The 46916-nt window shown below is 65.9% G+C and carries 47 protein-coding genes and 1 riboswitch; of the genes, 31 read left to right on the top strand and 16 right to left on the bottom strand.

Annotated elements, in window-relative coordinates:
- Positions 1-123 precede the first annotated feature (123 nt).
- On the bottom strand, positions 124-1080 hold the full coding sequence (locus AO684_RS05150) for a sugar-binding transcriptional regulator (protein ID WP_082400734.1): 957 nt from the start codon (positions 1078-1080) through the stop codon (positions 124-126).
- Positions 1081-1193: 113 nt separating this feature from the next.
- Positions 1194-1326: riboswitch (TPP riboswitch) on the top strand.
- A 123-nt stretch (positions 1327-1449) separates the two neighbouring features.
- On the opposite strand from AO684_RS05150, the gene thiC reads away from it, so the two are divergent.
- The 10 genes from thiC to AO684_RS05100 are packed head-to-tail and all read left to right on the top strand — an operon-like array spanning position 1450 to position 10481.
- A complete protein-coding gene (gene thiC, locus AO684_RS05145; protein ID WP_054301672.1) occupies positions 1450-3234 on the top strand; it encodes a phosphomethylpyrimidine synthase ThiC in 1785 nt (594 codons plus the stop codon).
- A complete protein-coding gene (locus AO684_RS05140; protein WP_054301671.1) occupies positions 3231-4160 on the top strand; it encodes an FAD-dependent oxidoreductase in 930 nt (309 codons plus the stop codon). Before thiC ends, AO684_RS05140 begins: the two co-directional genes overlap by 4 nt.
- Complete coding sequence (gene thiS, locus AO684_RS05135) at positions 4150-4347, top strand: sulfur carrier protein ThiS (RefSeq protein ID WP_054301670.1); 198 nt, start codon at positions 4150-4152, stop codon at positions 4345-4347. Before AO684_RS05140 ends, thiS begins: the two co-directional genes overlap by 11 nt.
- Before the next feature lie 3 nt (positions 4348-4350).
- Positions 4351-5109 carry a thiazole synthase gene (locus tag AO684_RS05130; protein WP_054301669.1) on the top strand — a complete coding sequence of 253 codons (759 nt, stop codon included), beginning with the start codon at positions 4351-4353 and terminating at the stop codon, positions 5107-5109.
- Positions 5106-5717 carry a thiamine phosphate synthase gene (locus AO684_RS05125; protein ID WP_054301668.1) on the top strand — a complete coding sequence of 204 codons (612 nt, stop codon included), beginning with the start codon at positions 5106-5108 and terminating at the stop codon, positions 5715-5717. Before AO684_RS05130 ends, AO684_RS05125 begins: the two co-directional genes overlap by 4 nt.
- A complete protein-coding gene (locus AO684_RS05120; RefSeq protein ID WP_054301667.1) occupies positions 5714-6622 on the top strand; it encodes a HesA/MoeB/ThiF family protein in 909 nt (302 codons plus the stop codon). Before AO684_RS05125 ends, AO684_RS05120 begins: the two co-directional genes overlap by 4 nt.
- The gene (locus tag AO684_RS05115) at positions 6619-7359 is read left to right on the top strand and encodes a bifunctional hydroxymethylpyrimidine kinase/phosphomethylpyrimidine kinase (RefSeq protein ID WP_054301666.1); all 741 of its coding nucleotides are present in this window, start codon (positions 6619-6621) and stop codon (positions 7357-7359) included. The genes AO684_RS05120 and AO684_RS05115 overlap by 4 nt, the downstream gene beginning before the upstream one ends.
- Before the next feature lie 24 nt (positions 7360-7383).
- A complete protein-coding gene (locus AO684_RS05110) occupies positions 7384-8148 on the top strand; it encodes an allophanate hydrolase subunit 1 (protein ID WP_054301665.1) in 765 nt (254 codons plus the stop codon).
- A complete protein-coding gene (locus tag AO684_RS05105) occupies positions 8145-9191 on the top strand; it encodes a biotin-dependent carboxyltransferase family protein (RefSeq protein ID WP_054301664.1) in 1047 nt (348 codons plus the stop codon). The genes AO684_RS05110 and AO684_RS05105 overlap by 4 nt, the downstream gene beginning before the upstream one ends.
- Before the next feature lie 54 nt (positions 9192-9245).
- The gene (locus AO684_RS05100) at positions 9246-10481 is read left to right on the top strand and encodes an AGE family epimerase/isomerase (protein ID WP_054301693.1); all 1236 of its coding nucleotides are present in this window, start codon (positions 9246-9248) and stop codon (positions 10479-10481) included.
- A 9-nt stretch (positions 10482-10490) separates the two neighbouring features.
- On the opposite strand, the gene mltG is transcribed toward AO684_RS05100, so the two are convergent.
- The 3 genes from mltG to AO684_RS05085 all read right to left on the bottom strand — a co-directional run bounded on the left by mltG (position 10491) and on the right by AO684_RS05085 (position 13354).
- On the bottom strand, positions 10491-11669 hold the full coding sequence (mltG, locus tag AO684_RS05095; protein ID WP_054301663.1) for an endolytic transglycosylase MltG: 1179 nt from the start codon (positions 11667-11669) through the stop codon (positions 10491-10493).
- Positions 11669-12931, bottom strand: coding sequence for a beta-ketoacyl-ACP synthase II (fabF, locus tag AO684_RS05090; RefSeq protein ID WP_054301662.1), 1263 nt, complete (start codon positions 12929-12931; stop codon positions 11669-11671). Before fabF ends, mltG begins: the two co-directional genes overlap by 1 nt.
- Positions 12932-13114: 183 nt before the next feature.
- Entirely contained in the window at positions 13115-13354 is a 240-nt protein-coding gene (locus AO684_RS05085; RefSeq protein ID WP_054301661.1) for a hypothetical protein, read from the bottom strand.
- Positions 13355-13538: 184 nt separating this feature from the next.
- On the opposite strand from AO684_RS05085, the gene AO684_RS05080 reads away from it, so the two are divergent.
- The 6 genes from AO684_RS05080 (at position 13539) to AO684_RS05055 (ending at position 16896) form a co-directional block, all read left to right on the top strand.
- Positions 13539-14282 (top strand): M48 family metallopeptidase, encoded by a 744-nt coding sequence (locus tag AO684_RS05080; RefSeq protein WP_054301692.1) that lies wholly within the window; start codon positions 13539-13541, stop codon positions 14280-14282.
- A gap of 128 nt (positions 14283-14410) precedes the next feature.
- A complete protein-coding gene (locus AO684_RS22490; RefSeq protein WP_054301660.1) occupies positions 14411-15070 on the top strand; it encodes a DUF2254 family protein in 660 nt (219 codons plus the stop codon).
- Entirely contained in the window at positions 15006-15695 is a 690-nt protein-coding gene (locus AO684_RS22485) for a DUF2254 family protein (RefSeq protein WP_054301659.1), read from the top strand. Before AO684_RS22490 ends, AO684_RS22485 begins: the two co-directional genes overlap by 65 nt.
- Before the next feature lie 86 nt (positions 15696-15781).
- Positions 15782-16033, top strand: a complete 252-nt coding sequence (locus AO684_RS05065) for a DUF6455 family protein (protein WP_054301658.1) — start codon at positions 15782-15784, stop codon at positions 16031-16033.
- A 52-nt stretch (positions 16034-16085) separates the two neighbouring features.
- Complete coding sequence (locus AO684_RS05060) at positions 16086-16457, top strand: YigZ family protein (RefSeq protein WP_054301657.1); 372 nt, start codon at positions 16086-16088, stop codon at positions 16455-16457.
- A 76-nt stretch (positions 16458-16533) separates the two neighbouring features.
- On the top strand, positions 16534-16896 hold the full coding sequence (locus tag AO684_RS05055; RefSeq protein WP_054301656.1) for a diacylglycerol kinase: 363 nt from the start codon (positions 16534-16536) through the stop codon (positions 16894-16896).
- A 5-nt stretch (positions 16897-16901) separates the two neighbouring features.
- Here the strand turns inward: AO684_RS05055 and AO684_RS05050 are convergent, their stop codons facing one another.
- Complete coding sequence (locus tag AO684_RS05050; protein WP_054301655.1) at positions 16902-17144, bottom strand: CDGSH iron-sulfur domain-containing protein; 243 nt, start codon at positions 17142-17144, stop codon at positions 16902-16904.
- Between the two features lie 125 nt (positions 17145-17269).
- Here AO684_RS05050 and AO684_RS05045 point away from each other — a divergent pair, with 125 nt between their 5' ends.
- Both AO684_RS05045 and AO684_RS05040 read left to right on the top strand, forming a co-directional pair.
- Positions 17270-17557 carry a hypothetical protein gene (locus tag AO684_RS05045; protein WP_054301654.1) on the top strand — a complete coding sequence of 96 codons (288 nt, stop codon included), beginning with the start codon at positions 17270-17272 and terminating at the stop codon, positions 17555-17557.
- Positions 17558-17591: 34 nt separating this feature from the next.
- Positions 17592-18146 carry a hypothetical protein gene (locus tag AO684_RS05040; protein ID WP_152968352.1) on the top strand — a complete coding sequence of 185 codons (555 nt, stop codon included), beginning with the start codon at positions 17592-17594 and terminating at the stop codon, positions 18144-18146.
- A gap of 24 nt (positions 18147-18170) precedes the next feature.
- On the opposite strand, the gene rimO is transcribed toward AO684_RS05040, so the two are convergent.
- Positions 18171-19550: a 30S ribosomal protein S12 methylthiotransferase RimO gene (rimO, locus tag AO684_RS05035; protein ID WP_054301652.1), complete on the bottom strand. Its 1380-nt coding sequence runs from the start codon at positions 19548-19550 to the stop codon at positions 18171-18173.
- Between the two features lie 131 nt (positions 19551-19681).
- On the opposite strand from rimO, the gene AO684_RS05030 reads away from it, so the two are divergent.
- Positions 19682-21628, top strand: a complete 1947-nt coding sequence (locus tag AO684_RS05030; RefSeq protein ID WP_054301651.1) for an AsmA family protein — start codon at positions 19682-19684, stop codon at positions 21626-21628.
- A 13-nt stretch (positions 21629-21641) separates the two neighbouring features.
- Here AO684_RS05030 and AO684_RS05025 read toward each other — a convergent pair whose 3' ends face one another.
- Complete coding sequence (locus AO684_RS05025; RefSeq protein WP_054301650.1) at positions 21642-22118, bottom strand: hypothetical protein; 477 nt, start codon at positions 22116-22118, stop codon at positions 21642-21644.
- 120 nt (positions 22119-22238) lie between these two features.
- On the opposite strand from AO684_RS05025, the gene moaA reads away from it, so the two are divergent.
- The gene (gene moaA, locus AO684_RS05020; protein WP_054301649.1) at positions 22239-23243 is read left to right on the top strand and encodes a GTP 3',8-cyclase MoaA; all 1005 of its coding nucleotides are present in this window, start codon (positions 22239-22241) and stop codon (positions 23241-23243) included.
- A complete protein-coding gene (locus AO684_RS05015; protein WP_054301648.1) occupies positions 23236-24006 on the top strand; it encodes an HPP family protein in 771 nt (256 codons plus the stop codon). The genes moaA and AO684_RS05015 overlap by 8 nt, the downstream gene beginning before the upstream one ends.
- Here AO684_RS05015 and AO684_RS05010 read toward each other — a convergent pair.
- Complete coding sequence (locus tag AO684_RS05010; protein WP_054301647.1) at positions 23963-24307, bottom strand: hypothetical protein; 345 nt, start codon at positions 24305-24307, stop codon at positions 23963-23965. The two genes, AO684_RS05015 and AO684_RS05010, sit on opposite strands and share 44 nt — an antisense overlap.
- Positions 24308-24425: 118 nt before the next feature.
- Between AO684_RS05010 and AO684_RS05005 the strand changes: the two genes are divergently transcribed.
- Positions 24426-25154 (top strand): Crp/Fnr family transcriptional regulator, encoded by a 729-nt coding sequence (locus AO684_RS05005; protein ID WP_054301646.1) that lies wholly within the window; start codon positions 24426-24428, stop codon positions 25152-25154.
- A 3-nt stretch (positions 25155-25157) separates the two neighbouring features.
- Here AO684_RS05005 and AO684_RS05000 read toward each other — a convergent pair whose 3' ends face one another.
- From AO684_RS05000 to argE, 3 genes are all read right to left on the bottom strand, one after another.
- Positions 25158-26324, bottom strand: a complete 1167-nt coding sequence (locus tag AO684_RS05000) for a M20 aminoacylase family protein (protein WP_054301645.1) — start codon at positions 26322-26324, stop codon at positions 25158-25160.
- A gap of 92 nt (positions 26325-26416) precedes the next feature.
- Positions 26417-27760 carry an FAD-binding oxidoreductase gene (locus AO684_RS04995; RefSeq protein ID WP_200907793.1) on the bottom strand — a complete coding sequence of 448 codons (1344 nt, stop codon included), beginning with the start codon at positions 27758-27760 and terminating at the stop codon, positions 26417-26419.
- Positions 27760-28923, bottom strand: a complete 1164-nt coding sequence (gene argE, locus AO684_RS04990; RefSeq protein ID WP_054301691.1) for an acetylornithine deacetylase — start codon at positions 28921-28923, stop codon at positions 27760-27762. The genes AO684_RS04995 and argE overlap by 1 nt, the downstream gene beginning before the upstream one ends.
- Positions 28924-29140: 217 nt before the next feature.
- Here argE and AO684_RS04985 point away from each other — a divergent pair, with 217 nt between their 5' ends.
- The 5 genes from AO684_RS04985 (at position 29141) to AO684_RS04965 (ending at position 34961) form a co-directional block, all read left to right on the top strand.
- Complete coding sequence (locus tag AO684_RS04985) at positions 29141-30175, top strand: ABC transporter ATP-binding protein (protein WP_054301643.1); 1035 nt, start codon at positions 29141-29143, stop codon at positions 30173-30175.
- Positions 30168-31226 (top strand): ABC transporter ATP-binding protein, encoded by a 1059-nt coding sequence (locus AO684_RS04980; RefSeq protein WP_054301642.1) that lies wholly within the window; start codon positions 30168-30170, stop codon positions 31224-31226. Before AO684_RS04985 ends, AO684_RS04980 begins: the two co-directional genes overlap by 8 nt.
- Before the next feature lie 2 nt (positions 31227-31228).
- The gene (locus tag AO684_RS04975) at positions 31229-32935 is read left to right on the top strand and encodes a peptide ABC transporter substrate-binding protein (RefSeq protein WP_054301641.1); all 1707 of its coding nucleotides are present in this window, start codon (positions 31229-31231) and stop codon (positions 32933-32935) included.
- Between the two features lie 105 nt (positions 32936-33040).
- Entirely contained in the window at positions 33041-34048 is a 1008-nt protein-coding gene (locus AO684_RS04970) for an ABC transporter permease (protein ID WP_054301640.1), read from the top strand.
- Positions 34041-34961: an ABC transporter permease gene (locus AO684_RS04965; RefSeq protein WP_054301639.1), complete on the top strand. Its 921-nt coding sequence runs from the start codon at positions 34041-34043 to the stop codon at positions 34959-34961. Before AO684_RS04970 ends, AO684_RS04965 begins: the two co-directional genes overlap by 8 nt.
- A 41-nt stretch (positions 34962-35002) precedes the next feature.
- On the opposite strand, the gene AO684_RS04960 is transcribed toward AO684_RS04965, so the two are convergent.
- The 4 genes from AO684_RS04960 to AO684_RS04945 all read right to left on the bottom strand — a co-directional run bounded on the left by AO684_RS04960 (position 35003) and on the right by AO684_RS04945 (position 40025).
- On the bottom strand, positions 35003-36286 hold the full coding sequence (locus tag AO684_RS04960) for a DUF3422 family protein (RefSeq protein ID WP_054301638.1): 1284 nt from the start codon (positions 36284-36286) through the stop codon (positions 35003-35005).
- A 146-nt stretch (positions 36287-36432) separates the two neighbouring features.
- The gene (locus AO684_RS04955) at positions 36433-37866 is read right to left on the bottom strand and encodes an NAD(P)(+) transhydrogenase (Re/Si-specific) subunit beta (RefSeq protein WP_054301637.1); all 1434 of its coding nucleotides are present in this window, start codon (positions 37864-37866) and stop codon (positions 36433-36435) included.
- Positions 37867-37881: 15 nt separating this feature from the next.
- Positions 37882-39456 (bottom strand): Re/Si-specific NAD(P)(+) transhydrogenase subunit alpha, encoded by a 1575-nt coding sequence (locus AO684_RS04950; protein WP_054301636.1) that lies wholly within the window; start codon positions 39454-39456, stop codon positions 37882-37884.
- Between the two features lie 125 nt (positions 39457-39581).
- Entirely contained in the window at positions 39582-40025 is a 444-nt protein-coding gene (locus AO684_RS04945; protein WP_152968351.1) for an isoprenylcysteine carboxylmethyltransferase family protein, read from the bottom strand.
- Positions 40026-40261: 236 nt separating this feature from the next.
- On the opposite strand from AO684_RS04945, the gene kynU reads away from it, so the two are divergent.
- The 3 genes from kynU (at position 40262) to AO684_RS04930 (ending at position 43645) form a co-directional block, all read left to right on the top strand.
- Positions 40262-41458: a kynureninase gene (gene kynU, locus AO684_RS04940; protein WP_054301635.1), complete on the top strand. Its 1197-nt coding sequence runs from the start codon at positions 40262-40264 to the stop codon at positions 41456-41458.
- A gap of 241 nt (positions 41459-41699) precedes the next feature.
- Entirely contained in the window at positions 41700-42533 is an 834-nt protein-coding gene (kynA, locus tag AO684_RS04935) for a tryptophan 2,3-dioxygenase (RefSeq protein ID WP_054301634.1), read from the top strand.
- Positions 42534-42631: 98 nt separating this feature from the next.
- Positions 42632-43645: a L,D-transpeptidase gene (locus AO684_RS04930; protein WP_054301633.1), complete on the top strand. Its 1014-nt coding sequence runs from the start codon at positions 42632-42634 to the stop codon at positions 43643-43645.
- Between the two features lie 75 nt (positions 43646-43720).
- Here the strand turns inward: AO684_RS04930 and AO684_RS04925 are convergent, their stop codons facing one another.
- The gene (locus tag AO684_RS04925; RefSeq protein WP_054301632.1) at positions 43721-44512 is read right to left on the bottom strand and encodes a gamma-glutamyl-gamma-aminobutyrate hydrolase family protein; all 792 of its coding nucleotides are present in this window, start codon (positions 44510-44512) and stop codon (positions 43721-43723) included.
- Between the two features lie 287 nt (positions 44513-44799).
- On the opposite strand from AO684_RS04925, the gene AO684_RS04920 reads away from it, so the two are divergent.
- A complete protein-coding gene (locus AO684_RS04920; protein ID WP_054301631.1) occupies positions 44800-46716 on the top strand; it encodes a calcium-binding protein in 1917 nt (638 codons plus the stop codon).
- Positions 46717-46916: the final 200 nt, after the last annotated feature.

Here is a 46916-nt window from a genome sequence, read left to right as displayed (position 1 = left end):
GGCGTTCCGCCAAGCTGGGCGCGCGCTCTAAGGGCCATATCGATCCCGGCGCCGCCTCGACTTTCGTGATCCTGCGCGCCATGGCCGCCGCCATGGCCGAGGCGCAGGCCACCGCCTGAGCCCTTACCGTGGCCCCGCCATGAGCGCGCGGGCCACGGCTTCATTCGTGACCAGACGGTTCACATAGCCGCCGCGCAGGATGGCGCGGATGATCTGAACCTTCTCGATCCCGCCTGACACCAGCATGGACATCGGCTTCAGCTTCAGCTTGTCGGGGCTGAGCGCGATGATTGATTCATTCAGGAAATGATCGACCGGCCGGCCCTGCGCATCCAGAAAACAGCCCAGAAACTCGCCCACAGCACCACGTTTCAGCACGTCGTCCAGATGATCCTTCACCACGCGGATCTGCGTCAGCGTCGCATCCTCGGCCAGCGACCCGCAGGAGGTGATACCCAGATCCGCAATTTCGGTGCGGGCCAGAACATCGGTCAGCTCGTCGATCAGCAACAGCGTCTCGCGACTTTCCGGCGAGGCGCAGTACAGCGGCGCGGTCAGGTAATGGCATTCCACCCCCAGACTGCGGGCGAAACTGGTGGCGACCTCGAATGTATTGGTGCCCGAAGACCGCGTGACCCCGCCGGTCAGCCCGACAACCCAGCTGTCGGGATGTGGCCTTGCATGCAGCCGGCGCACCGCGAAACTGAGCGTGCGCCCGGTGGCAACACCGATTCCCAGATCACGCCCTTCCACCAGCGCCCCGGCCATGGCCCCCGCCGCCTCGCCGATCACCCGCTTCTGTTCCAGATAATCCGGCACATCGGGCACCACCACCGCCTCGGCCAGCCCGTAACGCGCGGTCACCGCCTCGGCCAGCGCGATGCAGTCGGTCAGCGGCAGCGTCACGTCGATGCGCACCGCACCATCCTCGCGCACCTGCCCGATGATCTTGTTGACGCGCAGCCGCGTCATGTTCATGCGGGCAGCGATTTCCTGCTGGGTCAGCCCGCCCATGAAATAGAACCACGCGACCCGCGCGCGTTCCAGTTGTTCGGTCAGGTCTTCGGTCGGATCATCCATCGTGGTTTCCTTATACCCGCTGCACCGCATTCGGCCAGCGGCAAGGCGGCGGCAGACGAAAAAGACACCCCGGCGTTTCGCAGTTGACAGCGCCGCCCGAGGCCCCGATGATGCCCGGACGTCAGGGGAGTCCCGCCAAGGGGACTGAGAGGCTGACAGGGGTTCCGATCCGCTCGGGCCCCGGTGACGCGACCCTTTGAACCTGACCCAGTTGACACTGGCGTAGGAAGACCGAAGGGTATTTCCGCATTCCTCGCACATCCGGGGGCGGTCCTTTCGGGCCGCTATGGCCCATTCGGCGCAGCCGGGGCCATGTGGTCCCTTTCTGCCGACTGTTTCACTTGGGTCTCATCGCAAGAGGAGACCACAATGAAAGACACGATCCCCGCCATCACCACCGGCGCCCTGCCCGCCTCGCGCAAGGTCTATGTCACCGGCGCGACGCATGACATCCGCGTGCCGCTGCGCGAGATCGGCATTTCCAACGAGGCACCGCTGACCGTCTATGACAGCTCCGGCCCCTATACCGATCCGGCGGCGCAGATCGACATTGCGCAGGGCCTGCCCGATGTGCGCGGTGGCTGGTTGCAGGCGCGTGGCGATGTGGAAAGCTACACGGGCCGCGCGGTGACGGAAGCCGACAACGGCTTTGCCACCGGCGCGCGGCTGACGCCCGCCTTCCCCGTGCAGCGTGCGCCCCTGCGCGCCACGGGCGACCGGGCGGTCACGCAGCTTGCCTATGCCCGCGCGGGCATCATCACGCCCGAGATGGAATTCGTCGCCCTGCGCGAGAACGAGGGGCGCAGCGCCGCCGCCACGCGCGACGGCGAAAGCTTCGGCGCCACGCTGCCCGATCTGGTGACGCCCGAATTCGTGCGCGCCGAAATCGCTGCGGGCCGCGCCATCATCCCTGCCAATATCAATCACCGCGAGTTGGAGCCGATGATCATTGGCCGCAACTTCAGGGTGAAGATCAACGCCAATATCGGCAATTCCGCCGTCACCTCCTCGATGGAGGAGGAGGTGGAAAAAATGGTCTGGGCGATCCGCTGGGGCGCCGACACGGTGATGGACCTCTCCACGGGCCGCAATATCCACAATATCCGCGACTGGATCATCCGCAACGCCCCGGTGCCGATCGGCACGGTCCCGCTGTATCAGGCGCTGGAGAAGGTGGGCGGCGTGGCCGAAGATCTGACGTGGGAGGTCTTCCGCGACACGCTGATCGAACAAGCGGAACAGGGCGTGGATTATTTCACCATCCACGCAGGCGTGCGGCTGCACATGATCCCGATGACGGCGAAACGGGTCACCGGGATCGTTTCGCGTGGCGGGTCGATCATGGCGAAATGGTGCCTGCATCACCACCGCGAAAGCTTCCTCTACGAGCATTTCGAGGAAATCTGCGATATCTGCCGCCGCTATGACGTGTCATTCAGCCTGGGCGACGGGCTGCGCCCCGGCTCCATCGCCGATGCCAATGACGAGGCCCAGTTTGCAGAGCTGCGGACATTGGGCGAATTGACCAAAATCGCCTGGGCAAAGGACTGTCAGGTGATGATCGAAGGCCCCGGCCATGTGCCGATGCACAAGATCAAGGCCAATATGGACGAGCAGCTGAAACATTGCCACGAGGCGCCGTTCTACACGCTCGGGCCGCTGACCACCGATATTGCGCCGGGCTACGACCATATCACCAGCGCCATCGGCGCGGCGATGATCGGCTGGTTCGGCACGGCGATGCTGTGTTACGTCACGCCGAAGGAACACCTTGGCCTGCCCGACCGCGATGATGTGAAAACCGGGGTCATCACCTACAAGCTGGCCGCCCATGCCGCCGATCTGGCCAAAGGCCATCCGGGGGCGCAACGGCGCGACGATGCACTGAGCCGGGCGCGGTTCGAGTTCCGCTGGCAGGATCAGTTCAATCTTGGGCTCGACCCCGATACCGCGCGCGAGATGCATGATGAAACCATGCCCGCCGAAGCGCACAAGGTCGCGCATTTCTGTTCGATGTGCGGCCCGAAGTTCTGTTCGATGCGGATTTCGCACGACATCCGCGCCGAGGCCGAAAAACAGCAGGGCATGGCCGCGATGGCCGAGAAGTTCCGCGAGGCGGGGCAGCTTTACATCCCGGCGGAGCCTGCGGAATGATTTCGGTCCTTGGTGCGGGGGTGGCGGGGCTTTGTGCCGCCACCGCCTTGAGCGAGGCGGGGCTGGCGGTCGAGGTCATCACCCCGCCCGGCGCTCCGCCGCCGGTGTCGCGGCTGGCGGGCGGGATGCTCGCCCCGTTCTGCGAAGGTGAAAGCGCGCCGGAAACCGTGGTCACACGCGGTCGCGCGGCGGTGGACTGGTGGGCGGGGCATGTGCCCGGCGTGGTCCGGCGTGGCACGCTGGTGCTGGCTGCACCGCGCGACGGGGCAGAGCTTGACCGCTTCGCCCGCGCGACCACCGGCCACCAACCGGCCGATCCCGGCGCGCTGGAACCTGATCTGACGGGCCGCTTCACGCGCAGTCTGTTTTACGCAGAGGAAGCGCATCTGGACCCTGTCGTCGCGCTGGCCTCTCTGACCGAGGGCCTGAACGCGCGGGGCGTTGCCTTCCGGGGCGGGCCGCCCCGTGGCCGCATCGTTGATTGCCGCGGCATGTCTGCCACCCTGCAAGGCCTGCGCGCAGTGCGAGGTGAAATGCTGGAGGTCAGCGCCCCCGGTGCCGCACTGTCGCGCACCGTGCGGCTGCTGCATCCGCGCTTTCCCTGCTACATCGTGCCGCGCGGACAGGACCGCTACATGATCGGCGCCACCATGGTGGAAAGCGCCGACCCCGGCCCGATCACCGCCCGTGCAGTGATGGAGCTGCTGTCCGCCGCCTGGACCGTCCACCCCGGCTTTGCCGAGGCGCAGATCCTTGCCACCGGCACCGGGCTGCGCCCCGCCTTCCCCGACAATATTCCCGCCATCCACCAAAGCGGCGGGCACATCCACATCAACGGCATGTATCGTCATGGTTTCCTCATGGCTCCCGCGCTGGCGATGGATCTGGCCCGCCTGCTGACCACGGAACCCGCCCATGCAGATTGACCTTAACGGAACCCCCGTCGTCACCCGCGCCACCACCCTTGCCGCCCTGATCACTGAGCAGGGCTTTGACGCCGCCTCGGTTGCCACCGCGCTGGACGGGCAGTTCGTCCCCCGACCGGCGCGGGCGGCAACCAGCCTTCACCCCGGCGCCAGGATCGAGGTTCTGGCCCCGATGCAGGGGGGCTGAGTCATGTTCTATGGCATCGACCTGCCCGGCCGCCTGATGCTGGGCACCGCGCAATACCCCTCGCCCGCCATCCTGCGCGACGCCATCGCAGCATCGGGGGCCGGGGTCATCACCGTCTCGCTGCGGCGCGAGGGGCAAGGCGGCGGCGCCTTCCGCCAGATCCTGCGCGACAGCGGCTGTCGCATCCTGCCCAATACCGCCGGGTGCCACACCGCACGCGAAGCGATCACCACCGCCCATATGGCGCGCGAACTGTTCGGCACCGACTGGATCAAGCTGGAGGTCATCGGCCATGCCGATACGCTGCAACCCGATCCCTTCGCGCTGGTCGAGGCGGCGCGGGTGCTTTGCGCCGAGGGCTTCAGGGTCTTTCCCTACACGACCGAGGATCTGATCGTGGGCGAACGTCTGCTGGAGGCCGGATGCCGCGTGCTGATGCCCTGGGGGGCACCCATCGGCTCGGGCCAGGGGCTGCGGCATGTCGAGGCGCTGCGCACGATGCGGGCGCATTTCCCCGAAGTGCCGCTGGTGATTGATGCGGGGATCGGCGCGCCTTCGCAGGCCATGGCGGCGATGGAGATGGGTTTTGACGCGGTGCTTCTGAACACCGCCGTCGCCCGCGCGCTGGACCCGGTGGAAATGGCCCGCGCTTTCGGGCAGGCGGTCAGCGCCGGACGGCTGGCCTACAGGGCCGGGCTGATGCCCCGGCGCGACATGGCGGTCGCCTCCACTCCGGTTTTCGGTCAGGCGGTGCTGGCATGATACGGCCCGACCCCTTTTACCTGATCGTGGGCGATGCCGGGCTGCTGGAGAGGCTGGTGCCACTGGGGGTGCGGCTGGTGCAACTGCGCGTGAAAGCCCGGCCGGAGCCGGATCTGCGCGCCCAGATCCTGCGCGCGAAAGCCTGCTGTGCTGCCCATGGCACCCAGCTTGTGATCAACGATCACTGGCAGATCGCGCTGTCGCTGGGCTGTGATTTTGTCCATCTGGGGCAAGAGGATATGGACAGTGCCGATTTTCCGGCCCTGCGTCGCGCCGGGGTGCGCTATGGCCTTTCGACCCATGATCCCGCCGAACTCGACCGCGCCCTGGCCGCTGAACCGGCCTATGTGGCTCTGGGTCCGGTCTGGCCCACCTTGCTGAAGAAAATGAAATGGGGGCCGCAGGGGCTGGACCGTGTGGCGGAATGGGCGCGGCGGGCGGGCGATGTGCCGCTGGTCGGAATCGGCGGGCTGGTGCCCGAACGCCTGCCCGGCCTGTTCGCCGCAGGCGCCGCCAGTGCCGCCGTGGTGACTGACATCGCCCAGGCCAACGACCCCGAGGCACGCTGCCGCGACTGGATCGCGGCGACCGAAAGGTATCGGCAATGAACCGCTACATCCGGCAAAGCTGCCTGCCCGAGGTGGGCGCCGGGGGGCAGGCGCGGCTGGCGCAGGCACGGGTTCTGGTCGCCGGGGCGGGCGGACTGGGGTCCGCCCTCCTGCCACTGCTGGCGGGTGCGGGCGTCGGGCATCTGGTGATCTGCGATCCCGATCGGGTGGAGGAACACAATCTCCACCGCCAGACCCTGTACCGTATGACCGATATCGACGCCCCGAAAGCCGAGGCCGCCGTGCGGCATCTGGCAGCGCTGAACCCCGATTGTGAGGCGCGGCCCGTCCTGGCCCGGCTGGACCCGGAAACCGCGCCCGGGGCGCTTGCGGCGGCCGATCTCGTGCTGGACGCGGCCGATAATTTCGCCACAAGCTACGCGCTGTCGGACCTGTGCCGCGCGGCGGGCAAACCGCTCGTCAGCGCCTCGGTTCTGGGGCGACAGGGCTATGTCGGCGGTTTCTGTGGCCCGGCACCCGGCCTGCGCGCCGTCTTCCCCGACCCGCCGCCCCGCGCCGCCACCTGTGCCACCGCCGGGGTGATGGGCCCTGCCGTGGCGACGCTGGGTGCCATGCAGGCCCAGATGGCGCTTTCGGTGCTGCTGGGACACAGGCCGTCACCGCTTGGCCTGATGCTCAGCGTCGATTTCGCGGAATGGCGGGTGGCACGGTTCCGCTTCGACGGGGCTACAGACCCGCCGCCCAGCCCTAGGGTCATTGCCCCCGGCATGATCCGCCCCGGGGATCTGAGTATCGACCTGCGCAGTCAGGAAGCCCCCGTGACCGTGCCCCATGACCGCCGGGTTGTCTTCCTTTGCGCCAGCGGTCTCAGGGCATGGCGGGCGGCACGCGCGCTGGCCGACCGGGGACATGCCGATGTCGCCATCTGCGCGGTCGGACCATGACGCCGCGCGTCCTGTGCATCGGCGGCAGCGATTCCGGCGGCGGCGCCGGGCTGGCGCGCGACATTGCCACCGCCACCGGCATGGGTGCTCATGCCTGCATCGCCGTCACCGCCGTCACCGCCCAGACCGATGCCGGGGTGCTGGCAAGCCATCCGGTGTCGCCTGAAACCGTCGCAGCGCAGATCCGAGCGGCGGGCCGGGTAGATGCGGTGAAAATCGGCATGCTGGCCAGTGCCGCCATAGTCGAAGCGGTGGCGGCGGCCCTGCCGCAGGCGCCAGTGGTTCTGGACCCGGTGCTGGCCTCCAGTTCAGGCCACCCACTGCTGGACCCGCAGGGCGTCGCCGCCCTGCTGCGCCTGCTGCTGCCGCGCGTCACACTGCTGACACCGAACCTGCCGGAATTGCAGGCCCTGACCACGCCGGGACTGGAGGCCGCGCAGGTGCAGACCCTGCGGGATCGGGGCTGCGCGGCGGTTCTGGTCAAGGGCGGCCATGCCGAAACGGCAGATTGCGAGGACCGGCTTTATGCGGCGCGGCGCGGTCCGCATTGCTATTCCGGTCCCCGTTATCCCGCCTCCCTGCGTGGCACCGGCTGCACCCTGGCCAGCGCCATCGCGGTGGCACTGGCGCGCGGCGAACCGCTGCCCCGCGCGATCGGGACCGCGCGCGACGTGCTGCGGGCACGGTTCACGGAGGCCGCAAGCGTTGACAAGCCGCCGCCGAACCCCGATCCATGACGGGGTGCCGACAAGGCGGGGCAGATGGACAGCGGATCGCAGCGTGACAAGACGCCCGTCGGAGGGCCGGAAGTTCTGCCCCTTGGCAGTACCGCATTGCTGCTGCGCTTTGGCCTGTCCGTCACGCCATCGGCCACCGCCGCCGTTCAGGTGCTGCACGACATGCTGGACCACGCCGACCTGCCAGGCGTGACCGAAATCCTGCCAAGCCTCGCCTCGGTCATGCTGCGCTTCGATCCAGCGAAAGTGACACGCGCAGATCTGGCGGCCCGACTGGCCACGTTGACAGAGGCGCGCGACTGGCACGCGGCCACTCCCCGACCCGCCACGCGCCGTTGGCAGGTGCCGGTGGCCTTTGGCGGGGTGCATGGCCCGATGCTGGAGGAAGCCGCCGCCCTTGCCGGTGTCAGCCCCGAAGCGGCGGTGCGGCAGATCGCGGAAACCGAGTTACGGGTGCTGGCCATCGGCTTTGCCCCCGGACAGCCCTATCTGGGCCTGCTGCCCGAGACCTGGAACCTGCCGCGCCTGTCGGACCTTGCGCCGCAGGTGCCACAGGGGGCGGTGACGGTGGCGGTGCGCCAGATCGTGCTGTTCGCCAATGCCTCGCCGACCGGCTGGCGCCAGATCGGCCGCGCGGCCTTCCGCCCCTTCCGCCCCGAGGCTCGTGACCCGGCCCCCCTGCGCGCGGGCGACGCATTGCGGCTGGTCCCCTGTTCCGGCGATGAACTGGAGGCGCTGCTGCGCGCGGGCGATCCCGATGGCGGCGCACGCTGTCAGGTGCAGGCATGAGTGGCGCGCTGATCCTGCATCGCGCCGGGCCGGGGCTGACCGTGCAGGACATGGGTCGCCCCGGTCTGGCCCGGCTGGGCCTGTCGCGCGGTGGCGCCGCCGATCGGCTGGCGCTGCTGGAGGCCACGGCCCTGCTGGGCCTGCGCGCGCCCGTCGCCGCGCTGGAGATGCCCGCACTGGGCGGCAGTTTCGAGGTCACGCAGCCGACCCGCATCGCGCTGACGGGCGCGCCGATGTGCGCCGATCTGGACGGCAGCGCGCTGCGCTGGTCAGCCAGCCATCTGATCCTGCCGGGTCAGCGGTTGACCATCGGCGCGGCGACCTCGGGGGTTTATGGCTATCTCACCCCGGCGGGCGGCATTCTGGGCCCCGAATGGCAGGGCAGCCGTGCGGCGCATCTGGTCGCGGGGATTGGCGCGGCACTGGCGGCGGGCGACCGGCTGCCGCTGGGTGATGACCCCGCGCCTGACGCACCGGCACAGTTTCTGCCGGTCGAAGATCGCTTCACCGGCGGCCTGCTGCGCTGGATCGACGGGCCGCAGACCGCCCTGTTCCCCGAGGCAACCCGCGCGCGCTTTGCCGCCACGCCCTTCCACCGCGCCCCCACCGGCAACCGGCAGGGCATCCGGCTGGATTGCGACGGCCCGGCCTTTGCCGCCGATCTGCCGAAAACCGGCCTCGCCTCCGAGTTCATCCTGCCCGGCGACATCCAGATGACCGGCGACGGGCGGCCCTATATCCTGCTGTCCGAATGCCAGACCATCGGCGGCTATCCCCGGATCGGCACCGTCCTGCCCGCCGATCTGCCCCGCGCGGCCCAGGCCGCCCCCGGTGCGGTGCTGCGCTTTCAGCGGGTGACGCTGGCCGAGGCCGATGCGCTGGCTCGCCCCCGTGCCGCGCGTCTGGCCAGCCTGCGCGCTGCCTGCCGCCCATTGCGCCGCGATCCGCGCGACATGCCGGATCTGCTGTCCTATCAGCTGATCAGCGGCGTGACGGCGGGCGACGATCTGGACCCGCCCACCCCTCTGCCCGACTTGGCGTGACCTCGCAGTTAGCGTAAACATGGCGCGCCGGAGAGGACCGGCATGGAGGAACGCATGACCGACACGCCGCTCGCCAGCCCCGCCGCCCCCCGCTGGATCGACGATCCGCAGCACCGCGACTGGCTGGCCGCCGAGGCGCGGCGGCAATTCGCTTTCTTTCGTGCCAGCCCACGCAAGGACGGCGGCTTTCACGTTCTGGCCCATGACGGCACACCGCTGCCGGGTGAGGTGCAGGAACTGCATACCACGACGCGGCTGGTACATTCCTACGCTCTGGGCCATCGCGCCGGGGTGGCGGGGTGCGAAGCGATCATTGACGCGGGCATGGCTTACCTCTGGTCGCATCACCGCGACGCGGATCATGGCGGCTATCTCTGGTCGCTGGACGGCGCCGCGCCCTGCGACACACGCAAGCTCGCTTATGGTCATGTTTTCGTTCTGCTGGCCGGGGCCAGTGCCCGGCTTGCAGGCCACCCCGATGCCGACCGGCTGATCGACGATGCGACCGCCGTGCTGGACCGGCATTACTGGGAAGACGGCGTGGGCCGGTTTGCGGACGAATGGAACCGCGACTGGACGCCGTTTTCTGCCTATCGTGGCATGAATGCCAATATGCACGGGGTCGAGGCGCTGCTGGCAGCCTACGAGGCGACGGGGCGCGAGGTCTATCTGACCCGCGCGGGCCGCATTCTGGATTTCTTTCTGAACCGCATCGCCTCTGCCGAAGGCTGGCGCCTGCCCGAACATTACACTGAAAACTGGCAGATCGACCGCGCCTATTCCGGCAACCCGATGTTCCGCCCCGCAGGCACCACCCCCGGCCATTCGTTTGAACTGGGCCGGCTGATGCTGCAACACTGGGATCTGGCGGACCGTCCCGACAACGGCGCCCCGGCAACGGCGCGACGGGTGGTCGAACAGGCGCTGGCCGATGGCTGGAATGCGGAAAAGGGAGGTATCTTCTACACGCTTCAGTTCGGCGGCGCGCCTGCGATCCGTGACCGCTACTGGTGGCCGGTAACGGAGGCCATTGGTGCCTTGTCATCCCTGATCAAGCTGGGCGGCACCGAAGACGACGAGGCATGGTATCGCCGCCTCTGGCAGTTCGCGGGTGCGCATTTCATCGACCATGCGCGCGGCGGCTGGTTCCCGGAAATCGACGCGGAAGGCCAGCCCACGGTGACGCAGTTCCACGGCAAGCCCGACATATATCACTCGGTGCAGGCGGCCTTGCTGCCGCTGTCGCCGGGCGTTTCACGGCTGGCCGAAACCCTGCCGCGGATCGGATAGCGCAGGGCCTTACTGGCCCTGCACCCCGCCTTCATTCGCCTGACCACGCTCCGCCTCGATGGCGCGCCAGCGCGCCACATTGGCGTTATGTTCCTCCAGCGTGGCCGCAAAGGCGTGACCGCCGCTGCCATCCGCCACGAAGAACAGATAGTCGCTTTGCGCCGGGTTCAGCGCGGCCTCGATGCTCAGCCGTCCCGGATTGGCGATGGGGGTCGGCGGCAGCCCTTCGATGACATAGGTGTTGTAGGGCGTGGCGCGACGCAACTCGCTTTGCCGCAGGCCCCGGCCCAGCACCCCCTCACCCTTGGTGATGCCATAGATCACCGTCGGGTCGGTTTGCAGCCGCATCCCCTTGTTCAGCCGGTTCACGAAGACACTGGCGACCAGCGGGCGTTCATCGGCGATGCCGGTTTCCTTTTCCACGATGGAGGCCATGACCATGGCCTGTTCCTTCGTGTCATAAGGCAGATCGCCCGCGCGCGAGGCCCAGAGATCATCCATGATCCGGGTCTGCTTGTCCTGCATCTGCACCAGCAGCGCCGCGCGCGAGGCGCCCTTGTCCACCTCATAGGCATCGGGGGCAAGCGTGCCCTCGGGCGGCACGGCCTCGATATTGCCGTCCAGGAAATCGGCGCGCTTCAGGCTGTCGACCACCTGCCAGCTGGTCACGCCTTCCGCCAGCGTGATCTGCCAGCGCAGATCGCCCGCCGCCACCGCATCCACATATTCCTGCGGCGCGGCATCGGTCGCGGGGGCGAATTTGGCCACCTCGACATAGCGGTTGGTCCCGGCATCCAGTTCGCGCAGAATGATTTCCGCCTTGGCGACGCCGATACGGTAATTCACCTCGCGCCCGCAGGTCGAGGCGCCCCCTGCCGTCACCAGATCAAGGATCTGTGCCATCGACGCCCCTTCGGGCACCAGATAGGAGCCGAATTTCAAGCCCTTGGCCTTGCCGGAATAATCTGCACCGATGCGGAAGATCCGCGCGTCACTGACCGCGCCCTGCGCTTCGAGATTGCGGCTCACCTCGCTCAGCGACGAGCCACGCTCCACCTTCAGGCAGATCGGCTGCGCCAGCGGGCCGGGGCCATTGAATTCCTGCCGTCCCCAGGCCAGAACCCCGGCGACGGCAATCAGCAACACGATGAACAGGGTCAGCGCGTTGGAGGCGACAGACCGCCACATCAGCCGCGCACCTTGCCCAGAACGAGGCTCGCATTGGTGCCACCGAAGCCAAAGCTGTTCGACAGCGCCACGTCGATCTTGCGCTTCACCGCCTTGTTCGGCGCAAGATCAAGCTTCGGCTGGATCGCCGGATTGTCGAGGTTGATCGTCGGCGGCGCCACCTGATCGCGGATCGCCAGCACGCAGAAGATCGCCTCGACCGCACCCGCCGCGCCAAGAAGATGCCCGATGCTCGACTTGGTCGAAGACATCGTGGCCTTCGCCGCCGCATCGCCCATCAGCCGCTCCACCGCGCCCAGTTCGATCGTATCGGCCATGGTCGAGGTGCCATGCGCGTTGATGTAATCCACCTGGTCCGGCGAGATCCCGGCACGGGCCAGCGCCGCGCTCATGCTGCGGAAACCGCCATCGCCATCTTCCGACGGCGCGGTGATGTGATAGGCGTCGCCCGAAAGGCCATAGCCCAGCACCTCGGCATAGATCTTCGCGCCGCGCGCCTTCGCGTGTTCGTATTCCTCCAGCACGACGACGCCCGCGCCCTCGCCCATGACGAAGCCGTCGCGGTCGGCGTCATAGGGGCGGCTGGCCTTCTCCGGCTCCTCGGCCCGCTTGGTCGACAGCGCCTTGCAGGCGTTGAAGCCCGCGATCCCGATTTCGGAAATCGGGCTTTCCGCCCCGCCCGCCACCATGACATCGGCATCGCCCCACATGATCAGCCGCGCCGCATCGCCAATGGCATGGGCGCCGGTGGAACAGGCGGTCACGACAGCATGGTTCGGCCCTTTGAAGCCGAAGCGAATGGACACCTGACCCGAGATCAGGTTGATCAGCGAACCAGGGATGAAGAAGGGCGAAACCCGCTTCGGCCCCTTTTCCTTGATGAGCACCGCCGTATCGGCAATCGTCGACAGCCCGCCGATGCCCGAACCGATCATCACGCCGGTGCGCAGGCGGCTTTCTTCGTCCTCAGGCTCCCATCCGGCATCTTTCACCGCCTGAACGGCGGCGGCCATGCCATAGAGGATGAAATCATCGACCTTGCGACGCTCTTTCGGCTCCATCCAGTCATCGGGGTTGAACGTGCCGTTGCTGCCGTCGCCCAGCGGAATTTCGCAGGCATATTTCGTCACCACATTGCTGGCATCGAAGCGCTTGATCGGACCCGCGCCCGATTGCCCGTCCAGCAGCCGTTTCCAGGTCTCCTCCACCCCGCAAGCCAGCGGCGTGACCATTCCAAGACCCGTGACAACAACGCGACGCATCCGATCTTCCTTCTCGCAACGCCCGTGACAGGGCAAGACCTTGCGAAGCTAGATACACGCGGCATCCGCAGCGCGCAACATGGGGCCTCCGGGCGCGGCCGGGCTTTGCCGGAGGGGCGGTGCGGATGAGGAAGCGGATGGGACGCGCGCCCCAAAGGCCGGGACGCTCAACGCGGGTGAGGCTCAGGCCTTGCGGGTCTCGATCCGGTAGCTGCCTTCCGGCAGATCCAGCGCGGCGGCAAGGTCGCGCAACTGCACCATGGACAGCGTGATGACCATGGGTTCCTGCGTGACGGGATGCACCTGTTCCAGTGTGATGCAGTCGTCGAAAGCCGAAATGGTGATGTCTTCCTGCAACCCCTCATGCCCCTCGTCGATGAGGGTGATCACGGTCGCGTCGAATTCGTGCTCGATGGTAAACATGACCTCAGGCTAGCAGGCCCGGCGCGCGGCGCAACGGCAAAAAGGGCCGTGACACTTTGCCGTGACAGGCCGCCACCACTGGCCGAGGGGTCTTTCCGCCGCCGGGCGTTTTGCTAGATTGGGGAAAACGGCAGGGCAGAAAATGACGACGATGGCAGGATATTCCGGGGCGGGGTTCATGGCGCTGTTGCGGCTGGGGGCTTTGCTGTCTGTCTCGCTTGTCCTTGCGGGATGCGTGACCACCGGCCAGCCTGTGCCCGCCCCAGCACCGCCCCCTGCGCCTGCCGCCGCAGGGGCGGACGGCGGGCGCCTTTCGCCGCAGGATGCCGCGCGCAATTTCGTGACCGTGGTGGAACGGGTGGAGCCGGTGGCCGAACGCTTCTGCCGCCAGCAGGCCGGGCCCGGCCAGAACTGCGATCTTCAGATCGTCGTGGACCGCCGCCGCAACCTGCCGCCCAACGCCTTCCAGACCATCGACGAACAGGGCCGCCCCGTGGTCGGCTTCACGCTCGCGCTGATCGCCGATGCCCGCAATGAAGACGAGATCGCCTTTGTTCTGGGGCATGAGGCCTCGCACCACATCCTTGGCCATATCGGGCGCAAGCAGCAGGGCGCCGAAGCGGGCGCGGTTCTGGGCACCATGCTCGGGCAGGCCACCGGCGCCGATGCCGCGACGATGAAGCAATGGCAAAGCTTTGGTGCCAGCATCGGCGCGCGGCGCTATTCCAAGGAATACGAGCTGGAGGCCGATGCGCTGGGGGCCCGTATCGCCTGGTATGCCGGTTACGATCCGGTGCGCGGCGCGGGCTTCTTCAGCCGCCTGCCCGATCCGGGCGACCAGTTCCTCGGCTCGCACCCGCCCAACGCGCAGCGCCTGCAACAGGTGGGCGCCGTGGTCGCCGGGCTGGAGCGGCAGGCCGCATACTGAGAAGGTCGGGTTGAGAAGGTGGAGCAAGATCGGCGCAGGGGGCACCCTTCCCCTTGCACGCCTGCGAACCGGCAGCCCTTGACCTGCCGCGCACAAGGCCGCAGCCTGCCCGAAAACGGGAGGCAGGCGTGATCAGCAAGGCGCGGTGGATCTGGCGGCAGCTCAGCCGCAAGCTGTGGGTGACTTCGGTGGTCTATGCGCTGGCGGCGCTGGCCACGGCGGGCGCGGCCTCGTGGATCGGGCCGATGCTGCCCGAAGGGATCGACTACAGTATCGGCACCGACGCGGTGGAGGCGGTGCTGACCATCATCGCCTCGTCCATGCTGACGGTCACTACCTTCGCCTTCGGCACCATGCTGGGCGCCTTCAACGCCGCCGCCACCAATATCACCCCGCGCGCCACCAACCTTCTGCAACATGACAGGACCACACAAAAGGTTCTGTCGACCTTTCTGGGCAGCTTCATCTTTTCACTGGTCTCGGTGATCGGTCTGAAAGCGGGGGCCTATGGGCCGAACGGCAAGTTCGTGCTGTTCGTCGTCACGCTGGCACTGGTGGCGCTGATCGTCATTGGCATGCTGCGCTGGATTGCGCATCTGACGGCCTATGGCCGCCGGGATGATACCCATGACCGCGTGGAACAGGCCGTGGCCGAGGCGCTGCGCGCCCGCACGGACGAGCCGTGGCTGGGCGCGCATCCGATGACCGGCCCCGCGCCTTTCGATGCCCGCGCCTTTCGATGCCCGCGCCGTCATGGCCGACCGGATCGGCTATGTCCGCCATGTTGACCTTGCGGCGCTACAGGCGGTGGCCGAGGCGGCGGGATGTGCCATCTGGGTTGCGGCCCTGCCCGGCAGCTTTGTCCATCCCGGCGCGCCGCTGTTGTGGGTCGGCGCCCCGGCAAGCGAGGCCGAGGGCGCCACCTGCCTCGATGCCTTTGACATCGGTGCCACGCGCTCTTTCGACCAGGACCCGCGCTTCGGCCTGTCGGTGCTGACAGAAATCGCCGAACGCGCATTGTCACCCGCCGTCAATGACCCCGGATCGGCCATCGACATTCTGGGCCGCGCGGTCCGGCTGCTGGCGATCTGCACCGAAACCCGCAGCCCCGAAGTGCGCTACAACCGGCTTTGGGTGCCGCCGCTGACTGTGGCCGAGATGATGGAGGATGTTTTTCCGCCCATCGCGCGTGACGGCGCGGGCATCTTCGCCGTGCAGATCCGGCTGCAAAAGGCGCTGCTGGCGCTGTGCGAGATCGACGCCGCCCTGTTTGGCCGGGCCGCCTCGGAACAGGCCCGCGCGGCGCTGACACGGGCCGAGCCGCAGATGCTGCCCGATGAACTCGCGCGTCTGCGCGACGTGGCGGGCCGGATCGGGGTGCTGTCGGACAACCGTCGCCCGCCAGGAATCTGACCTCTTCCCCCCGCGCCTTGACCTGCATCAAGGCGCGTCCGGCTGCCCCGCGCGACCCTTCCCTCAGAATTGCAGGGAGACGGGCAATGCTTGGATATGTCGAGGCGCCGCGCGCCTGGTGGCTGACACATGGCATGGCACGCGCGGTGGGCGTGGACCTGCCGCGCGCGGTGACGGAGGGCTGGCTGAAACGCAGCGAACTGGCGCAGATCGTCACGCGCTGTCAGGGCTGCGGCTGTTCGGCCGATTGCACCGGCTGGCTGGCCGATCCGGCACATGCCGCCGCCCTGCCCGGCTACTGCCGGAACAAGACGGCCATCGAATCTCTGGCGCCCTGAGTGCTGGCCCTTTCCGGCGCCCGCCGCTAACCTGCCCCAAAGCGGAGGCGGGATGCGTCAGATTGAAAATGTGGTTTCGGACCGGGGGTCGAAATATGCCGTCTCGGGCGGCAGGGTCACGGGCCGCAAGGGCTGCGACGCGTTCATTGCCGATCTGAAGCGGGTGAAGAAATACGCCAAGGCCACGCATAATTCCTGGGCCTGCATCCTGTCGGACGGCGGTCCGGTGAAGAATGACGACGGCGAAAGTGGCGCGGGGGCGGTGATCCTGCGCATGCTGGAACGGGCCGAACTGAAGGACACCATCGTCGTCGTCACCCGCTGGTATGGCGGCGTCCATCTTGGCGGCGACCGTTTCGCGCATGTCGTCACCTGCGTGCGTGCCTTTCTGGCCGGGGAAACCGCGTCTCCACCCCAAGGTTGAGGGCTGCGCCGTGGACAGGCCGGGCGTTTTCGCGATATGCGGCGGCATTCGACCTTACGTCAGTCGGGGAACAGGCATGATCGGACGGCTGCTGGCGGAACTCGCCCGGCTCAGGAATACCGCAACCTGGTCATGGGAGGGCTGGGCCGCCTCATGGCGCAACGAGAAATCGCTGCGGCAGTGGTTTGCCGTCAACATCGCCTCGGCCGCGCTGGCTTTCACGCTGGACCTGACGCCGGGCGAACGGGCCCTGATCCTTGCGCTTGGCGTATTGCTGCTGGCGGCAGAGCTGATGAACACGGCGGTGGAGGAGGTGGTGGATTACATCTCCACCGACCATGACCCCCGTGCCAAACGCGCCAAGGATGCCGCTTCGGCTGCCGTTGCTGTGACCGCCATCGCGGGCGGTCTGGCCTGGCTGATGATTCTGCTGGGTTAAGCGGATCAAAGCGTCTTGTGCGTGCCGTCGCAGAACGGCGCCTTACCGGACTGCTTGCAGCCGCACAGAAAGGCGGGCTTCGTGGCCTCGGCGGTGAATTTCACCGGGGTGAAGCCGGTTTCCTTGTGGCTGCCATCGCAGAAGGGCTGTTTCTGCGACCGCCCGCAGGCACACCAGAAATAGGTTTTGCCTTCGGTCAGTTCGACCCTGTAGGGCGCTTTCTGCGGGCATTCCGGGCTGTCGGTCATCGGGCTCTCCGCTGGCGGTTGGCTGCGGGAATGCTAGCGCGCGCGCCCCGAACCGCCAAGCGGGCATTTCCGACCTGACGGAACCGGCAGGGTGTGGCATCCTGCGGGGAAAGACGGAGGTTCCCATGCGCACCCTATCCTTGCTTGTCGCCCTGCTGCCGCTGGCAGCCTGTGTGCAGCCTGCCCCGCCCGGCCCAACCAGCCTGCCGCTGATGGGCGGCTATCGCAACCCGGCCGATCCCTGCCGCCGGGTGGGTGAGGATGCCTTTACCAACCAGTTCCTCGACGATGCCGCCGATCTGGTGGCCTGCCCGGCGGGGATGGAGAACATGGGCGTCTTCATCACCGAAACCGCCGCCCGCCGCCTGACCGACGCGGCAGGATACACGATGTTCAGCGTGCCGCGGCGGTGAGGCATTCGTGACAAGGGAAATGAGGGTGCGCAGGATGAGCCATTCACGCTTGACGCGGATGCTTCTTGCCGCTGCCGTGCTGGGAACGGCTGTCGCCCCCCTTGGCGCGGAGGAAGCCTCGAACGAGCCATGGCAAGAATACCTGCGCGACTGGTTTCTGCCTGAATTCATGGGCTACTGCACACATCCCGAAGCGAGGAACTTCTCCGGCCCGACGTTTCTGGGCTGCCAATTTTCCAATTACGTTGCGATGGAAGCCGAAGCCTTCTGCGGCATCCGCCTTGATGACGCCTTTCAGGGGCAAGCCGCTCGGGAGCAGGTTTTCGAAGCCGAAAGGACTTGCCTGCCCGACGCGATGTTCGGCCCGGAAGCCCTGTCATTCACGCCGCAGGTCGACGGGAATATCTATTCTTCGGATACCGGCGGCACCAAGTATCACGTCACCTACAAGGTGGATTACGGCTGCAAGGAGGCGGCCGAAGTCCAGATGACGATCAAGCAACACGGGAACGGGATTGTCATTACCTTCCTCGCGGCAATGCCGTGGAACTGCGTCGAGGCTATTACCGGGAAGCTGGGCGACAGGTAATCGCGTAACGGGCGGCAGGGTGCTTCACACCAAACGCCCCCACAGATCATATTCGCTGGCTTCCTCGACCTCGACCGTCACCAAGTCGCCCGGCGACAGGGTTTCGAAATCCTCGTCGATGAACAGGTTGCCGTCGATTTCCGGCGCGTCGGCCATGGTGCGGCAGGTGGCGCCCTCTTCGTCCACCTCGTCCACCAGAACCTGCATCACCTGCCCCACCTTGGCGGCGAGCTTGGCTTCGGAAATCGCCTGCGCCTTTTCCATGAAGCGTTCCCAGCGGTCCTGCTTCACCTCGGCCGGCACATGGTCGGGCAGATCGTTCGAGCGCGCCCCGGCGACGTTCTCATACTGGAAGCAGCCCACGCGATCCAGTTGCGCCTCATCGAGCCAGTCCAGCAGGGTCTGGAATTCCGCTTCCGTTTCACCGGGATAGCCCACGATGAAGGTCGAGCGCAGCGTGATGTCCGGGCAGGCGGCGCGCCAGGCGGCAATCTCGTCCAGCGTCTTTGCCGCCGCCGCAGGGCGGGCCATGCGTTTCAGCGTCTCGGGATGCGCATGCTGGAACGGGATGTCCAGATAGGGCAGCACCAGCCCCTCGGCCATCAGCGGGATCAGGTCGCGCACATGCGGATAGGGATAGACGTAATGCAGCCGCACCCAGGCGCCCAGCTTGCCCATCTCGCGCGCCAGATCGGTGATATGCGCCCGCACCTCGCCGCCCTTCCAGGGCGAGAGGTCATGCTTGCGGTCCACCCCATAGGCCGAGGTATCCTGCGAGATGACCAGCAATTCCTTCACCCCTGCCTCGACCAGCTTTTCCGCCTCGCGCAGGACGGCATGAGCCGGGCGGCTGACCAGACGGCCGCGCATGTCGGGGATGATGCAGAACCTGCACTTGTGATTGCAGCCTTCCGAGATCTTCAGATAGCTGTAATGGCGCGGCGTCAGCTTCACCCCGCTGGCGGGCAGCAGATCGACGAAGGGGTCGGGCTGCGGCGGCACGGCCTTGTGCACGGCATCCAGCACGGCCTCATACTGATGCGGGCCGGTGACGGCCAAAACCTTGGGATGCGCGCCGGTGATGTAATCCGGCTCTGCCCCCAGACAGCCGGTGACCAGCACCTTGCCGTTTTCACGCAGAGCTTCGCCGATGGCATCAAGGCTTTCCGCCTTGGCACTGTCCAGAAAACCGCAGGTGTTCACGATCACCGCATCGGCGCCCTTGTAATCCGGGCTGATCGCATAACCCTCGGCGCGCAGGCGCGTCAGGATGCGTTCACTGTCCACCAGCGCCTTGGGGCAGCCAAGCGAGACCATGCCGATGGTCGGCTGGCCGGGGCGTGCCACGTCGGGGATCATGGCACGGGCGAGATCGGGGCGGAGGTTCGGCGGGTTCTGCGACATTGGCCCCATATAGCGGTGAAGCAGGCCGCCGCAAAGGGGCCACGCGCAGCCCACCGCCGACCAGCGCCACACGGGATTGTTGCCCGCAACAGCTGCGGTTAGGCTGCGGGCAAGAGTGGAAGGAGGGCCGGATGCGCTGGTTGATGCGGATCGTCTCGTCATTGCTGGTTCTGGTGCTGCTGTTGGCGCTGATGGTGTTCCTAATGCCGAAGGACAGGATCGCCCGGCTGGCGGAAACGGAATTTGCCCGCACCACCGGCCGCGTCATCGAGATCGGCAACCAGATCCGCCCGACGATCTGGCCTGTGCTGGGGGTCACCGCCGGGCCGGTGCGCATCGCCAATCCTGACTGGGCAGCCGGACCGGACCTGCTGCATGCCGACCGCATTGCCATCGGGCTGGAACTTGGGCCTTTGTTCGATGGCCAGATCCGCATGACGGAGGTGGAGATCGACAAGCCCGAACTGCTGCTGGAGCGGCGCAAGGACGGGCGCACCACCTGGGCCATGGGGGGCAGCGGCGGCTCGGGCCCCGCAAGCGGCGCATCCTCCGGCGCGGGCATGACGCTCGGGCGGGGCACGATCCGCGATGGCCGCCTGCGCTTCATCGACCGTCAGAGCGGCACCGAGATCGAGATGACCGACGTCAATATCGACGCCGCCATCCCCGATTTCGATGGCCCGGCCCGGATCGACCTGCGCGGGCTGGTGCGCGGGCAGCCGGTCACACTCAATGCCTCGGTCGAGGCGCTGGGGCCGCTGCTGGCCGGAGAACTGGGCGCGATCGAGCTTCAGGCAGGCGCGGGCAAGGCGGCCTTCGGCTTCAAGGGCAAGGCAAGTCTCGCGCGGGCCGAGGCCGAAGGCCATCTGACCGCCGATCTGGGCGACCGCCCGGCACTGGAGGCGGTGCTGGGCCGCCCCCTGCCCGATCTGCCAGAAGGCCTGGGTGCGCGCGCCATCGGGCTGAGCGCCGATCTGACGCGCACGGCCAAGGGCGCGCTGCATCTGCGCAAGGCCGAAATCGCGCTGGACGATACCGTGATCACGGGCGAGGCCGACCTGTTGCCCGGCACAGACCGCCCGCGCCTTCAGGGTCGCTTCACGACCGAACGGCTGACCCTGCCCGGCAGCACGACGCAAGGGGACGGCAAGAACACGGGCGATGCGGGCTGGTCCACCACCCCCATTGACGTCTCGGGCCTGTCGGCGCTGGATGCCGAAATCACTCTGTCCGCCGGGGCCATTGCAGCCGGTCCGCTGAAGCTGGGCCAGACCCAGGCGGGCGTCACGCTGGACCGCGCGCGTGCCGTGGTGAAACTGACCGAAGCCGCAGCCTATAGCGGCGGGATCACCGGGCAATTCGTGCTGAACGGGCGTCAGGGCCTGTCAGTCGGGGGTGACCTTTCGCTGAAGGAGCTCAACCTGCAACCCCTGCTGCAAGACCTGACCGGAACCGACCGGCTGCTTGGTCGCGGAAATGTGAAGCTGAGCTTCCTCGGCTCCGGCGCGTCGGTCGATGCGATCCTCCGCAGCCTGTCCGGCGACATTGCCGTCAAGATGGGCAAGGGCGAAATCCTTGGTCTCGACATCGTGGGGATGCTGCGCACCATGGACCCCGGCTATGTCGGTGAAGGAAAGCGGACGATCTTCGACACCGCCGGAATGACCGCGAAAATCACCAATGGCATCGCGGTTTCGGACGACCTGAACATCGCCGCCAACCTGTTCACCGCAGGCGGCGCCGGGCAGATCGACCTTGGCGCGCGCAGTCTCGACTACCGGCTGCTGCCGCGTCTGGGCGGAGACGACGGCGTAGAAATTCCGGTGCTGATCAAGGGGCCATGGGCATCGCCCAAGATCCGGCTGGATCTGGAATGGCTGACCCAAAAGCGGCTGGATGCCGAAAAGGCCCGCGCGGAAGAACGCGCCAAGGCCCGGCTGGAGGAACTGGCGAAGGACAAGCTGGGCGTCACCCCACAGGAGGGCGAAAGCCTTGAAACCGCCGCCAAACGCCGCGCGCAAGAGGCGCTGGAGGCGGAAACCGGCCGCATCCTCGACAAAATCCTGAACGGAAACTGAGGCTTGCGCGGCCTTACCGTTTAAGAACCTCGACGGTGGGCAGATCGGTCAGCGACAGGCCCGCCGCGCGGAAGGCTGCCAGCGACAGTTGCGCAGCGCCCTCGCCCGGCATCAGGTCAACCTGCACGGTCACGCCACCGGCCGTCCGGATCACCCCCGGCACCGGCGCCGACACCAGCGACGACCGCAGCCAGAATCCCGGCGTGGTCGGATCGCCCAGCGTCACCACCACCTTGCCCAGCGAGCCACCCGCCGGAACCGTCGCCGCCGTGGCGGCCTTGCGCTGTTCGTCGGTGGTCGTATCCAGCGTCTCGGCGGTGCGGGCGCCGGGTTTCGGCGGCGGCGCCGAAAGCTCGGGCGTGGGCAGCGGCAGCGGCTCGGAAATTGCGCTTTGCGGTGCAGAGGGGCGCTTGCCGAACTGAGGCATCTTCAAGTCGGCGCAGCCCGCCAGTAGCAGGCACCCCCCCAGAATCGTCAGACCACGCAGCATTCCGCACCTCCTTCTCACGCGCCCGCATCGGGCAGAGTGCAACGATAGTCGGGGGGGAACGGCGCTTCAACTGTCGGATTCGCGCTTGCTGGCCGTTCGGCGAATGCCTACCTTTCAGGCATGAACGCGCCCCTGATCGACCCTTTCGCCCGTGCCATCCGATACCTGAGGGTTTCGGTGACGGATCGCTGCGATTTCCGCTGCACCTATTGCATGGCTGAACACATGACATTCCTGCCGAAGGCAGAGTTGCTGACGCTGGAGGAACTTGACCGGCTTTGCACCGCTTTCGTGCATATGGGCGTGGAAAAGCTGCGCATCACCGGGGGCGAGCCGCTGGTGCGCAAGGGCATCATGACCTTCTTCCGCGCCATGTCGCGCCATCTGGACAGCGGCGCGCTGAAAGAGCTGACACTGACAACCAACGGCAGCCAGCTTGCCCGTTTCGCACAGGAACTGGTCGATTGCGGGATCCGTCGGATCAACGTGTCTCTGGATACGCTCGATCCCGCGAAGTTCGCGGAAATCACCCGCTGGGGGCGCCTGCCGCAGGTGCTGGACGGGATCGAGGCAGCGAAGGCGGCCGGGCTGCGCGTGAAAATCAATGCCGTGGCGCTGAAGGGCTTCAACGAGGACGAGCTGTTCCCGCTGGTCGATTGGTGCGCGCGGGAGGGCCATGACCTGACCTTCATCGAGGTCATGCCGATGGGCGATCTGGGCGGCGAGGACCGGCTGTCGCAATACTGGGCGCTGACAGACCTGCGGGCCCGGCTGGCCGAACGCTTCACCCTGACCGATCTGGCGGAACGCACCGGCGGCCCGGCGCGCTATGTGCGGCTGGAGGAGACGGGGCAGAAGATCGGATTCATCACGCCCTTGACCCATAATTTCTGCGAAAGCTGCAACCGGGTGCGGCTGACCTGCACGGGTGAGCTTTACATGTGCCTCGGGCAGGAGGACATGGCCGACCTGCGCGCGCCGCTGCGCGCCAGCCCGGATGACACCGGGCTGGAACAGGCGATCCGTGCCGCTATTGCCCGCAAGCCGAAGGGCCATGACTTCGATTATTCGCGCCAGGCCATCGCCGGACAGATGACCCGCCACATGAGCCATACGGGTGGCTGAAGCCGTGAGCGACCAGCAGAAATGGCTGACTGCCGCGGCAGAACATCTGCTGCCCGCCATGGTGTTGCCCCGCGGCAGCGAAATGCTGCGCGCGGCAGGGGCAATCGGGCTAACGCTGGGTCTGGCCGCGCTGATGCAGATGCTGCTTGGCGCCAACGATGCGCGGTTCTCGCTGATCGCCCCGCTGGCGGCCACCACCTTCCTGCTGATCTCGGTTCCCAACAGCCCGCTGACACAGCCCTGGTCGGTGGTGATCGGCAATGGCGCGAGTGCTGCGGTGGCGGTGACCGTGTTGCAATTCGGCCTGCCCGTCCCGCTGACCATTGCGCTGGCGGTGGGCGGGGCGACGCTGGCGATGATGCTGCTGCGTGCCATGCATCCGCCCGGCGCTGCCGTTGCCATGGCCGCCGTCCTGTCAGCCCCGGCGACGATGAAGCTGGGCTACCAGTTCGCGCTGACGCCGGTGATGCTGGACAGCACCATTCTGGTGATCGCAGCCATCGCGGTAAACCGGCTGACCGGCCGGGTCTATCCTTTCCGCCTGCCCCATGACGCCACCGCCGCGCCGCGCCGCGCCGACCGCCCCTCGCCAGAGGTGCTGGAGCGGATTCTGGGCGACCTGCGCCTGTCGGCCAATATCGGGGTGGAAGACCTGCGTCGCGTGCTGGACGAGATCGAGAAGCGCGAAAAGCCGCCTGTACCGCACCGGAAGCCCCGCTTCAGCGGAGCTGTCGGAGCATTCCGGCCACGCTCTCGTCGCTGAACGGCAGGTCCAGCACCAGGGGCGGCGGCTGTCCCGGCAGCGCCTCGACCGAGGCGCGCAGACTGACATATCGGCCACCCAGCGCCGCTATACGCTCCAGCAGACCGCTGTCGCGCGCCGTGGCGAAAGGCAGGTTCAGGAAAGCCGCCGCCAGATCCACAGCATCGGCCAGTTCGGCCAGCGCCGCCTCGATCTCGGTCGCGACCAGAACCGTCGCCATGCGGTCAGCCTCGCCGATCAGCATGCCCAGATCCTCGGCCACCAGCCGGACCGGGTCGACCACCAGAAACAGCCGTCGCATCCCATTCTCCCTGCGCCAGGATCTCCGGTCACCCGATTCTCCGCCCGATTCCCCGGTAGCATGGAACCGTCTGCGCAGGTTCGCATTAAACTGTGACATAGCCGAAGAGGAATTCGCCATGCCCACAGCCTGCGCCGACTGCCCCCTGCGCTGCCAGCCGATGTTCCAGCCGATGAATGCCGGGGAGGTCGCCTTCATGCAGGCCTTCAAATCGTCAGAGGTGGAGGTGGCCGCCGGACAGGTCTTGCTGTGGGAGGGGCAATCGAGCCCGTGGCTTTACACCGTGCTGCGCGGTCAGGGCCTGCGCAGCAAATCGCTGCCAGATGGTGAACGGCAGGTGGTGAATTTCGTTTTTCCCGGGGATTTCCTTGGCTTGCAGTCGGGAGTTATGGGCGAGATGAAACATTCGGTCGAGGCTACGACCGACATGACCCTGTGCCGTTTTGAACGGAACGAGTTGTGGCGGGTGTTTCGCGATCAACCCGCCCGCGCCTTCGACCTGACTTATCTGGCGGCGACGGAAGAACATTTTCTGGGAGAGGCGCTGCTGACCCTCGGCCAGCGCGACGCGACCAGCCGTCTGGCCTGGGCCTTGCTGCGACTGTGGCGACGGGCGGTTGCGACGGGGATGCAGGGGCCGCGCGGCGTGCCGCTGCCCTGGCGCCAGCGCGATCTGGCCGATGCGCTGGGTCTTTCGCTGGTTCACACCAACAAGACGCTGGCCCGGCTGCGCATCCTGGGCGCCGCGCACTGGTCCGGCGGCTATCTGGCGGTGCCTGATCCGGCGCGGCTGGCCGAACTGGCACAGGAAGAGGACGGGGCTTCGACGCCCCGCCCGCTGTTCTGACCGTCAGGCGGCCGGCATCCGCGTTTCCACCATGCCCGCATACCAGCTTGCGCCGAAGGGAATGGCATTGTCGTCAAAGTTATAGGCCGGGTGATGCACCATCGCGGTATCGCCATTGCCAAGGAAGATATAGGCGCCGGGGCGTTCGTTCAGCATGAAGCTGAAATCCTCGGCCCCCATCAGCGGCGCGGTATTGGTGTCGACATAGCCGGACACCGCCTGCGCCACCTCCGCGGCGAAGCCGGTATTTTCCTCGGTGTTCATCGTCACCGGATAGCCGCGCTGATAGTTCAGCTCGGCCTTTGCGCCCAAAGCCAGCGCCGTGCCCTCAACGATTTCCTTCAACCGCTGTTCCACCTGATCCTGCACCGCCGGGTCCATGGTGCGCACGGTGCCTTTCATCTTCACCACCTGCGGAATGACGTTATGCGCGGTGGAATCGGTGGCGACAGTGCAGATCGAGACGACGACCTGTTTCAGCGGATCGACCGTGCGGCTGGCGATGGTCTGCGCCGCGACGATGATATGGGCGGCGACAACGGTGGTGTCGATGCAGTCATGCGGCTTGGCGGCATGGCCGCCCTTGCCGGTCACGGTGATGTCGAACTGATCCGCCGCCGCCATCATGGCGCCGGGGCGGATGGCGAAATGGCCGACCGGGATGCCGGGCATGTTGTGCATCCCATAGACTTCCTGAATGCCGAAGCGGCCCATCATGCCATCGGCGCACATCTCGCGCCCGCCGCCGCCGCCCTCTTCGGCGGGCTGGAAGATCACCACGGCGGTGCCGTCGAAATTGCGGGTCTCCGCCAGATATTTGGCCGCGCCCAGCAGCATGGCGGTATGGCCGTCATGGCCGCAGGCGTGCATCTTGCCGGGGGTTTTGGAGGCATATTCAACCCCGGTCTGTTCGATGATCGGCAGCGCATCCATATCGGCGCGCAACCCGATGACACGGCCCGTGCTGTCCGTCCGGCCCCTGATGACCCCAACAACGCCAGTGCGGCCGATGCCCTCCACCACCTCGTCGCAGCCAAAGCCGCGCAGCAGTTCGGCCACCTTGCCCGCCGTGCGGTGCACTTCGAACAGCAGTTCCGGGTTTTCATGGAAATCACGCCGCCAGGCAGTGATTTCGGGCAGCAGTTCGGCAAATCGGTTCTTCGGGGGCATGGCGTTCCTCGTGTCCTGGCCGCGCGTGCGGACTTGGATGCCAGCCTGTTACAATCACCGCGCCGCTTCAACCCCGGCGTGTCGGGATTTGATCACAATGACGGGCCGGGTGCGATTTTGCTGCCGTCTGTGAAGCGGGTCAGCCGGAAACGGTGCAGGTCGTGGCCGACGTCATTCCCGGCCACCAGATCAGCGATGACGCGGCCGAAACCGGGGCCGATGCCGAAGCCATGGCCGCTCATCCCCGTTGCCAGCACCAGACCGGGCAGCGCCGCCACCCGGTCCACCACTGGCACCACATCAGGCATCGTGTCGATCATCCCGGCCCATGCTGTCTTGAGCTTCAGCGCCCCGAGATGCGGGAAGCAGGCGGCGAAGCTTTGGCAGACATCGGCAACAATCCGGGCCGAGGGTTCGGGGTTCAGCACGCGCATCCGTTCAAACGGGCTGGTTGCATCCGCCGCCCAGCGACGCGGAGTGCCCCAGGCATCGGGGTAATGCGAAGGTGCGGCGGGAAGGAACTTCGTGGAGCGGAAATCCTTTTTCAACACAGGCAGATAGAGGCCGAAGTTGCGAAAGGCATCCGGCCCGATGAAGAAGTCATGTGCCGCACCGGGGGCCAGCGTATAGCCGCCATCGGCACGTCGGCGGAAGGCGAAGGCATCATCTGCCGCATTGCCGGCAAAGACCTGCGGCAAGGGTTCGGTCGCCATCACGGTCGCCCGCACCGAAAGCTGCGGGATCGCCACGCCATGCGCGCAGGCAAACAGCGCCGACCAGGCGCCGCCCGCCAGAACCACCTGATCGCAGGCGATGCGGCCCTGTTCGGTGACAACGCCGGTGACGCGACCGCCGGCGATGTCCAGCGCCCGCACCGCGCAGTTTTCCACGATCACCGCGCCACGCGCCTGCGCGCCCTCGGCCAGCAGCGGCACCGCCACCCAAGGTTCGGCCCGCGCGTCGGAGGCGGTGAACAGCCCGCCCTTCCACGGCGTCGCCGCCCCTGCGATGCGTTCGGCCACCTGCCCCGCGCTCTGCATCTCGGTATCGACGCCAAAGCTGCGGGCCTCGGCGCGCCAGGCCTCGAACCCCGCCATCTCGGCTTCGGTCGGGGCGAGATACATCACGCCTTCCTGACGGAACCCCAGCGCCTCGCCAAATTCCTGCGACAGCGATTTCCAGTGGCGCAGCGATTCCATCATGATCGGCAATTCGCCGAAATCGCGGCCCTGCTGGCGGATCCAGCCCCAGTTGCGGCTGGATTGTTCGCCCGCGATCCGTCCCTTTTCGCACAGCGTGACGCGCAGCCCGCGTTCGGCAAGGTTCCACGCGGTCATCACCCCGATGACGCCGCCGCCGATCACCACCACGTCGCAGGCGTCGGGCAGCGGGCCGGCAAAGCGGACCGGCGTTGCCTCGGAAATCGGGAATGGCATCATTGCGCCATATCCTCGACCAGCGCCTGCATGAAGCGCCAGCCTGCCTCGAATTCGCTGACCTCCAGATATTCGTCGGGCTGATGAGCCTGCGCGATGTCGCCGGGGCCGCAGACCACGGCGGAATAGCCCTCGGCCTGGAACTGCCCGGCCTCGGTGCCGTAGCTGACAACCATGGTGCCGTTGTCGCCGGTCAGGCGCCGCACCAGCGCCTCGGCCGCGCCATTGGTTTCCGGGGTCAGCGCGGGCACCACGAAGATGCGGTCCAGCAGCACCGCCGCTTCGGGGCGCACGGCCTTCATCGCAGCCTCAACCCGCGCGCATTCAGCCTCGAACCGCGCGGCCCAGTCCTCGACGCTTTCACCCGGCACCACGCGGAATTCCATGACGAACCGGCAATCGGCGGCGGTGATGTTATGCGCCGTCCCGCCCGAGATCTGGCCGGAATGCAGCGTTGTGAAGGGCGGGCGGAACAGGCCCGCAATCTCGGTGACCGGCTTCGCCCGGTTCTCGTCATTGCGGTCATTCATCCACTGGATCAGCCGCGCAGCTTCCATGATGGCGCTGACCCCTTCGGGCAGAAGCGAGGAATGCACCTCGAACCCCTTCACATGCACCCAGAAGCCGGTGCCGCCCTTGTGGCCGTTCACCAGTTTCATCCGCGACGGCTCGCCAATCACTGCCGCAGATGCGCGCGGCAGGGTGCGGGCCATTTCGGCGATCATCGGCGGCGCGCCGGTGCAGCCCAGTTCCTCGTCATAGGATAGCGCGAATTGCAGCGGCCGCTTCACCCCGCGCTGCACCGCCAGCGGCACGGCGGCCAGTGCCAGCGCGACGAAGCCCTTCATGTCGCAGGTGCCGCGCCCGTAAAGCCGCCCGTCCCGCTCGGTCACAGTCCAGGGGTCAGAGCTCCAGTCCTGTCCGTCAACCGGAACGACATCGCTGTGCCCCGAAAGGATGACGCCCCCCTCCACCGCCGGGCCCGCGCTGGCATAAAGCGCGGCCTTGTCGCCGGTTTCATTATAGACGCGATGCGCTGCCACGCCCCAGGACGCCAGATAGCTTTCCACCCAGTCCACAAGGTCCAGGTTGCTTCCCCGGCTGACGGTCGGAAAGGCCACCAGCCGGTCCAGAATCTGACGTGGCGTAAGCTGCTCGGGCATCGCGATCTCCATTTTCCGGGGCGAGCCTGCCCAGTGCCCATGCAATTTGCAAGTGCCGTAGCGTCCATCGCAGGCAGAGCGCAAACTCTTGCCGTCAAAGTGATAGAACTGCCTTGCTAGGTGAAGAAAAATATCTGACACTCTGGTCAAAGATGGCGGCAAAATCCAAATGAGACCGTCCAAACAAGAATAAAAACAAAAACTTGGGGAGTTACATATGCCCGACGGGGCGGTGCCCGTACTTGAGGTTCGCGGCCTGAAAACCGTTTTCCACACCCGTGGTGGATCGGTTCACGCGGTCAATGATGTCAGCTTCCATCTGATGCCCGGCGAGCTTCTGGGCGTTGTTGGCGAAAGCGGTTCGGGGAAGTCGGTGACGATGATGTCGCTGATCGGCCTGCTGCCCTCGCCCCCGGCTGATGTGCAATCCGGTCAGGTGCTGCTCGGCGGTCAGGATCTGCTGAAAGCGACGCCGGAGGCCCTGCGCAAAGTGCGCGGCGCCCGCATCGGCTTCGTGTTTCAGGACCCGATGACCTCGCTCAACCCGGTGTTTACCGTGGGCAGTCAGATCATGGCGCCGCTGCGCAAGCACATGGGGCTGTCGAAGGCGCAGGCCGAAGTCCGCGCCGTGGAACTTCTGGAACTGGTGGGCATTCCCGATGCGCGGCGGCGGCTGAAAAGCTATCCGCATCAGTTTTCCGGCGGGATGCGGCAGCGCGTGATGATCGCCATTGCGCTGGCCTGCGACCCCGAGGTGCTGATCGCGGATGAACCGACGACGGCGTTGGATGTGACGATTCAGGCGCAGATCCTCGAACTGGTGAAAGAGCTGCGGCAGAAGCTGGGCATGGCGATTGTCTGGATCACCCATGACCTTGGCGTGGTGGCCGAAATCGCCGACCGGGTGATGGTGATGTATGGCGGTCAGGTGGTGGAACAGGCCCCGGTGAAAGAGCTGTTCCGCAACCCGCGCCACCCCTATACCCGTGCCCTGCTGAAGACGATCCCGAAGCTGGGCGGCCAGCGCGGCGAACGCTTGCAGGTGATCGAGGGGCAGCCGCCGATCCTTGGTTCCGCCCCAGCCGCCTGCCCGTTCCGCGCCCGCTGTGCCCATGCCTTCGCGCGCTGCGAGGCGGAAAACCCGGTCCGCCGCCCGGTGGATGGCCGCCCTGTCGGTCAGGGGCATGACGTGGCCTGCCACTGGTCGCCCGAAGGTGCAGAAGACCCGTCGCAGGAGGCCGCCCATGCGTGACACCACGACGCGCCCTCTGGTCGAGGTGCGCAATCTGAAAATGTATTTCCCGATCCACAGCGGTCTGATGCGCAAGCACACCGGCGATGTGAAGGCGGTGGATGACATCAGCTTTGACATCTATGAGGGCGAGACGCTGGGCCTTGTGGGCGAAAGTGGCTGCGGCAAGTCCACGGTGGGGCGAGCCCTGCTGCGGCTTTACGAACCCACCGCAGGACAGATCACCATTGCAGGCGACGATGTGGCGAGCCTGTCGCCCGAGGCGCTGCGCCGCAAGCGGCCCACCATGCAGATGGTGTTTCAGGACCCGCAGGCCAGTCTCAACCCGCGCATGACGGTGGCCGATATCATCGGCGAGCCGCTGGACGAACACAGCGGGCTGTCGAGTGCGGACAAGCTGGCGCGGATTTATGAGCTGATGGATGCCGTCGGCCTGAACCGCGCCTTCGCCAACCGCTATCCGCATGCCTTTTCCGGCGGTCAGCGGCAGCGGATCGGCATTGCCCGGGCCCTGGCGCTGAACCCCAAGTTCATCGTCTGCGACGAACCCATCGCGGCGCTGGATGTGTCGATCCAGGCGCAGGTGGTGAACCTGCTGGAGGATTTGCAGGACAGGCTGGGCCTGACCTATCTGTTCATCAGCCATGACCTGAGCATGGTGCGCCATATCGCCGACCGCGTGGCGGTGATGTATCTGGGCCAGATCGCGGAAATCTCGCCGGTGGACGCGCTTTATGCCCGGCCGCTGCACCCCTACGCCGAGGCGCTGCTGTCGGCTGTGCCTGAACCCGACCCGAGCCGCGAGGGCGCGCGCCAGCGCATCATCCTGAAGGGCGATGTGCCCTCGCCCGCCAACCCGCCGAAAGGCTGCAACTTCTGCACCCGCTGCCCGAAGGTGATGCCGGTCTGCCGCGAGGTGGAACCTCGGCTTCAGGAGGCGGCGCCCGACCGCCTGGTCGCCTGCCATCTTATTCATCCGATAGACGCCGCGAGAGCCGGGCAAACCGGCCAAGCCGGGGCACAAGAGCACAGCCAACAACAAGGAGTGTAACAATGAAAATGAAAGCCGCCCTGTTGGGCGCCGTCGCTCTGGCCGGGCTCGCCCCGGCCGCCTATGCAGAGCGTGGCGCCGACGGCCATGTGAATATCCTCTATTCCCAGGCGCCCTCGACGCTGAACCCCTATCTGTCCTCGGGGACCAAAGACATCGAGAACGCCTCGCTGGTGATCGAACCGCTGGCAGGCTACGACGAGAAGGGCGTCATGATCCCGCGTCTGGTGGACGAGATCCCGACCCTGGAAAACGGCGGCGTGGCCGAGGACCAGAAATCGATCACCTGGAAGATCAAGCCCGATCTGAAATGGTCCGACGGCTCGCCCGTGACTGCGGATGACGTGGTGTTCACCGCCGAATACTGCATGCATCCCGAAGGTGGCTGCGCCCAGCTTGCCAAGTTCGAGGGCGTGGAAAAGGTGGAAGCGGTCGATCCGCAGACCGTGAAGATCAGCTTCAAGGAAGCGAAGCCCAACCCCTATCTGGCTTTCGTGGGTTCGACGACGCCGGTGCTTCAGAAGGCGCAGTTCGCCAATTGCCTTGGCGCTGCCGCCTCGACCTGTACCGAACAGAACTTTGGCCCCATCGGCACCGGCCCGTTCCGGGTGGTCGAGTTCAAGACCAATGACGTGATCCAGCTGGAAGCCAACCCGGAATACCGTGACCCGGCCAAGCCCGCTTTCGCCACCGTGACGGTGAAGGGTGGCGGCGATGCCGCCTCGGCCGCGCGCGCCGTGATGGAAACCGGCGAATTCGACTATGCCTGGAACACCCAGATCCCGCCGGAACTGCAACAGGCGATGGAACAGGGCGGCAAGGGCGAATTCGTCAGCGGCTTCGGCACGCTGGTCGAACGGATCGAGATGAACATGACCGATCCCTCGCCCGATCTGCCGGAGGGCGAACGCTCCACCGCCAAGCACCCGCACCCGATCCTGTCGGATCTGAAGGTGCGTCAGGCCCTGTCGATGGCGATCGACCGCAACCTGCTGGTGGAAATCGGCTATGGCAATGCCGGTCGTCCGACCTGCAATCTGGTGCCCGCACCGGAAATGTATGCCTCGACCGATAACACCGGCTGTCTGACGCAGGACATCGAAGGCGCCAAGAAGCTGCTGGACGAGGCCGGCTGGACCGACAGCGACGGCGACGGCATCCGCGACAAGGACGGCAAGAAGTTCAGCCTGCTGTATCAGACCTCGGTCAACCCGGTGCGGCAGGACTTCCAGGCGCTGATCAAGGGCTGGTGGAACGAAATCGGCATCGAGGTCGAACTGAAGGCCGTGGACGGTTCGGTGTTCTTCGGCGGCGACGCCGGTTCGCCCGACACGTTCCAGAAGTTCTATGCCGATGTCGAGATGTACGCCAACAACTTCGACGGCACCGACCCGGAGGCCTATCTGGCGGAACATACCTGCGCCAAGGCCCCGCGCCCGGATACCCAGTGGCAGGGCGAGAACATCAACCGCTACTGCGACCCGGCCTATGACGCCATGATCGCGGAGCTGGGCAAAACCGGCGATCTCGAAAAGCGCGCCGAGCTTGCGAAGAAGCTGAACGACATGCTGACCAAGGAAAGCATGACCATCGTGCCGCTGGTGGATCGTGGCCGTCTGTCGGCGCGGTCGAAAACCCTGGGCGGTGTCGTGCTCAACACCTGGGATTCCGAACTGTGGAATGCCTCGGACTGGTATCGCATGAAGTGATGCGGGCCTGAGCCCCGGCTCTGATCCCGGCCGGTGCGGCAACCGCACCGGCCCCCTTCCCGACAAGACCAGGAGGCCAAGACCCATGACCCGAGGTGTCGTGCCATGCTGACATTCACGATCCGCCGCCTGTTGCTGGCCATCCCGACCCTTCTGTTCATCAGTCTCGTGATCTTCCTGCTGCTGGAGCTCGCCCCCGGCGACCCGATGTCGGAAGTGCCACTGACCGTTCCGCCCGAGGTGAAGCAGAAGATGCGCGAGGCGCTTGGCGCCGACCAGCCGATGTTCTTCCGCTATATGCTGTGGCTGAAACAGTTCTTCGTCATCGAACCGCTGCACATCCTTGGCGCCATCACCGGCTATGACCTGGCGGGTGACGCGCAGCGCATCATCTCGTGGCAAAGCCGCAGCCCGGTGGCCGACATCATCGCGCAGCGCATCCCGCAGACGCTGACCGTGATCGGCGCGGCCTATCTGATCGGCGTGCTGATCGCCCTGCCCATCGGCATTTATTCCGCCTATCGGCAATACAGCTGGTTCGACCAGCTTGGCACCTTCATCTCGATGATCGGGTTTTCGGTGCCTACCTTCTTTACCGGCGTCCTGCTCATCGTGATCTTTTCGGTGAAGCTGGGCTGGTTCCCCTCGATCTACGACACCACGTTGCGGGTGACGGACTGGGCCAGCTTCGGCAAGCAGGTCAAGCAGATGGTGCTGCCGGTCTCGGTGCTGGCGCTTTACAACGCGGCGCAGATCAGCCGCTACATGCGGTCCTCGATGCTCGACAATCTGGGGCAGGATTATGTGCGCACCGCGCGGTCGGTCGGCATGACCGAGCGGGTGGTGGTGCTGCGCGACGTGCTGCGCAATTCCATGATCCCGGTGGTCACGGTGATCGCGCTTGGCATCCCGACCATCTTCGGCGGCGCCATCATCACCGAACAGGTGTTCAAGGTGAATGGCCTCGGCCAGCTGCTGATTTCTGCCATCCACGGCAATGACCTGCCAATGGTACAGACGCTGACCTTCATCTTCGCCATCCTGATCGTGCTGTTCAACCTGATCGCCGATATCCTTTATGGCATCCTGGACCCGAGAATCCGCTATGACTGAAACCGCTGCCTCCCCCGCCGCGCTGAAACCGCCGCGCAGCCAGTGGCGTGATGTCTGGGATCAGTTCCGCACCCACAAGGGTGCGCTTCTCGGGCTGATCGTGCTGGTGTCTCTTGTGCTGTTCGTCACCATCGGGCCGTTCTTCCGCGACGCGCCCGATCTGACCATCGCGCAGCAGATCAAACTGCGCAACAAACCGCCAAGCTGGGAATTTCCCTTCGGCACCGACCAGTTGGGCCGCGACATGCTGCTGCGCATGATGGAGGGCGGCAAGGTCTCGATCTCGGTCGGGCTGGTCGCCATGCTCATCTCGATCACGCTGGGATCGACCGTCGGCGTGCTGGCGGGCTATTTCAAGCGCCTGGACGGGCCGCTGATGCGGATGACCGATCTGTTCCTTGCCCTGCCCCTGCTGCCCTTGCTGCTGGTCATGGTGATGCTGTTCCGCGAAAAGCTCGCGGGCGCATTGGGGCCGGAGGCGGGCACCTTCCTGCTGATTGTCTCGGCCATCGGCGTGACAAGCTGGATGCAGGCCGCGCGGATCGTGCGGGGCGAGGTTCTGGCGCTGAAAGAACGCGAATTCGTGCTGGCCGCCCGGTCCATCGGCACGCCGCCGCGCCGGGTGATCCTGCGCCATGTGCTGCCCAATGTGATGTCACCCATCATGGTGGCCGCGACCCTGGGCATCGCCAGCGCCATCATCACCGAAAGCGCGCTGAGCTTTCTGGGCCTCGGCTTCCCGCCGGATTTCCCGACCTGGGGGCGGCTTCTGTATGACGGGGTGGAGCAGATGCAGCTGTTCCCCGCCCGCGTGATCTGGCCCGGCCTTGCCATTTCACTGACGGTGCTGAGTGTGAACTACATCGGCGACGGGCTGCGAGACGCGCTGGACCCGCGGATCCGCGGGCGCTGAAACAACAGCCGGGGCCTCGTGCCCCCGGTTCGCATTTCCAGTCAGTGCATCGCTTGCCGGATACGGCGGATCATCAGCCAGACCCCCAGTATGACCGGCAGCACCAGAAGCGCGGTCAGCATCTCTTTCGGCAGATGCACCAGCTTGCCAAGCGGATACAGCAGATAAGAGGCAAGGCTGACGGCGTAATAGCTGATCGCCACCACAGACAACCCTTCGACCGTATGTTGCAGCCGCAGTTGCAGATCGGCGCGGCGGTCCATGCTTTCCAGCAGACGCTGGTTCTGGGCGCTGCGGTCCACATCGACACGGGTGCGCAGCAGTTCGGCGGCACGGGCCGTCCGTTCCGACATGGTGGCCAGTCGCGTCTCGGTCGATTTCACCGTACGCATCGCCGGATCATAGCGGCGCATCATGAACTCACCGAAGGTCTGCCGCCCATCCAGCCGGGTTTCACGCAGCACCGCGATGCGTTGCGATACGATGGCCTCATAAGCCCCTGTCGCGCCGAAGCGGAAGGAATAGCGCACGGCAAGCGACTCCAGCTCGGCCGAAATCGACAGCAGATCATGCAGCACCGCCTCGGGCCCCCGATCCATCGCGTCGAGACTGGTGACCAGCGCCGACAACCGCGGATCAAGCGCATTGAGCCGCGATGACAGTTCGCGCCCCCGGCTGAGGCCCAGCATCGACATGGCGCGGTAGGTTTCAATCTCGCACAGGCGCTGCACGATCCGGCCCACGCGCCGCGTGCCGACGCCCGGCGCCACGAAAACCGCAAAGCGCATGTGTCCCGCCGCGTCGATGCGGAAATCGCCCGCGATGATCGCCGCGCCATCGACCACGCGTGACACCGCCAGGCTTTCCGAAACAAACCAGTCGTCGATCCGGGCCAGAATCTCTTCCTCGGTTTCCGGCATCGGTTCGACCCGGATCAGGAGCGAGGCAAGCCGCTTGCCCGGCGCCGCCGCCAGCCATTCTGTCGGAAAGACCTTGGCCTCCACCGCATCGAACGGGCGCTCTGACAGGCCCGGAGTAAAGGCGGAATAGGTGACGAACTCGGTATGGCTTTCCCATTTCAGCGTCGCACGCCCGATCTCGCCCGAGAAATGCGTGGCATCGGGCTGCGGATGGGCCGAGCCATGCCGGTCCAGCAGCGCCAGAAGATGCGCACGGTCGGCATTCCGGTCGCGGTTATGGGCGTCCACCGGCTCCTTGATCGCCACATAGGCGGCCATGCAGGGCACCTCCAGCGACGGGAAGGGCCGGGCATGAAGTTCGTTCACCAGCGGATAGCGCAGGGGATGGTCGGGGATCTTGGGCATTTTCGGTCTCGGGCTTTTGCCCCTTGATGGGTCGGTCGCCCCCGGATTTGGAAGCGGAATCGAGGCATACCCGCGTATGCATCGCCCCTGTTGCTGAAATGCAAAAGGCCCCGGCGGTGCCGGGGCCTTTCATCATGTTGCGGCGATCACTCGATCATCGGCAGCAGGGCGTCGATGCTCTTTTTTGCGTCACCGTAGAACATGCGCGTGTTCTCTTTGTAGAACAGCGGGTTTTCGATGCCGGAATAGCCGGTGCCCTGCCCGCGCTTCGACACGAAGACCTGTTTCGCCTTCCAGCATTCCAGCACCGGCATGCCGGCGATGGGGCTGTTGGGGTCTTCCTGCGCGGCCGGGTTCACGATGTCGTTCGAGCCGATGACGATGGCAACATCCGTTTCGGGGAAGTCCTCGTTGATCTCGTCCATCTCCAGCACGATGTCATAGGGCACCTTCGCCTCGGCCAAGAGCACGTTCATATGCCCTGGCAGACGGCCCGCCACCGGGTGAATGGCGAAGCGGACGTTCTTGCCCTTGGCGCGCAGCTTGCGGGTCAGTTCGCTGACCGATTGCTGTGCCTGTGCCACCGCCATGCCGTAGCCCGGAATGATGATGACAGAGTCGGCATCGTTCAGCGCCGCCGCCACGCCTTCGGCGTCAATGGCGATCTGCTCACCCGTGACTTCCATCGCCGGGCCGGTCGTGCCACCGAAGCCGCCGAGGATCACGCTGACGAACGAACGGTTCATCGCCTTGCACATGATGTAGCTGAGGATGGCACCGGAAGAACCCACCAGCGCGCCCACCACGATCAGGAGGTCATTCGACAGCGAGAAGCCGATGGCCGCCGCCGCCCAGCCGGAATAGCTGTTCAGCATCGACACCACGACCGGCATGTCGGCACCGCCGATGCCCATGATCAGGTGGTAGCCGATGAAGAAGGCCGCCAGCGTCATCACGATCAGCGCCAGCGTCGAGCCCGATTGCAGATAGACCAGCAGCAGCGCCAGCGACAGCACCGCCGCACCTGCGTTCAGCATGTGACCGCCCGGCAGCTTTTTCGCCTTGCCGTCCACACGCCCCGCCAGCTTGCCGAAGGCGATGACCGAGCCGGTGAAGGTGACCGCCCCGATGAACACGCCGAGGAAGGTCTCGACCCGAAGGATCGACACTTCGACCGGCGTCTTGTGCGCCACCACGGCGGCAAAGCCGTGCAGCGCGGCGCGGGCCGCTTCGTCCATGCCTGCCACGCGGGCAAGTTCGATATGAGTGTTGTACCCGATGAACACCGCCGCCAGACCGACGAGGCTGTGCATCGCCGCCACCAGTTGCGGCATTTCGGTCATCTGCACGCGCTTGGCGACGACCCAGCCGATCGCGCCGCCCGCTGCCACCATGACGACCGAGATCAGCCAGTTGCCCGCACCGGGACCGACCAGCGTGGCCGCCACGGCCAGCGCCATGCCAACAATGCCATACCACACCGCGCGCTTGGCGCTTTCCTGCCCCGAAAGGCCGCCCAGCGACTGAATGAACAGAACTGCCGCAACGACATAGGCGGCCGTGGTGAATCCGTATTCCATTTCCCGGCCTCCCCCTTACGACTTCTGGAACATGGCGAGCATCCGCCGGGTGACCATGAAACCACCGAAGATGTTGATCCCGGCCATGAAGACCGAGGCCGCCGCGAGAATGACGACCAGCCAGTTGCCCGAGCCGATCTGCATCAGCGCGCCCAGAATGATGATCGACGAAATCGCATTGGTCACCGCCATCAGCGGCGTGTGCAGGCTGTGGCTGACGTTCCAGATGACCTGAACGCCGACATAGACCGACAGCACGAAGACGATGAAGTGCGCCATGAAGCTTGCGGGCGCGAACAACCCCGCCAGCAGGATCAGCCCGCCGCCGATGGCCAGCATCAGCACCTGATCACGGGTCTGTTTCCTGAAGGCCGCGACTTCCTGCGCGCGTTTTTCCTCGGGCGTCAGCTCCTTCGCCTTTTCCTTCGGCTTCTGCGCGGCGATGGCCTGCACCTTCGGCGGCGGCGGCGGATAGGTTATGGCACCGTCTTTGGTCACCGTCGCGCCGCGGATCACGTCATCTTCCATGTTGTGATCGACCACACCGTCTTTCTTCGGTGTAAGATCGGACATCATGTGACGGATATTGTTGGCATAAAGCGTCGAGGCCTGTGCCGCCATCCGACTGGGGAAATCGGTATAGCCGACGATGGTCACACCGTTTTCGGTGACGATCTTTTCGTCCGGCACCGTCAGGTCGCAGTTGCCACCGCGCTCGGCCGCAAGGTCGACGATGACCGAGCCCGGCTTCATCATCTGCACCATATCCTCGGTCCACAGTTTCGGCGCGGGCCGACCGGGGATGAGGGCGGTGGTGATGACGATGTCGATGTCGGGCGCCAGTTCGCGGAACTTCTTCAGCTGCGCTTCGCGGAACTCCGGGCTGGACGGGGCGGCATAACCGCCGGTCGCCGCGCCATCGGTCTGCGCTTCACTGAAATCGAGGTAGACGAACTCCGCACCCATCGATTCGATCTGCTCGGCCACTTCGGGACGCACGTCGAAGGCGAGCGTGATGGCGCCCAGCGAGGTCGAGGTGCCGATGGCCGCAAGACCTGCCACACCGGCGCCGACGATCAGCACCTTGGCCGGGGGCACCTTGCCCGCTGCCGTCACCTGACCGGTGAAGAAACGGCCAAAGTTGTTGCCCGCCTCGATCACCGCGCGATAGCCCGCGATATTGGCCATCGACGACAGCGCGTCCATCTTCTGCGCCCGGCTGATGCGCGGCACCATGTCCATGGCGACGACCGTGGCGCCGCGTTCCTTCGCGGCCTCCAGCAGTTCGGGGTTCTGGGCAGGCCAGAAGAAGCTGATCAGAGTCTGCCCCTGCCGCAGCATGGCGACCTCGGAAGGCTCCGGCCCGCGCACCTTCACCACCACATCGGCGGCGGCATAAAGCTCTGCCGCAGTGGTGACGATCTCGACCCCGGCGGTGCGGTACGCCGCGTCCGAAAAGCCAGCCTTGGCCCCGGCGCCCGCTTCCAGAACACAGACATGCCCCAGTTTCTGCAACTGCACAGCCGAGTCGGGTGTCAGCGCCACCCGGTTCTCGCCTTCGAATATCTCTCTCGGTGCCCCGATCTTCACTGTTTCTCCCCCGTTCGATGGCGCGTTTCAGCGCGTCAGGTTTCTAGTCGATAATCGCCGCGCAAGAAAATTTCAAAAAGAAAGTTCTGCTCTGCGGCAAAATTGCGTCGCTACGCTGCGGCATATCATATCCATCGCCGCACCTGCGCGGTCCAAAGGTCGTAAGCCGCGCCAAACCGTTGCCGCAGCACCGCCTCCTCCGGCAGGATGAAACGGTGCTGGATCACCGCCATGAACACCAGCAGTACCGGCAGTGCGAGCGGCACATCCCACCACAGAATCGCCGCTGCCAGAATCAGCGCATCGCCGAGATAGATCGGATTGCGTGACAGGCGGAACACGCCCCTGGTTACCAGCGCCTGCGGAACGCGGCGCGGAATGACCGTCGTGCGCCCGCCCCACATCTGCATCGCCGCAGCCAGCATCAGCGCCAGACCAAGCCCCGCCAGCACGGGGGCGACGACCGCCCCGGCCGTACCGAAGCCCGCGAAAGGAACAACCCGGTCCATCACCCAGACGAGGGCAATGGCACATGCAAGCCAGAGCGGCGGCCAGTCCAGCGACAGCAAGGCGCGTCCCTCACGTTAGGTCAATACCGGCTTATTCCCGCTCATTTACGACTTTGCAACCCTGTTCGGTCCTGCGTATGGCTATGACAAGGAAAGGTTGCCGCCGCCCCATAAGTTTTAAACTTGAAATTTATGACTTTCAGGATAGAGATATAAGTTGTCGCCCCTCGCCCGACACGCCAATCTGGTGCAAAGGCCGTGCGCGTGACTCCCGGCCGCTGACTGCAAGGATCAAGATGACCCGCGATTTCGCTGATACCCGCGCCCTGTTCGATCTGCCCGAAGGGGTGATCTATCTTGACGGAAATTCGCTGGGACCGCTGCCGAAAGCCGCCGCCGCCCGCGTTGCCCGCACCGTGACCGAGGAATGGGGACAAATGCTGATCACCGGCTGGAACAAGGCCGGATGGATGGAACAGCCCTCGAAGACCGGCGACCGGATCGGACGGCTGATCGGCGCCGAGCCTGGCCATGTGGTGATGGGCGACACGCTGTCGATCAAGGTCTATCAGGCGCTGGCCTCGGCGCTGGAGATGAACCCGACGCGGCGGGTGATCCTGTCGGATACCGGCAATTTCCCCTCCGATCTTTACATGGCCGAGGGGCTGTGCCGCACGCTGGGCCCGGATTACAACCTGAAAACCGTGGCGCCGGAACAGGTGCTGGAGGCGCTGGACGACACGGTTGCAGTGATGATGATCACCGAAGTCGATTACCGCACCGGCCGCCGGCATGACATGGCGGCGCTCACGGCGCGGGCGCATGAGGTGGGCGCGCTCGCGGTGTGGGATCTGGCGCATAGCGCCGGGGCGCTTCCGGTCGAAGTGGCAAAGGGCGGCGCCGATTTCGCGGTGGGCTGCACCTACAAATACCTGAATTCCGGCCCCGGCGGCCCGGCCTTCATTTATGTCGCGCCGCGACACGCGGAAACCGCGCGCCCGGCCCTGTCCGGCTGGCTGGGGCATGAGGCGCCTTTTGCCTTTGACCTGGACTATCGCCCCGGCCGCGGGATCGAGCGCATGCGCGTCGGCACCCCGCCGGTGCTGCAACTCGCTGCGCTCGACGCCTCGCTCGACATCTGGGACAAGGTCGAAATGGCGGACATCCGTGAAGCCTCGCTGGCCCTGACCGACCGCTTCATCGCGGGAGTGGAAACCGCCTGCCCCGGCCTGGAACTCGCCACGCCGCGCGATCATGCGATGCGCGGCAGCCAGGTCAGCTTCCGCCACCCGGAAGGCTATGCCATCATGCAGGCGCTCATCGCGCGCGGCGTCATCGGTGATTTCCGCGCCCCAGACATCCTGCGTTTCGGCTTCACGCCCCTGTTCATCAATGCGGAAGATGTGGACAAGGCGGTCGCCATCATCAAGGATGTAATGGACGGCGCCCTGTGGGACCGCCCCGAATACAAGACCCGCGCCCGCGTGACCTGACCCATAAAGAGACCCGCCCCGTGCTTTACCTTGGTCGAAATATCCCCGCCGGAGGCTCCCGGCCCAACCGGAGGCGCCTCCGGCGGGAGTATTTTGCCAAGGAGCAGGTGCAGAGCGTGCCGCCCTTGTGCCGACCGGCGGGATGGGTTTGTCTGTGGCGGCGGATCGGTACGGTTTCGGTACTGAACCGGCAGGTGTGCGGCTGACCGCCGCCCTGCCCTTTCAGACACCGGAGTTTCCCATGACCACCTACGATCCCGCCCGCGACGGCGCGCAGATGTCTTTCGACGGCCGCATGTCCTATGGCGATTACCTGCATATCGACACGATCCTGAACGCCCAGAAATTGCTGACCGGCGCGCATGACGAGATGCTGTTTATCATCCAGCACCAGACGTCCGAGCTGTGGATGCGGCTGGCGCTGCACGAGCTGGATGCCGCGCGCCGTGCAATTGCGGCGGACGAGGCGCGCTCTGCCTTCAAGATGCTGACCCGCGTCGCGCGGATCTTCGAGCAGCTCAATTCCGCCTGGGATGTGCTGCGCACCATGACGCCCAGCGAATATACCCGCTTCCGCGACGGGCTTGGGCAAAGTTCGGGCTTCCAGTCCTGGCAATACCGGCTGATCGAATATGCGGTGGGCAACCGCAACCTGGCCATGCTGCGCCCCCATGCGCATCGTCCCGACCTGACGGCGAAGCTGGAGGCGGAACTTGGCCGCCCCTCGCTTTACGACGAGGCGCTACGGCTGCTGGCGCGGAAGGGTCTGCCGGTGCCGGAGGCCGTGCTGGCCCGCGACCTGCGCGCACCCTGGGTGGCCGATCCGGGGGTGCAGGCGGCCTGGGAGATCGTTTACCGCGATCCGCAGGCACATTGGGAAGCCTATGAAATGGCCGAGAAACTGGTGGATTTCGAGGATTATTTCCGGCGCTGGCGGTTCAACCATGTCACCACGGTCGAACGTGTCATCGGCTTCAAGCGCGGCACCGGCGGCACGGCGGGCGTGAGCTATCTGCGCCGCATGCTGGAAGTCGAACTGTTTCCCGAATTGTGGCACTTGCGCACGGCTCTGTGAACAATCCGTGATGGACCAAGACGGAACCCTGCAATATCTGTGGGAATTGTGTATCGGGTAAACGGGTTCCGTCCGTTCGGATTCGCTGGGAGAAATTGATGCTGCGTAATGTTCTGGCTCTGGTTCTTGGCGGGATGCTTGTGGGCTCCCTCGGGGCTTGCGTCCAGCCTGCCGTCACCGAGGCGACCAAGTCGCCCGAGCCGCCCGCGCCGGTGGTGAAACAGCCTGTTCCCGAAGATTTCGTGAACAGCTATGTCGCGCGTCAGGACGGCCCCTTCACCATCCCCGCCGTGCCGGAAGAAAAGATCCCGCCGCAGTTCAAGCGGCAGCTGGTGGATTTCCCGACCAATGATCCGGTCGGGACGATCATCATCAACCCGACCAACAAGACGCTGCATCTGGTGACCGCGCCGGGCAAGGCGATGCGCTATGGCATCGCGGTCGGCGCTGACGGCTTCCAGTGGGCGGGTGAGGCGCTTGTGACCAACCGCAAGCACTGGCCCACCTGGACGCCGCCGAAGGAGATGATCGAGCGCAAGCCGCAGCTTGAGAAGTGGAAAGACGGCCAGCCGGGCGGTCCGACCAACCCGCTGGGCGCCCGTGCATTGTATCTGACGACCAATGGCGTCGATTATGGTTTCCGCATCCATGGCACGCCGGAATGGAAGTCGATCGGGCGCAACGCCTCGTCGGGCTGTTTCCGCATGATCAATCAGGATGTGATCGACCTCTATGACCGCGTGCCGGACGGGGTGAAGGTGGTTGTGCTGAATGCCGATGGCTCGCGTCCCGCCGCGCTGAAGCTGCCGCCGCCGCAACCCAAGAAAGCTTCGGTCAAGCCGAAGCAGACGCCGAAACCCGCCGATGCGCCGGTTCCGGCCAAAGCGCCGGGCGCGCCTGCGCCGGGTTTCCCCACCATGACGGCACCTGCTCTGAACCCGCCCGCTCTGGGCGGCGTGCCTGCCGCGCTGGTGGCACCGGCCCAGCCCGCCGCCCCGGCGCCGGAAGCTGCCGCCGTGACCGTGACCCCGCCTGCGGCCGAACCGGCCACCCCCGAGGCTCCGGCCCCTGCCGCAACCTGCGTGCCCACGGCGGAAAAGCCCTGCCCCTGAGGCCGATTGGTGCATCTAATGACAAAGGCGCGGCTTTTGCCGCGCCTTTTGCTTTGCAGGTTGCCGCTTTCGGGATCAGGCGGAGCGAACCGCTGCCGCGCCCTGCCCGGCCCATTCCGCCGCCGCCCGCCCGAAGGCCGCGAACAGCGGCCGCGAGACCGGATCAGCCACCGCATTCCATTCCGGGTGCCATTGCACCGAAAGCGTGAAGCCCGGCGCGTCTTTCACATAAAGCGCCTCGGGTGTGCCGTCGGGGGCCTGCCCGTCGATGACAATGCGCGGACCGGGCCGGTTGATCCCCTGCCCGTGCAGTGTGTTGGTCATCACCTCTTCGGCCCCCATCAGCCGCGCAAATACCCCGCCGGGGGTAAAGCGCACCGGATGGCGCAAGGCGAACTTCTCCTCCAGCGATCCATCGGGTGGCATGCGGTGGTTCATGCGCCCCGGCAGATCGCGGATTTCGGGGTAGAGCGTGCCGCCCATGGCCACGTTCACTTCCTGAAAGCCGCGACAGATGCCAAGGAAGGGCTGCCCCCGGTCCACACAGGCACGGATCAGCGGCAGCGTGATCGCATCGCGCGCGCGTTCAAACGTGCCATGGGCGGGGGTTTCCGCCTCGCCATATTCGCTGGGATGCACGTTCGGTCGCCCGCCGGTCAGCAGGAAGCCGTCGCAGAGCGCCAGAAGTTCGTCAACGCTGACCAGCCGGGGGTCCGAAGGGATGATCAGTGGCACGCAGCCCGCCACCTGCGCTACCGCCTCGGAGTTCATCGTGCCCCCGGCATGAACCGGATAGCTTTCGTTCAGCAGGCTCATGTTCCCGATGATCCCCACGACGGGGCGGCGGCTGGCGGCGTGAACTGACATGGTCTGAGCGCATTTCCCTGTGTTTCGCCAAGTCTAGGCCCGCAGCCCGCGGTTTTGAAGCGTGAAACCCGGCTGTTTCGGTGCATGGGTGCAGAACTCGCCGTCATTCCGCGCAGGCTGCCCCGGCTTTGCCCGCCGGACAGGCCGGAAATAATGCCGCTCCAGAGCCGGAAATTGCCCCTTTGCCCCCCGTTCGGGGGATGGCCCGGCAACGGGTCCGGCCTTTAGAAGCAACAGACCCGGAAGGGACACCCCATTGTTCCGACAGAAATTTGTGGAGAGTGCGCATGGCAAAGACCATCGAAAAGGTGAAAACCTGGTTCAACAACACCAAGGATCTCGACCTGCTGGCCTTCGACGCCACAACCTTGTCCAACGGCAAGGTGATGGTGGCCTTCGGGGGTTCGGCGCTGATTGATTCAGGCATCTATGCCAATTCGGTGGTCTATACGGCCACGCTGAACCTCAGGACCGACAAGCTTGGCCCGATCAGCACCGCCTCGGTCGCCACCACGCCCGGCGGCTTCGCCCCGATCAGCACATTTCAATATGTGGATCTGATCGCGGGGGCCAAGGGCCGCGCGCTGCTGACGGGGATGTTCTACAACAACCGCATCGACGGCGACGACCATAACTGGTCGCTGGCCGCGCAGGCCTATCGCGGAACGGCGCCGGTTGGCGGCACCCGGCTGGAGCCGCATTCGGTGACGCCCGGCCAGCCCGGGATCAACCCGGCGACCGACTGGTCGGGGGTCCGGCTGAAGGATGGCAGCTATGCCGTTTTCCACACTCAGCCCGGCGCCAGCGTCGCCGACATCTCGACCGGCATCCTGATGACCAAATTCAAGGCCAGTGGCGCGCCCTCGGGCAAGGCCAAGGTGGTGGTCGAGGATCATTCGGTCGGCATCAGCCCCTGGGCGATCGAGGCAAGCCCGGTCGCCCCTTCGGCAGTGGTGCTGGGGAACGGGCGTATAGGGGTCTTCTACAAGGAGGTCGGGGGCGAGACGATCAACGGCATCACCTATACCGACAAGCAGATCACCTATCAGCAGATCACCGCGAGCGGCAAACGTGTGGGCAAGGCCATTGCCATAGACGACACGCTGGGCGCGGGAACCCTGCGCCCCGAGGCGGTGGCGCTGGACAATGGCCGCGCGGTGGTGACGTGGTATGACTCTGCCGATGGCGGGGCGCACAAGGCACGGATCGTCGGTGCCAATGGCAAACTGGCCAGCAAGACCATCACCCTGAACGAGGACGGCCACGACAGCTGGACCGACCTGAAGGTCATCGCGCTGGCGAAAAACACCTTCGCGCTCAGTTGGTTCGACAGCGACAACAGGCTGTGGCTGGGGCAGGTGTTCGACGGCGACGGCGCAGCCCGCACCGGGCGCTTTCTGCTGACCGACAATGGCGCCGATCTTTCGGTCGTGGAGGGCGAAAAGAACGATGGCGGCATTATCCGTCAGGGCAAGGGGTTTCTTGGCTGGACCATCGGACGGGAAACCGAACTGACGAAGGAACACCTGGACGGTCAGGCCTTCAGCCTGATCTCGACGCAGGGCGCCGAGCGCAATGGCAACGGGCGCGGCAATACCCTGAACGGCACCACGAAGGACGACATGCTGGACGGGCGTGGCGGCAAGGACAAGCTGGACGGGCGCGCGGGCAATGATCTGCTGACCGGCGGGAGTGGGAATGACCGGCTCAAGGGCGGCTCCGGGTTCGACTGGCTGGAAGGCGGCTCGGGCAATGACACGCTCGACGGCGGCAGCGGCACCGATGTGCTCTATGGCGGTGCGGGGCGCGACCGCGTGCTGGGCGGAACCGGGAACGACCGGATCCATGGCGGCGCGGGGGCAGATACGCTGACGGGTGGCGCCGGGGCCGACCATTTCATCTTCACCGCGCGCAGAGAGAGCTTCCGGTTCGTCTTTGACGAAGGCGGCGACACGATCACCGATTTCCGGCCCGGTCAGGGCGACAAGCTGATGTTTTCGGGCTTCGGCGGCGCCAATCCGTTCAATCCGCTGCCCAACGGGACTGCCGCCAGGCCCACCGAGATCGGGTTCTATTTCAACACGAAAACCCATGTGCTGAGCTACGACCCGGATGGCTCGGGCACGCTTTATGAACGGCAGACCGTCGCCAAACTGGTCGGCATCAATTCTCTGGGCTGGGATGATATGATCCTGCTGCCCTGAATCCTGCTGCGCGGAGCGGCAATCACAGCGCCTTGCGGAAAAACACGCGGGAAAAGCCCTGATCGACCCGCCGCCCCGTCTCGGTATAGCCGAGGCGGGGGTAAAGCCGCAGCGCACCCGCCATCGCCGCATTGGTGTAAAGCGTGACGGCGGGCAGCCCCGCCGCCCGCGCCTCGGCCTCGCACAGTGCGACCAGCCGG

This window comes from Gemmobacter sp. LW-1 (assembly GCF_001303875.1).
GTDB classification, from domain to species: Bacteria; Pseudomonadota; Alphaproteobacteria; order Rhodobacterales; family Rhodobacteraceae; genus Gemmobacter; species Gemmobacter caeni.
Note: the sequence above shows the minus strand (reverse complement) of the source record. Positions and strands in the feature narration are given on the sequence as shown.

Excerpts from the sequence above, each read along its gene's own strand:
- mltG (WP_054301663.1), bottom strand. The coding sequence starts at position 11,669 with ATGTGGCGGTCTGTCGCCTCCAACGCGCTGACCCTGTTCATCGTGTTG.
- AO684_RS05150 (WP_082400734.1), bottom strand. The coding sequence starts at position 1,080 with ATGGATGATCCGACCGAAGACCTGACCGAACAACTGGAACGCGCGCGG.
- AO684_RS05030 (WP_054301651.1), top strand. The coding sequence starts at position 19,682 with ATGCGCTGGTTGATGCGGATCGTCTCGTCATTGCTGGTTCTGGTGCTG.
- AO684_RS04995 (WP_200907793.1), bottom strand. The coding sequence starts at position 27,760 with ATGCCATTCCCGATTTCCGAGGCAACGCCGGTCCGCTTTGCCGGCCCG.
- AO684_RS05050 (WP_054301655.1), bottom strand. The coding sequence starts at position 17,144 with ATGACCGACAGCCCGGAATGCCCGCAGAAAGCGCCCTACAGGGTCGAA.
- thiS (WP_054301670.1), top strand. The coding sequence starts at position 4,150 with ATGCAGATTGACCTTAACGGAACCCCCGTCGTCACCCGCGCCACCACC.
- AO684_RS05120 (WP_054301667.1), top strand. The coding sequence starts at position 5,714 with ATGAACCGCTACATCCGGCAAAGCTGCCTGCCCGAGGTGGGCGCCGGG.
- argE (WP_054301691.1), bottom strand. The coding sequence starts at position 28,923 with ATGCCCGAGCAGCTTACGCCACGTCAGATTCTGGACCGGCTGGTGGCC.
- AO684_RS05125 (WP_054301668.1), top strand. The coding sequence starts at position 5,106 with ATGATACGGCCCGACCCCTTTTACCTGATCGTGGGCGATGCCGGGCTG.
- moaA (WP_054301649.1), top strand. The coding sequence starts at position 22,239 with ATGAACGCGCCCCTGATCGACCCTTTCGCCCGTGCCATCCGATACCTG.
- fabF (WP_054301662.1), bottom strand. The coding sequence starts at position 12,931 with ATGCGTCGCGTTGTTGTCACGGGTCTTGGAATGGTCACGCCGCTGGCT.
- AO684_RS05060 (WP_054301657.1), top strand. The coding sequence starts at position 16,086 with ATGCGTCAGATTGAAAATGTGGTTTCGGACCGGGGGTCGAAATATGCC.
- AO684_RS05005 (WP_054301646.1), top strand. The coding sequence starts at position 24,426 with ATGCCCACAGCCTGCGCCGACTGCCCCCTGCGCTGCCAGCCGATGTTC.
- AO684_RS05085 (WP_054301661.1), bottom strand. The coding sequence starts at position 13,354 with ATGTTTACCATCGAGCACGAATTCGACGCGACCGTGATCACCCTCATC.
- thiC (WP_054301672.1), top strand. The coding sequence starts at position 1,450 with ATGAAAGACACGATCCCCGCCATCACCACCGGCGCCCTGCCCGCCTCG.
- AO684_RS22485 (WP_054301659.1), top strand. The coding sequence starts at position 15,006 with ATGCCCGCGCCTTTCGATGCCCGCGCCGTCATGGCCGACCGGATCGGC.
- AO684_RS04985 (WP_054301643.1), top strand. The coding sequence starts at position 29,141 with ATGCCCGACGGGGCGGTGCCCGTACTTGAGGTTCGCGGCCTGAAAACC.
- kynU (WP_054301635.1), top strand. The coding sequence starts at position 40,262 with ATGACCCGCGATTTCGCTGATACCCGCGCCCTGTTCGATCTGCCCGAA.
- AO684_RS04970 (WP_054301640.1), top strand. The coding sequence starts at position 33,041 with ATGCTGACATTCACGATCCGCCGCCTGTTGCTGGCCATCCCGACCCTT.
- AO684_RS04930 (WP_054301633.1), top strand. The coding sequence starts at position 42,632 with ATGCTGCGTAATGTTCTGGCTCTGGTTCTTGGCGGGATGCTTGTGGGC.
- AO684_RS05045 (WP_054301654.1), top strand. The coding sequence starts at position 17,270 with ATGCGCACCCTATCCTTGCTTGTCGCCCTGCTGCCGCTGGCAGCCTGT.
- AO684_RS04980 (WP_054301642.1), top strand. The coding sequence starts at position 30,168 with ATGCGTGACACCACGACGCGCCCTCTGGTCGAGGTGCGCAATCTGAAA.
- AO684_RS05110 (WP_054301665.1), top strand. The coding sequence starts at position 7,384 with ATGGACAGCGGATCGCAGCGTGACAAGACGCCCGTCGGAGGGCCGGAA.
- AO684_RS04975 (WP_054301641.1), top strand. The coding sequence starts at position 31,229 with ATGAAAATGAAAGCCGCCCTGTTGGGCGCCGTCGCTCTGGCCGGGCTC.
- AO684_RS05010 (WP_054301647.1), bottom strand. The coding sequence starts at position 24,307 with ATGCGACGGCTGTTTCTGGTGGTCGACCCGGTCCGGCTGGTGGCCGAG.
- AO684_RS04920 (WP_054301631.1), top strand. The coding sequence starts at position 44,800 with ATGGCAAAGACCATCGAAAAGGTGAAAACCTGGTTCAACAACACCAAG.
- rimO (WP_054301652.1), bottom strand. The coding sequence starts at position 19,550 with ATGTCGCAGAACCCGCCGAACCTCCGCCCCGATCTCGCCCGTGCCATG.
- AO684_RS05100 (WP_054301693.1), top strand. The coding sequence starts at position 9,246 with ATGACCGACACGCCGCTCGCCAGCCCCGCCGCCCCCCGCTGGATCGAC.
- AO684_RS05115 (WP_054301666.1), top strand. The coding sequence starts at position 6,619 with ATGACGCCGCGCGTCCTGTGCATCGGCGGCAGCGATTCCGGCGGCGGC.
- AO684_RS05000 (WP_054301645.1), bottom strand. The coding sequence starts at position 26,324 with ATGCCCCCGAAGAACCGATTTGCCGAACTGCTGCCCGAAATCACTGCC.
- AO684_RS04955 (WP_054301637.1), bottom strand. The coding sequence starts at position 37,866 with ATGGAATACGGATTCACCACGGCCGCCTATGTCGTTGCGGCAGTTCTG.
- AO684_RS04925 (WP_054301632.1), bottom strand. The coding sequence starts at position 44,512 with ATGTCAGTTCACGCCGCCAGCCGCCGCCCCGTCGTGGGGATCATCGGG.
- AO684_RS05105 (WP_054301664.1), top strand. The coding sequence starts at position 8,145 with ATGAGTGGCGCGCTGATCCTGCATCGCGCCGGGCCGGGGCTGACCGTG.
- AO684_RS04960 (WP_054301638.1), bottom strand. The coding sequence starts at position 36,286 with ATGCCCAAGATCCCCGACCATCCCCTGCGCTATCCGCTGGTGAACGAA.
- AO684_RS05055 (WP_054301656.1), top strand. The coding sequence starts at position 16,534 with ATGATCGGACGGCTGCTGGCGGAACTCGCCCGGCTCAGGAATACCGCA.
- AO684_RS05025 (WP_054301650.1), bottom strand. The coding sequence starts at position 22,118 with ATGCTGCGTGGTCTGACGATTCTGGGGGGGTGCCTGCTACTGGCGGGC.
- AO684_RS05040 (WP_152968352.1), top strand. The coding sequence starts at position 17,592 with ATGAGCCATTCACGCTTGACGCGGATGCTTCTTGCCGCTGCCGTGCTG.
- AO684_RS05130 (WP_054301669.1), top strand. The coding sequence starts at position 4,351 with ATGTTCTATGGCATCGACCTGCCCGGCCGCCTGATGCTGGGCACCGCG.
- kynA (WP_054301634.1), top strand. The coding sequence starts at position 41,700 with ATGACCACCTACGATCCCGCCCGCGACGGCGCGCAGATGTCTTTCGAC.
- AO684_RS04965 (WP_054301639.1), top strand. The coding sequence starts at position 34,041 with ATGACTGAAACCGCTGCCTCCCCCGCCGCGCTGAAACCGCCGCGCAGC.
- AO684_RS05140 (WP_054301671.1), top strand. The coding sequence starts at position 3,231 with ATGATTTCGGTCCTTGGTGCGGGGGTGGCGGGGCTTTGTGCCGCCACC.
- AO684_RS05065 (WP_054301658.1), top strand. The coding sequence starts at position 15,782 with ATGCTTGGATATGTCGAGGCGCCGCGCGCCTGGTGGCTGACACATGGC.